General features: G+C 59.5%; 53 protein-coding genes and 1 pseudogene (2 of these 54 running past the window's edge). 26 read left to right on the forward strand and 28 right to left on the reverse strand.

The genetic code is table 11. The features are described 5' to 3' along the window. Positions 1 to 841, reverse strand: the 5' end (the start) of a protein-coding gene (gene fadD2 / locus KZH41_RS24495) for a long-chain-fatty-acid--CoA ligase FadD2 (protein WP_263273888.1). It extends 848 nt beyond the left edge of the window; 841 of the gene's 1,689 nt are visible here — the first part of the coding sequence; it begins with the start codon at positions 839 to 841; its stop codon lies off the left edge, out of view. 210 nt (positions 842 to 1,051) lie between these two features. Here fadD2 and KZH41_RS24500 point away from each other — a divergent pair, with 210 nt between their 5' ends. Both KZH41_RS24500 and KZH41_RS24505 read left to right on the forward strand, forming a co-directional pair. Next, complete coding sequence (locus KZH41_RS24500) at positions 1,052 to 1,996, forward strand: alpha/beta hydrolase (RefSeq protein ID WP_094953817.1); 945 nt, start codon at positions 1,052 to 1,054, stop codon at positions 1,994 to 1,996. Between the two features lie 85 nt (positions 1,997 to 2,081). Beyond that, complete coding sequence (locus KZH41_RS24505) at positions 2,082 to 2,552, forward strand: MaoC family dehydratase (RefSeq protein WP_024077080.1); 471 nt, start codon at positions 2,082 to 2,084, stop codon at positions 2,550 to 2,552. 152 nt (positions 2,553 to 2,704) lie between these two features. Here the strand turns inward: KZH41_RS24505 and KZH41_RS24510 are convergent, their stop codons facing one another. Further along, a complete protein-coding gene (locus KZH41_RS24510) occupies positions 2,705 to 3,172 on the reverse strand; it encodes a ferritin-like domain-containing protein (RefSeq protein WP_094953816.1) in 468 nt (155 codons plus the stop codon). 205 nt (positions 3,173 to 3,377) lie between these two features. Between KZH41_RS24510 and KZH41_RS24515 the strand changes: the two genes are divergently transcribed. After that, complete coding sequence (locus KZH41_RS24515; protein WP_003213031.1) at positions 3,378 to 3,614, forward strand: DUF3820 family protein; 237 nt, start codon at positions 3,378 to 3,380, stop codon at positions 3,612 to 3,614. Positions 3,615 to 3,625: 11 nt separating this feature from the next. Continuing rightward, on the forward strand, positions 3,626 to 4,801 hold the full coding sequence (locus KZH41_RS24520) for an aminotransferase class V-fold PLP-dependent enzyme (protein ID WP_263273889.1): 1,176 nt from the start codon (positions 3,626 to 3,628) through the stop codon (positions 4,799 to 4,801). A gap of 1,239 nt (positions 4,802 to 6,040) precedes the next feature. Here KZH41_RS24520 and KZH41_RS24525 read toward each other — a convergent pair. The 3 genes from KZH41_RS24525 to zwf are packed head-to-tail and all read right to left on the reverse strand — an operon-like array spanning position 6,041 to position 8,890. Beyond that, a complete protein-coding gene (locus KZH41_RS24525) occupies positions 6,041 to 6,706 on the reverse strand; it encodes a bifunctional 4-hydroxy-2-oxoglutarate aldolase/2-dehydro-3-deoxy-phosphogluconate aldolase (protein WP_094950854.1) in 666 nt (221 codons plus the stop codon). A gap of 17 nt (positions 6,707 to 6,723) precedes the next feature. After that, complete coding sequence (gene pgl, locus KZH41_RS24530; protein WP_094950853.1) at positions 6,724 to 7,437, reverse strand: 6-phosphogluconolactonase; 714 nt, start codon at positions 7,435 to 7,437, stop codon at positions 6,724 to 6,726. Further along, a complete protein-coding gene (gene zwf, locus KZH41_RS24535) occupies positions 7,424 to 8,890 on the reverse strand; it encodes a glucose-6-phosphate dehydrogenase (protein ID WP_094950852.1) in 1,467 nt (488 codons plus the stop codon). Before zwf ends, pgl begins: the two co-directional genes overlap by 14 nt. A gap of 219 nt (positions 8,891 to 9,109) precedes the next feature. Here zwf and KZH41_RS24540 point away from each other — a divergent pair, with 219 nt between their 5' ends. Beyond that, complete coding sequence (locus tag KZH41_RS24540; RefSeq protein WP_176462929.1) at positions 9,110 to 9,970, forward strand: MurR/RpiR family transcriptional regulator; 861 nt, start codon at positions 9,110 to 9,112, stop codon at positions 9,968 to 9,970. Between the two features lie 217 nt (positions 9,971 to 10,187). Here the strand turns inward: KZH41_RS24540 and KZH41_RS24545 are convergent, their stop codons facing one another. The 10 genes from KZH41_RS24545 to KZH41_RS24590 all read right to left on the reverse strand — a co-directional run bounded on the left by KZH41_RS24545 (position 10,188) and on the right by KZH41_RS24590 (position 21,537). Beyond that, positions 10,188 to 11,033, reverse strand: coding sequence for a D-hexose-6-phosphate mutarotase (locus KZH41_RS24545; RefSeq protein ID WP_094950850.1), 846 nt, complete (start codon positions 11,031 to 11,033; stop codon positions 10,188 to 10,190). 222 nt (positions 11,034 to 11,255) lie between these two features. Beyond that, positions 11,256 to 12,602, reverse strand: coding sequence for a carbohydrate porin (locus KZH41_RS24550; RefSeq protein WP_094950849.1), 1,347 nt, complete (start codon positions 12,600 to 12,602; stop codon positions 11,256 to 11,258). An 84-nt stretch (positions 12,603 to 12,686) separates the two neighbouring features. Continuing rightward, entirely contained in the window at positions 12,687 to 13,847 is a 1,161-nt protein-coding gene (locus KZH41_RS24555; RefSeq protein WP_094950848.1) for an ABC transporter ATP-binding protein, read from the reverse strand. A 2-nt stretch (positions 13,848 to 13,849) separates the two neighbouring features. Beyond that, positions 13,850 to 14,695, reverse strand: a complete 846-nt coding sequence (locus KZH41_RS24560; RefSeq protein ID WP_094950847.1) for a carbohydrate ABC transporter permease — start codon at positions 14,693 to 14,695, stop codon at positions 13,850 to 13,852. Next, entirely contained in the window at positions 14,688 to 15,596 is a 909-nt protein-coding gene (locus KZH41_RS24565) for a carbohydrate ABC transporter permease (RefSeq protein WP_094950846.1), read from the reverse strand. The genes KZH41_RS24560 and KZH41_RS24565 overlap by 8 nt, the downstream gene beginning before the upstream one ends. Positions 15,597 to 15,685: 89 nt before the next feature. After that, entirely contained in the window at positions 15,686 to 16,972 is a 1,287-nt protein-coding gene (locus KZH41_RS24570) for an ABC transporter substrate-binding protein (protein WP_094950845.1), read from the reverse strand. 104 nt (positions 16,973 to 17,076) lie between these two features. After that, positions 17,077 to 18,336 carry an AGE family epimerase/isomerase gene (locus KZH41_RS24575; protein ID WP_094950844.1) on the reverse strand — a complete coding sequence of 420 codons (1,260 nt, stop codon included), beginning with the start codon at positions 18,334 to 18,336 and terminating at the stop codon, positions 17,077 to 17,079. A 255-nt stretch (positions 18,337 to 18,591) separates the two neighbouring features. Then, positions 18,592 to 19,416: an ATPase gene (locus KZH41_RS24580; protein WP_094950843.1), complete on the reverse strand. Its 825-nt coding sequence runs from the start codon at positions 19,414 to 19,416 to the stop codon at positions 18,592 to 18,594. Between the two features lie 127 nt (positions 19,417 to 19,543). Then, on the reverse strand, positions 19,544 to 20,542 hold the full coding sequence (locus KZH41_RS24585) for an NAD-dependent epimerase/dehydratase family protein (RefSeq protein WP_094950842.1): 999 nt from the start codon (positions 20,540 to 20,542) through the stop codon (positions 19,544 to 19,546). A 98-nt stretch (positions 20,543 to 20,640) separates the two neighbouring features. After that, a complete protein-coding gene (locus KZH41_RS24590; protein ID WP_242152230.1) occupies positions 20,641 to 21,537 on the reverse strand; it encodes a LysR family transcriptional regulator ArgP in 897 nt (298 codons plus the stop codon). A 100-nt stretch (positions 21,538 to 21,637) separates the two neighbouring features. Between KZH41_RS24590 and KZH41_RS24595 the strand changes: the two genes are divergently transcribed. The 8 genes from KZH41_RS24595 to KZH41_RS24630 all read left to right on the forward strand — a co-directional run bounded on the left by KZH41_RS24595 (position 21,638) and on the right by KZH41_RS24630 (position 34,319). Then, the gene (locus KZH41_RS24595; RefSeq protein ID WP_094950840.1) at positions 21,638 to 22,039 is read left to right on the forward strand and encodes an ACT domain-containing protein; all 402 of its coding nucleotides are present in this window, start codon (positions 21,638 to 21,640) and stop codon (positions 22,037 to 22,039) included. Positions 22,040 to 22,044: 5 nt separating this feature from the next. After that, a complete protein-coding gene (locus tag KZH41_RS24600) occupies positions 22,045 to 22,644 on the forward strand; it encodes a LysE/ArgO family amino acid transporter (RefSeq protein WP_263273890.1) in 600 nt (199 codons plus the stop codon). Positions 22,645 to 22,822: 178 nt separating this feature from the next. Continuing rightward, positions 22,823 to 23,419, forward strand: coding sequence for a superoxide dismutase (locus KZH41_RS24605; protein WP_094950838.1), 597 nt, complete (start codon positions 22,823 to 22,825; stop codon positions 23,417 to 23,419). A gap of 267 nt (positions 23,420 to 23,686) precedes the next feature. Then, positions 23,687 to 28,393 carry an RHS repeat-associated core domain-containing protein gene (locus tag KZH41_RS24610; RefSeq protein ID WP_263273891.1) on the forward strand — a complete coding sequence of 1,569 codons (4,707 nt, stop codon included), beginning with the start codon at positions 23,687 to 23,689 and terminating at the stop codon, positions 28,391 to 28,393. Between the two features lie 208 nt (positions 28,394 to 28,601). Further along, a complete protein-coding gene (locus KZH41_RS24615; protein ID WP_141240541.1) occupies positions 28,602 to 28,862 on the forward strand; it encodes a hypothetical protein in 261 nt (86 codons plus the stop codon). 228 nt (positions 28,863 to 29,090) lie between these two features. Further along, positions 29,091 to 31,142 carry a putative bifunctional diguanylate cyclase/phosphodiesterase gene (locus tag KZH41_RS24620; RefSeq protein WP_094950835.1) on the forward strand — a complete coding sequence of 684 codons (2,052 nt, stop codon included), beginning with the start codon at positions 29,091 to 29,093 and terminating at the stop codon, positions 31,140 to 31,142. A gap of 127 nt (positions 31,143 to 31,269) precedes the next feature. Next, on the forward strand, positions 31,270 to 32,613 hold the full coding sequence (locus KZH41_RS24625) for an imelysin family protein (RefSeq protein ID WP_263273892.1): 1,344 nt from the start codon (positions 31,270 to 31,272) through the stop codon (positions 32,611 to 32,613). A gap of 251 nt (positions 32,614 to 32,864) precedes the next feature. After that, positions 32,865 to 34,319 carry a TrkH family potassium uptake protein gene (locus KZH41_RS24630; protein WP_094950833.1) on the forward strand — a complete coding sequence of 485 codons (1,455 nt, stop codon included), beginning with the start codon at positions 32,865 to 32,867 and terminating at the stop codon, positions 34,317 to 34,319. Here KZH41_RS24630 and KZH41_RS24635 read toward each other — a convergent pair. Then, on the reverse strand, positions 34,276 to 35,334 hold the full coding sequence (locus tag KZH41_RS24635; RefSeq protein ID WP_094950832.1) for an AraC family transcriptional regulator: 1,059 nt from the start codon (positions 35,332 to 35,334) through the stop codon (positions 34,276 to 34,278). The genes KZH41_RS24630 and KZH41_RS24635 overlap by 44 nt on opposite strands. Positions 35,335 to 35,495: 161 nt before the next feature. On the opposite strand from KZH41_RS24635, the gene KZH41_RS24640 reads away from it, so the two are divergent. The 3 genes from KZH41_RS24640 to KZH41_RS24650 all read left to right on the forward strand — a co-directional run bounded on the left by KZH41_RS24640 (position 35,496) and on the right by KZH41_RS24650 (position 37,674). Continuing rightward, positions 35,496 to 35,807 carry a DUF962 domain-containing protein gene (locus tag KZH41_RS24640; protein WP_094950855.1) on the forward strand — a complete coding sequence of 104 codons (312 nt, stop codon included), beginning with the start codon at positions 35,496 to 35,498 and terminating at the stop codon, positions 35,805 to 35,807. 371 nt (positions 35,808 to 36,178) lie between these two features. Further along, a complete protein-coding gene (locus KZH41_RS24645; RefSeq protein ID WP_094950831.1) occupies positions 36,179 to 36,373 on the forward strand; it encodes a hypothetical protein in 195 nt (64 codons plus the stop codon). 104 nt (positions 36,374 to 36,477) lie between these two features. After that, entirely contained in the window at positions 36,478 to 37,674 is a 1,197-nt protein-coding gene (locus KZH41_RS24650; protein WP_094950830.1) for an MFS transporter, read from the forward strand. Here the strand turns inward: KZH41_RS24650 and arfB are convergent. From arfB to KZH41_RS24665, 3 genes are all read right to left on the reverse strand, one after another. Continuing rightward, a complete protein-coding gene (gene arfB, locus KZH41_RS24655) occupies positions 37,671 to 38,084 on the reverse strand; it encodes an alternative ribosome rescue aminoacyl-tRNA hydrolase ArfB (RefSeq protein ID WP_034109044.1) in 414 nt (137 codons plus the stop codon). The genes KZH41_RS24650 and arfB overlap by 4 nt on opposite strands. A 12-nt stretch (positions 38,085 to 38,096) precedes the next feature. After that, positions 38,097 to 38,780: a pentapeptide repeat-containing protein gene (locus KZH41_RS24660; RefSeq protein WP_094950829.1), complete on the reverse strand. Its 684-nt coding sequence runs from the start codon at positions 38,778 to 38,780 to the stop codon at positions 38,097 to 38,099. 106 nt (positions 38,781 to 38,886) lie between these two features. After that, positions 38,887 to 40,308: an amino acid permease gene (locus tag KZH41_RS24665; protein ID WP_094950828.1), complete on the reverse strand. Its 1,422-nt coding sequence runs from the start codon at positions 40,306 to 40,308 to the stop codon at positions 38,887 to 38,889. 647 nt (positions 40,309 to 40,955) lie between these two features. Between KZH41_RS24665 and KZH41_RS24670 the strand changes: the two genes are divergently transcribed. Together KZH41_RS24670 and KZH41_RS24675 are read left to right on the forward strand one after the other, a co-directional pair. Further along, positions 40,956 to 41,093 (forward strand): hypothetical protein, encoded by a 138-nt coding sequence (locus tag KZH41_RS24670; protein ID WP_003175756.1) that lies wholly within the window; start codon positions 40,956 to 40,958, stop codon positions 41,091 to 41,093. Between the two features lie 73 nt (positions 41,094 to 41,166). Continuing rightward, positions 41,167 to 42,126, forward strand: a complete 960-nt coding sequence (locus KZH41_RS24675; RefSeq protein ID WP_094950826.1) for a leucyl aminopeptidase — start codon at positions 41,167 to 41,169, stop codon at positions 42,124 to 42,126. A 190-nt stretch (positions 42,127 to 42,316) separates the two neighbouring features. Here the strand turns inward: KZH41_RS24675 and rluB are convergent, their stop codons facing one another. The 7 genes from rluB to KZH41_RS24710 form a co-directional block, all read right to left on the reverse strand. Further along, positions 42,317 to 43,561, reverse strand: a complete 1,245-nt coding sequence (gene rluB / locus KZH41_RS24680) for a 23S rRNA pseudouridine(2605) synthase RluB (RefSeq protein WP_094950825.1) — start codon at positions 43,559 to 43,561, stop codon at positions 42,317 to 42,319. 144 nt (positions 43,562 to 43,705) lie between these two features. After that, complete coding sequence (locus KZH41_RS24685; RefSeq protein WP_094950824.1) at positions 43,706 to 43,897, reverse strand: DUF1289 domain-containing protein; 192 nt, start codon at positions 43,895 to 43,897, stop codon at positions 43,706 to 43,708. Between the two features lie 104 nt (positions 43,898 to 44,001). After that, entirely contained in the window at positions 44,002 to 44,397 is a 396-nt protein-coding gene (locus KZH41_RS24690) for a hypothetical protein (protein ID WP_094950823.1), read from the reverse strand. Between the two features lie 170 nt (positions 44,398 to 44,567). Continuing rightward, positions 44,568 to 45,530 carry an SMC-Scp complex subunit ScpB gene (gene scpB, locus KZH41_RS24695; RefSeq protein WP_242152247.1) on the reverse strand — a complete coding sequence of 321 codons (963 nt, stop codon included), beginning with the start codon at positions 45,528 to 45,530 and terminating at the stop codon, positions 44,568 to 44,570. A 12-nt stretch (positions 45,531 to 45,542) separates the two neighbouring features. After that, entirely contained in the window at positions 45,543 to 46,241 is a 699-nt protein-coding gene (locus KZH41_RS24700; RefSeq protein WP_173667140.1) for a segregation and condensation protein A, read from the reverse strand. A 120-nt stretch (positions 46,242 to 46,361) separates the two neighbouring features. Continuing rightward, positions 46,362 to 46,991 (reverse strand): L-threonylcarbamoyladenylate synthase, encoded by a 630-nt coding sequence (locus KZH41_RS24705; RefSeq protein ID WP_094950821.1) that lies wholly within the window; start codon positions 46,989 to 46,991, stop codon positions 46,362 to 46,364. 13 nt (positions 46,992 to 47,004) lie between these two features. After that, a complete protein-coding gene (locus KZH41_RS24710; protein ID WP_263273893.1) occupies positions 47,005 to 47,868 on the reverse strand; it encodes a PHP domain-containing protein in 864 nt (287 codons plus the stop codon). A gap of 87 nt (positions 47,869 to 47,955) precedes the next feature. Here KZH41_RS24710 and KZH41_RS24715 point away from each other — a divergent pair, with 87 nt between their 5' ends. From KZH41_RS24715 to KZH41_RS24745, 7 genes are all read left to right on the forward strand, one after another. Then, the gene (locus KZH41_RS24715) at positions 47,956 to 48,552 is read left to right on the forward strand and encodes a septation protein A (protein WP_094950819.1); all 597 of its coding nucleotides are present in this window, start codon (positions 47,956 to 47,958) and stop codon (positions 48,550 to 48,552) included. Between the two features lies 1 nt (position 48,553). Next, positions 48,554 to 48,853 carry a YciI family protein gene (locus KZH41_RS24720; protein ID WP_094950818.1) on the forward strand — a complete coding sequence of 100 codons (300 nt, stop codon included), beginning with the start codon at positions 48,554 to 48,556 and terminating at the stop codon, positions 48,851 to 48,853. A gap of 120 nt (positions 48,854 to 48,973) precedes the next feature. After that, on the forward strand, positions 48,974 to 49,381 hold the full coding sequence (locus KZH41_RS24725) for a translation initiation factor 2 (protein WP_094950817.1): 408 nt from the start codon (positions 48,974 to 48,976) through the stop codon (positions 49,379 to 49,381). Between the two features lie 7 nt (positions 49,382 to 49,388). Next, the gene (locus KZH41_RS24730) at positions 49,389 to 50,066 is read left to right on the forward strand and encodes a response regulator transcription factor (protein WP_094950816.1); all 678 of its coding nucleotides are present in this window, start codon (positions 49,389 to 49,391) and stop codon (positions 50,064 to 50,066) included. 249 nt (positions 50,067 to 50,315) lie between these two features. Continuing rightward, entirely contained in the window at positions 50,316 to 50,780 is a 465-nt protein-coding gene (locus tag KZH41_RS24735) for an LTXXQ domain protein (RefSeq protein WP_263273894.1), read from the forward strand. A gap of 68 nt (positions 50,781 to 50,848) precedes the next feature. After that, entirely contained in the window at positions 50,849 to 52,192 is a 1,344-nt protein-coding gene (locus KZH41_RS24740) for a sensor histidine kinase (RefSeq protein WP_094950814.1), read from the forward strand. A gap of 40 nt (positions 52,193 to 52,232) precedes the next feature. Continuing rightward, entirely contained in the window at positions 52,233 to 53,582 is a 1,350-nt protein-coding gene (locus tag KZH41_RS24745) for a CoA transferase (RefSeq protein ID WP_263273895.1), read from the forward strand. Between the two features lie 115 nt (positions 53,583 to 53,697). Here KZH41_RS24745 and KZH41_RS24750 read toward each other — a convergent pair whose 3' ends face one another. Together KZH41_RS24750 and arcD (KZH41_RS24755) are read right to left on the reverse strand one after the other, a co-directional pair. Beyond that, a complete protein-coding gene (locus KZH41_RS24750) occupies positions 53,698 to 54,561 on the reverse strand; it encodes a DNA-3-methyladenine glycosylase family protein (RefSeq protein ID WP_263273896.1) in 864 nt (287 codons plus the stop codon). Beyond that, positions 54,558 to 55,985: pseudogene (gene arcD, locus KZH41_RS24755) on the reverse strand (arginine-ornithine antiporter). Before arcD (KZH41_RS24755) ends, KZH41_RS24750 begins: the two are co-directional and overlap by 4 nt. A gap of 444 nt (positions 55,986 to 56,429) precedes the next feature. Here arcD (KZH41_RS24755) and arcD (KZH41_RS24760) point away from each other — a divergent pair. Further along, positions 56,430 to 57,671, forward strand: partial view of an arginine-ornithine antiporter gene (gene arcD, locus KZH41_RS24760; RefSeq protein ID WP_094950810.1) — the 5' portion only. It continues 186 nt past the right edge of the window; the window shows 1,242 of its 1,428 coding nt (coding positions 1-1,242); it begins with the start codon at positions 56,430 to 56,432; its stop codon lies beyond the right edge, outside the window.

A 57,671-nucleotide genomic window follows, 5' to 3' on the forward strand; every position in this document is an offset into this window, starting at 1 on the left:
TCATGCACATGCAGTTCGCCGTAAATGCATAGATGTGGTACAGCGGCAGCGGCGCGATCATCACCTCCTGCCCTTCCTTGATCAGCGGCTGGCCGTCATCGCCGACCTGGGACATGCACGCCCGCACCTGCTGCATATTGGCGACCAGGTTGCCGTGGGTGAGCATCGCGCCCTTGGCCAGGCCGGTGGTGCCGCCGGTGTATTGCAGCACGGCGATGTCATCCAGGGTCACCGGGTGCCGGGTCAGGCTTTGGCCCGCGCCCATGCGCAAGGCGCGTTTGAACGACACGGCGCGTGGGAGGTTGTAGGCCGGGACCATCTTCTTGACTTTGTCGACCACGGTGTTGATCAACCAACCTTTGGCGGCCGGCATGAAGTCACCCATCTTAGCTTCGATCAGGTAGTCGATCTCGGTATCGGCGCACACTTCCTGCACCCGCGAACCAAACAGGTTGAGATAGACCAACGCGCGAATGCCGGCATCCTTGAACTGGTGGCGCATCTCGCGCGGGGTGTACAGCGGGTTGGTATTGACCACGATGAGCCCGGCGCGCAATGCGCCGAACACGGCAATCGGGTAATGCAGCACATTGGGCATCTGCACCGCGATACGGTCGCCCGGCTTGAGGTCGGTGTGCTGTTGCAGGTAACCGGCGAACGCTGCACTGTGGCGCTCAAGCTCGGCGTAAGTCAGGGTAATGCCCATGTTGCTGAACGCCGGACGGTCGGCAAAGGCTTTGCAGGAACGTTCGAAGACTTCCACCACCGACTTGTACGTGGTGAGGTCGATGGCATTGGGAACGCCCGCCGCGCGTTTGTCATTCCAGAAATCAGGTTGCATTATTCTTGTCCTCTTACCTGAGTGTGTCCGGCCGCTTTTATGAAGGTTTAAAAAGCGGAGCTTTGAGGACGTTAGCAGTTATGGCCAAACAGGCAAATACAACCAACTGTGTCATTTATTGTATGAATCTTGCGCCCAACGTGTAGGCAGATACACCAGCCTCTGGCAGATGAGCTATACACTGCAACGACTCTGAGCAAAGGAAGCGCCATGAACCACAGCACCTTCTGGCTGACCGCGAATGACCGCAGCCGCCTGTACGTCAATCAATGGCTGCCGGAAGGCCAAGCCCGGGCCATGATCATGCTGTCCCACGGCATGGCCGAGCACAGCGGGCGTTATGCACGCCTGGCCGAGGCCTTGTGCGCCGCCGGCTACGGCCTGTACGCCCTGGACCAGCGCGGCCACGGCCGCACCGCCGACGAAGGGACGCTGGGGCTATACGCCGAAAAGGATGGTTGGACCAAAGTGGTGGGCGACCTCGCCAGCCTCAACCAGCACATCGGCCAGCAGCAGCCGGGTTTGCCGATCATTCTGCTGGGCCACAGCATGGGCAGTTATATCGCCCAGGCCTACCTGTTGCACCACAGCGCCAGTTTGAATGGCGCAATTCTCAGTGGTTCGAATTTCCAGCCGGTGGCGCTGTACCGCGCCGCTAAGGTCATTGCCAGAATCGAACGCGCACGCCAGGGCTTGCGCGGGCGCAGTGCGCTGATCGAGTTCCTGTCGTTCGGCTCGTTCAACAAGGCGTTCAAGCCTACCCGCACCGCCTTTGATTGGCTCAGCCGCGACCCGGTTGAAGTCGACAAGTACATCAACGACCCGCTCTGCGGCTTCCGTTGCACTAACCAGCTATGGATCGACCTGCTGGGCGGCTTGCAGCAAATCAGCAAAGCGTCCAATCTCACGCAGATCGACCCGGGCCTGCCGCTCCTGATAATGGGCGGCGAATGTGATCCGGTGAGTGAAGGCAAGCGTCTCAAAAGTCTGGCCCATGCACTGCGTGAGGCCGGCTGCCAGAACCTGCAACTGAATATTTACCCGCAGGCGCGTCACGAAGTGTTCAATGAAACCAATCGCGACGAAGTCACAGCAGATGTGCTGAGGTGGCTCGAGCAGGCCCTGGCGTTGCACAGGCCGACCCGCTGCGAGTAACTGCTCCTTTAAAATCAGCCCCTTAAAATCAACCGTTTAAAATCAGATAGTTACATTACCGATTAGCCACAGGATGCACCTTTAGATGACTCAGGTAACCAACACCCCGTACGAAGCCCTCGAAGTCGGCCAGACCGCCAGCTACAGCAAGACCGTCGAAGAGCGCGATATCCAGTTGTTCGCCGCCATGTCCGGCGACCACAACCCGGTGCACCTGGATGCCGAGTACGCCAAGGCGACCATGTTCAAGGAGCGTATCGCCCACGGTATGTTCAGCGGCGCCCTGATCAGCGCGGCCGTTGCGTGCGAGCTGCCTGGGCCAGGCACTATCTACATCGGCCAGCAGATGACCTTCCAGAAGCCGGTAAAAATCGGCGACACCCTGACCGTGCGTCTGGAAATCCTCGAGAAGCTGCCCAAGTTTCGCGTGCGCATTGCCACCCGCGTGTTCAACCAGCGCGATGAGCTGGTGGTGGACGGTGAGGCGGAAATCCTCGCGCCACGCAAGCAGCAGGTTGTGACGTTGACTGAGCTGCCGCCGATCAGCATCGGCTGATTGCAATCTCGAGGTCGATACCAAGCAAATGTGGGAACGGGCTTGCCCGCGATGTCGGAGTGTCAGTCACTGGATAGAGTGACTGACTCACCGCAATCGCGGGCAAGCCCGCTCCCACATTTTTTTTCACAACAGGTGTTACGCAGCAGGTCTTACGACTGAGCGCGAGCCTGGTTACGCAGGGCTTTCACCTGGTCGTGGTTGCGTTGCGCGCCGTGGAACTGACGTTCAACCAGGTCACGAATGCCCAGCAGGTTGTGCTTGTTGATCTTCTCGATCGCTTCTTTGTAAGCCTTCAAGGCATGGTCTTCGCCGCGCTCGGCTTCGTTCAGCACAGCCTCTTCATCTTTGCCGGTGACCAGCGACTTCACGTCCACCCAGCCACGGTGCAGAGCGCCGGCAACCGAGCCGGATTTTTCCGGGTCGCCGCCCAACGCTTTCACAGCAGTTTGCAATTCGGCAGCTGCGGTCGCGCAGTCAGCGGAGCGTTTCACAAACAGGGCTTTGAGCTCTGGATGTTTGATGTCTTCAGCACAAGTCGCGAAGCCTTTCTGGCCGTCTTTGCTGGTCTCGATCAGGTCGTTCAGTACGGAGATCGATTCTTTATTGATGTCAGTCATTTTTCAATTCCTTGTGCGGGTTAAGAAACGTGTCTTAATGATTGCAGCGCCCGTGCCAGGTTTTGAAAAATTACTTTTTCCTTATATTTCAATAACTTGAAAATTATTGAACCATCTGTATCTACGTTATTTGCATGATCTGTCATTTGGCCTTCATGCAGAATGCCTGTATTTTCCAAGGTCTCGACTCAAACCACTGAAGCCCATGAACCCCGAAAAACTCGAACTGCTGATCACCCGCGAAATGCCCTTCGGCAAGTACAAGGGACGGATCATCGCTGACCTGCCCGGCCCCTACCTGAACTGGTTTGCCCGTGAAGGTTTCCCCCACGGCGAACTGGGCGGGTTGCTGGCACTGATGCAGGAAATCGACCACAACGGCCTGTCCGAACTGCTGGAACCTCTACGGGCAAAACACGGCAAACCCGCCCCCCGTCATTAAGAGCCCACGCCATGCCAAGGAATGCAGATAACGAACTTCACTGGCAGGCCATCGCCCAGCGCTATGCGCTGGAGCCTGGCCCGATCAACCTGGAAAACGGCTACTTTGGGCGCATGAGCCGCGCGGTAAGCGCGCAGTACCTGGAGCACGTTGCGTTTATCAACCGCAGCAACTCGCTGTATGTGCGCCAGCGCTTCGAGCAAGGTGAACATGTCGAGATTCGCCGCCAACTGGCCGGGTTGATCGATGCCGACCCCGAGGCGGTCGCCTTCACCCGCAATGCCACCGAAGCCTTGCAGTCGCTGATCCGTAACTACAACTGCCTGCAACCGGGCGATCAGGTGCTGATCAGCGACCTGGAGTACGACACGGTCAAAGGCGCAATGCGCTGGTTGGCGGGCTATCGCGGTGTAGAGGTTATTGAGATTTCTCACACTCACCCGGCCAGTTTCGACAGCCTGGTACAGGCCTATCGCGATACGTTCGCTCAGTACCCGCGCCTCAAGCTGATGGCCCTGACCCATGTCACCCATCGCACCGGGCTGGTGATGCCGGTGGAGGCGATTGACCAGGCCGCGCGTGAGCATGGCGTCGATGTGATCCTCGATGGCGCCCACGCCCTGGGCCAGATCGACTTCAACCTCGCGCAGCTGGGTATTCAATTCGCCGGCTTCAATTTGCATAAATGGATCGGCGCGCCGCTGACCCTTGGCTTTCTGTATATAGCACCGGAGCGCCTGGCCGATATTGACCCGGACATGGGCGAATTTCATTACCCGGCCACCGATGTACGCGCGCGTACGTCCTACAGCACACCGAATTTTCCGGCGCTGATGACCTTGCCGCTGGTGCTGGAAGAACACCGCGCCTTGGGTGGCTCGGCCGCTAAAGGTGCGCGGGTCAATTACCTGCGGGATCTGTGGGTGAGCCCGGTGCGGCCGTTGCCGGGGGTTGAGGTACTGACGCCGGATGATCCACACCTGTATTGCGGGATCACTGCGTTCAAGTTCACAGGGCGCGATCAGCAGGTGATGGTGGACCGGTTGCTCAAGGAGCATGGCGTGTTTACCACCCTTCGAACGGGTGCGGCGTTTGGCACCTGTATTCGAGTGACACCGGGGCTGGTGACGTCGGCGGCGGATATCAATGTGTTGATCAACGCGATTACCGAACTCAACAAAGATTAAAACTGTGGGCGCTGGCTTGCCTGCTATGGCGGTGGGTCAGCTTTGGATGCATCTACTGACACACCGCTATCGCAGCATGGGTATCTACGCAATTTTTTGTGTTGCGCTAAGTTTTTGACGGGGTTTTTAGGTAGATGTGAGTACATATCCGTTGCTGCGGTAACGGCGGCTATTGGTTCCGCCCTTACGGCGGGTCACTTTTGGAAAAGAGCCCCAAAAGTAACCAAAAGGGCTCTTGCCCCACCACTCGGTGCCTCGCCTAGGCTCGGCATGCCCTCACTCCGGCTTGAATCCGTGGGCCGCCGCCATGGGCCATCCTTGGCCCATCGCGGCTAACCCGGCGTCCTGCCGGGTTACCCACGGATTCAAGCCTGCGTTCGGCCATCGTGGTTTAACGGGGCGCCTCAGATCAAGATCAAGATCAAGATCAAAAGCAAGAGCACGGCGGCCTAGTAGCCGACCTGAGTGGTAGAAGCAAAAGCAGGGCAAAAGCACAGCAGAAGCAGATCTGCTTTTCTGTGGGAGCTGGCTTGCCTGCGATGCAGACACCTCGGTGTATCAGGCATAACCAGTTGATGCCATCGCAGGCAAGCCAGCTCCCACATTAGATTGAGTTCAGTTTCAGAGATCAGGTCGGCTGTCAGGCCGCCTCGGCTTCGCTTTTGATCTAACCACTCAGGTCGGCTACTAGGCCGCCGTGCTCTTGCTTTTGATCTTGATCTTGATCTTGATCTTAGGCGCCCCGTTAAACCACGCTGGCCGAACGCAGGCTTTGGAGCGGGGGTAAACCGGCAGGACGCCGGTTTAGCCGCGATGGGCCAAGGATGGCCCATGGCGGCGGCCCACGGTCCAAAGCCTGCGTGAGGGCACACCGAGCCTAGGCGAGGTGCCGAGTGGTGGGGCAAGAGCCCTTTTGGTTACTTTTGGGGCTCTTTTCCAAAAGTGACCCGCTGTAAGAGCGGAACCATACGAAGCCGTTACCGCAGCAACGGATATGTACCCAGCACCCCCGCGACAACCAAAGAATTCAACCCATAAAAGATGTGTAGATACCTATGCTGCGATGGCGGTGGGTCAGCCACATTGCAGTGGCAGTTACACCGCTATCGCAGGCAAGCCAGCTCCCACAACTGATCGGCGTTGAATTCAAGTTTTTCTACAGGCAAAAAAAGCGGCACACCGACCAAGTGCGCCGCAAAAATGCCGTTAAGCACAGCAACAACGATTCGGTAAATCAGCTCAATCCAGCAGCGCCAGCGCCTGTGCGGTGACTTCTTGGATACGGGCCCAGTCGCCGTTCTTGACCCATTGCGGATCGAGCATCCAGCTACCGCCCACGCACATCACGTTTTTCAACGCCATGTAGCTCTTGATGTTGGCCGGGCCAACGCCGCCGGTTGGGCAGAATTTCACTTCGCCGAACGGGCCGCCCAGGGCCTTGATAGCCGCTACGCCACCGCTGACTTCAGCCGGGAACAGCTTAAAGCGGCGATAACCCAAGCCATAGCCTTCCATGATGCCGGAGGCATTGCTGATGCCCGGCAGCAGCGGGATCGGGCTATGCACCGAGGCTTCCAGCAGGTCGCGGGTAATGCCTGGGGTGACGATGAATTGCGAGCCGGCTACTTCCGCCGCTTCGAGCATGTGACGGTCGAGCACGGTGCCGGCACCGGTGCACAGTTCAGGGCGTTGCTCGCGCAGTACCTGAATAGCCTTGAGGCCGAACTCGGAACGCAGGGTCACTTCCAATGCGGTCAAACCGCCCGCGGCCAGGGCATCGGCCAGCGGCAAGATGTCCTGTTCGCGGGCGATGGTGATCACCGGCAGGATCCGCGCCTTGGCGCAGAGGCTGTCGATCAAGGCAACTTTTTCCGCCATGGACACGGTCGGTTGAGGGCTTTTCATAGCGGCTGATCCTTGGCTCATGGGCACCAGTAAATCTCTAAAGTAGGTTGCAAAAACGCGCGAATCGGCATGGCAGCAACGTCGTCACTGGCCAGCGCGGCGCTCAAGGTGGTCAATTTCGAGCTGCCGGCAATCGACAGCACGGTGTAGTGGGCCGTGGCGAGCAACGCGCGACTCATGGTCAGGCGCTGGTGCGGCACGGTCGGCGCCAGCATCGGCCAGCAACGGCGGGTACCGTCGGCCTGCAGGGCTTCGGTGAGGTTCGGGCTGTTGGGAAACAGCGACGCGGTGTGGCCGTCATCGCCCATGCCCAGTACCAGCACATCAATGGCTGACAACTCTGCCAACTGGCGGTCGGCCAGTTCGGCGGCGTCTTCAAGGTTCGCGGCAACGTTGTACAGGCTGAGGAACGTGGCCTTGGCTGCCGGGCCTTGCAGCAAATACTTCTTCAACAGGCCAGCATTGCTGTCGGCGTGCTCTACCGGCACCCAGCGCTCGTCGGCCAGGGTGATGGTGACCTTGGACCAGTCCAGGCTCTGCTTGGCCAGGTTCTGGAAAAACGCCACGGGGCTGCGGCCACCGGACACGACCAGGGTGGCCTCGCCACGGGCACTGATGGCCCCGCGCAGTTGCTCGGCCACGTCATTGGCCAGGCCGTCCGCCAGCAGCACGGGCGTACGGTACTCATGGGCAGTCACACCCTGAGGCAGTTTCAATTCAGATATCGCCATACCACGACCTCCCATCCCGCGTGATCAGTGCAATCGAGCTCATCGGCCCCCAGGACCCAGCCGCATACGGCTTGGGCGCATCACCGGATTTTTTCCACCCGGCGATCAACTGGTCACACCACTTCCACGCGGCTTCGATTTCATCTTTGCGAACAAACAGGTTCTGATTGCCGCGCATCACTTCCAGCAACAACCGCTCGTAGGCATCAGGGATGCGCGCGCTGCGGTAGGTGTCGGAAAAATTCAGTTGCAGCGGGCCGCTGCGCAGTTGCATGCCCTTGTCCAGGCCCTGCTCCTTGGTCATCACACGCAAGGAAATACCTTCGTCCGGTTGCAGGCGGATGATCAGCTTGTTGCTGATCTGCAGGCGCTGCTCGGGGGCGAAGATGTAGTGGGACGGTTCCTTGAAGTGGATAACAATCTGCGACAGCTTTTGCGGCATACGCTTGCCGGTACGCAAGTAGAACGGCACCCCGGCCCAACGCCAGTTGCGGATATCGGCACGCAGGGCAACGAACGTCTCGGTGTCGCTCTGGGTGTTGGAATTCTCTTCTTCCAGGTAACCCGGCACCGGCTTGCCGGCGCTGTAGCCGGCGATGTACTGGCCACGTACCACTTGGGTGGTCAGGCCGTCTGGGCTGATCGGCGCCAGGGCCTTGAGCACCTTGACCTTCTCGTCGCGGATGCTGTCGGCGGACAAGTCGGCCGGCGGGTCCATGGCGATCAGGCACAGCAGCTGCAGCAGGTGGTTCTGGATCATGTCGCGCAGCTGGCCGGCTTTGTCGAAGTAACCCCAACGGCCCTCAATACCCACCTGCTCGGCCACGGTGATTTCCACGTGGGAGATGTAGTTTTGGTTCCACTGGGTTTCAAACAGGCTATTGGCGAAACGCAGCGCAATCAGGTTCTGGACGGTTTCTTTGCCCAGGTAGTGGTCGATGCGGTAGGTGCGGTTTTCCGGGAAAAACTGCGCCACGGCGTCGTTGACTTTGCGCGACGACTCCAGGTCCGAACCGATGGGTTTTTCCAGGACGACGCGGGTGTTTTCCGCCAGGCCGACCTTGGACAAGTTCTCGCAGATCGCGCCGTACACCGCCGCCGGGGTGGCGAAGTAGGCAATCAGGCGTTGTTCGGTGCCGGCGCTCTCTGCCAGGGCGACGTAGTCGTCAGCCTTCAGGAAGTCGACGTGCAGGTACGTCAGGCGAGCCAGGAAACGCTGGGCGATGGTTTCGTCCAGTTCCTTGCCGACGTATTTACGCAGTTCTTTTTCGATATGCGCCAAGTGCTGCTGCTCGGAGCCGGCTTCACGGGCCAGGGCCAGGATGCGCGTGTCGTCGTGCAGCAGGCCTGCGCCATCGAGTTGATAGAGGGCAGGAAATAACTTGCGCAGCGCCAGATCACCCAACGCGCCAAACAGGGCAAAGGTGCAGGGTTCTACGGTTATCGAAGGCATGATGTTTGTTCTTTTATCAAGTTAAGCTACAAATACCTTTTTTCAAGGCATCACTCAAGGAAAAATGTAGTAATAACCACAACATTTTCCCAAAATATGCATTCCGAGTGGTGGTGTTCAGCTACCCTCAGTAGGATAGGCCACCGCAAAGGGCCACTCGTCGATTGGTTACCGCCCTATAGTTGCATCGTCGCCCGAAGGAAAGACTGAATGGACCGCGTGCGAAATCTTCTGGAACAAATCCGGAACCGCCTCGAAGAATTGAACAAGGCTGAGAAAAAAGTCGCCGAGGTCATCCTGCTCAACCCGCAGCAGGCGACCCGCTTCTCGATCGCAGCCCTCGCCCAAGCCGCCTCGGTCAGTGAACCGACGGTCAACCGTTTCTGCCGTTCGTTCGGCGTCAGCGGTTACCCTGAACTTAAATTGCAGCTGGCGCAAAGTTTGGCCAGTGGTGCGGCGTATGTCAGCCGCGCCGTGGAGGCCGATGATAACCCTGAGGCCTACACCCAGAAGATCTTTGGCAGTGCCATTGCGTCACTGGACAGCGCCTGCCAAGCCTTGGACCCGGCGCTGATCAGCAAGGCCGTAGACCTGTTGATCCAGGCGCGGCAGATCCACTTCTTCGGCCTGGGCGCCTCGGCGCCGGTGGCCATGGATGCGCTGCACAAATTCTTCCGCTTCAACCTGGCCGTGACCGCACACGCCGACGTGCTGATGCAGCGCATGCTCGCGTCGGTGGCGCATACGGGTGAGCTGTTCGTGATTATTTCCTACACCGGGCGTACCCGTGAGCTTGTGGAAGTGGCGCGTATCGCGCGGGAAAACGGCGCATCGGTACTGGGCGTAACCGCCGAGAACTCGCCGCTGGCCAAGGCCAGCACGGTGAGCCTGAACATTCCGCTGCCGGAAGACACCGACATCTACATGCCGATGACGTCGCGGATTATCCAGCTGACGGTGCTGGATGTGCTGGCAACGGGCATGACGTTGCGCCGTGGCGTGGATTTCCAGCCGCATTTGCGCAAGATCAAAGAGAGTTTGAATGACAGCCGGTATCCGGTTGGGGATGAGTTTAACTAGTTCCAGATCGTTCCTACGCCCTGCGTGGGAATGCATCCAGTGACGCTCTGCGTCACGACTTCAGAGCGTCCAAGGTGGCATTCCCGCGCGGAGCGTGGGAACGATCAAATCTCTGCCAGCAGTACCGCCGCCATCGCGGGCAAGCCCGCTCCCACATTTGGAATGCATTCCACTGTGGGAGCCGGGCTTGCCCGCGATGAGGCCATAAGCCACACCGCTAAACCCCAGCCCTGGCCTGCAGACTCAAATGCGCCCTCTCCCCCGGCGCCAAACTGGCCCCAGCCATCGCCGACTCCACGCACACAAACCCCGATGCCTCGTTGAAGCTCACGCCCAACAGTGGCCGGCTGCCCGGGTGCCACACCACCGTGTCGGCACTGTCGCCAGTATCAATGCACAGCTCGCGCTGCCAGGCGTGGTCTTTGAGGTGCAGCTCGCCGTCATGCTGGAACACTCGCTGGCAACCGCCGTCCACGCGTAACTCGCCTTCCTGCTGGCAAACCTGGCGATTGAGCTGGTCATAACCTTGCGCTCCATCGAGCCCAGACAGCGCTATCTCACCGACATTGCCGATCCGCCAATAAGCGTGCAAAGCATGGCTCAACTGGCACGGCAACTCGTCCTGATGCTCTGTGCACAGGCGCAGTTCCAGGGTTTCGCCCAGGTGCGCGTGCAGGTCGACCTGCCAGTCGCACAGCTGCAATTGCCAATGCAGGCGCACGCCATCGTCGTCGGTACTGCTGTCGAGCAGTTTCCAATCAATCAGCCGCGCCCAGCCATGGGACGGCCACGCGTTTTCACTCGGGTGGCGCCCATACCATGGCCAGCACACCGGCACGCCGCCACGGATGGCGCCGACTTGCGGCCACTTGGCCGCGCACCACAGCCAGGGTTTCTGGCCACGGGGCTGAAAATGCAGCAGTTGCGCGCCCTGGCGACTGAACACCGCCTGGCACAGCGGATGGTCGATCACCAACACATCGCGCATCTGAAAGCGCTCCCAGGCGAACACCGGACGCTCGCGCAGGGATTTGAAAAAACGTTGCAGCGGATGCTCATGCATGTGCCACGGTCCTGAAATTCATTCTCGCTCAAACCTTGGTTCCCCTTTGGGAGCTGGCTTGCCTGCAATGTGAGCGACTCGGTTTGTTTGAATGACCGAGGCGATGCCATCGCAGGTAAGCCAGCTCCCGCAGGAGTTGTGCAGCGTGCTGCCCAAAAAAAAGCGGATAGCCATGGCTATCCGCGAAATGCGCACAGAGAGAAGGAGCTTATCGCAACAGCGTTAGAACGTAGACTGAATTTTCAGGCCCGCTACCAGCGCGTTGTCGACTTGGTTCACGCCACCTGGGTGGACGACGTATTGCAAGTTAGGACGCACGGTCAGCCAATTGGTGACGTGGACGCCATAGTTGAGCTCGACGTTGTACTCGGTGTTACGCAGTGGCGCGTAACCCAGTTGGTCGTAATCGGTGAAGCCGCCAGCGGCATTGAGCAACTCGGCGTTTTTCTTCACGTCACTGTTGGCATGGATACGCGCAACACCGATACCGATGTCATCTTTGGCGCGCGCGTCGAATGGGCCTTTATACACAAGCATCAGCGACTGGTAGTTGTCGACGACGTTGGTGTCTTTGTCGTGGAAGGTCACGTTGGCCGCGATGTTCAAGCCGCGTGAAGCGTCGCCATTGTGCGTGGTGAGCTGCTGTTGCAGAACGCCCCAGTAGCCGCTCTTGCTGCTACGAACGCGGAAGGCCGCGCCGGTGGTACCAGCGTCGTTACCGTTGACGTCTTCACGTACGTCGGTAGCGTCGGCGGTGCTCTTGTAGTAACCCACACGGTATTCGCCCGGCAGGCCATTGACCTTCGGCGACCAGACCAATTCCACCGGCAATACGGTGCCCTTGGTGCCACTGCCGCTGAGTTTGAAGCCGTTGCCGTGCTCCAGTTGCGATGGGTTCTGGTTGTAAGCACCGATTTGCGCATACAGCTCAGGCGTGATGTTGTACTTCACGCGGATCGCGGCCTGGCTGACCGGCCAGTTGTACCAGGTGTTAACGTAGTTACCCACTTGCGAGCCGCAGAACGACAGGTTCTGGAAGTCGCATGGGAAGGTGTTGAAGTCTTCGCCTTCACCGAAGTAACCGAGTTTGACGTCCAACTTGTTGTCGAACATCTGGTGCTGAATCCAGAACTGGGTCAGACGCACCATGTGGCCTCGGCCATCAACTTCTTGAGACGAACTCAAGGTGCCGGCACGCGGGTCACCAATACGGTCATTGGAAATGTTCGCGCCGTTACGATTGGTGAGTTGGATCTTGGCCTGGGTGTTATCCCAGCCAAACAGCTTTTGCAGATCCAGTGCTACGCCCAGACCGAACTGGTCAGCGTAACGGGCAGTTTTGTCGTCGTTGTAGCCGCCGCGCAGGTTGGCGCCCACTTCCCCAACGTAGTCAGCCTTGATGTCGATACCTTGCTCGATGAGCTTGGTCCGCTCGCCGCCCCAATCGCCGGTCATCCACTTGGAGTCGGCGCTGAATGCATCGGCCGCCATCGCATTGGCGGACAATACCAGGGCTGCTGCTGCTGACAGTTGGCAGATCAGCCGGGTGTTGTTGTGTTGCTTTTTCATCCCTACATCCTCGTCTTTATTGTTATTAAACTGTTTTTATCTAACGCGGGTTACATTTTTATCTAAAACAACAACTTATCTGCATTAGCGGCCTTTGAATTGGGCCACATTGTCGGCATGCCCGTGTGCAGGCAATGAAGCAGCAGCGCCCAGGCGCTCGCCGGTTTTGGCGTCGAACAGCAAGACCTTGGCCGGGTCGAACTGCAGGGTCAGGGTCTCACCCACCTGCGGTGCCACGTCGGGTGCCAGGCGGCAGCAGACTTTGGTGTCGTTGAGTTGCACGAATACCAGGGTGTCCGGGCCAGTCGGCTCGGTGACTTGGACTTCCGCACGAATGCTCGACGAACCATTACCTTCACCCGCCGCCAACACGATCTGCTCCGGGCGCAGGCCCAGGATCACGTCACGGTCTTCAAGGCCGGTGTCATTCATGCTCAGCGGCAGCTCGCAACGGGCCTGGCCGCTGTCGAGCAGCGCCACCAGATGACCGTCCTTGCGCTGCAGGCGCAAAGGAATGAAGTTCATCGGGGGTGAACCGATAAAACTTGCCACAAAAAGGTTGGCCGGGTCGTTGTAGATCTCTTTCGGCGTGCCGAACTGCTGGATGATGCCGTCCTTCATCACCGCCACTTTGTCGCCCAGGGTCATCGCTTCGATCTGATCGTGGGTGACGTAGACAGTGGTGGTTTTCAAGCGCTGGTGCATCAGCTTCATTTCGGTGCGCATCTCGACGCGCAGCTTGGCGTCGAGGTTGGACAGCGGTTCGTCGAACAGGTAGATCTTCGGCCGACGCGCCAGGGCGCGGCCCATGGCAACACGCTGTTGCTGGCCACCAGACAGTTGGCCTGGCTTGCGATTAAGCAGGTGTTCGATCTGCAGCAGCTTGGCCACGCGCGCCACTTCGGCGTCGATATCCGCCTGAGGCATCTTGCGGATTTTGAGGCCGAACTCGATGTTCTCGCGCACGCTCATGGTCGGGTACAGGGCGTAGGACTGGAACACCATGGCGATGTCACGGTCCTTGGGGCTCATGCCGCTCACATCCTGATCACCGATCATGATGGCGCCGCCGGTAATGGTTTCCAGACCGGCGATGCAGTTCATCAGCGTGGACTTACCACACCCTGAAGGGCCGACCAGGATCAGGAATTCGCCTTCCTTGATCGACAGTTCGATGTTCTTCAAGGTGTCGGGCAGGCCGGCGCCATAGGTCTTGTTTACATTGCGAAGTTCAAGCGTAGCCATGATTACCCCTTGACCGCGCCGGCCGTGAGGCCGCGCACGAAATACTTGCCTGCGATCACATAGACCAGCAGGGTCGGCAGCCCGGCGATCATCGCCGCCGCCATATCCACGTTATATTCCTTGGCCCCGGTGCTGGTGTTGACCAGGTTGTTCAGCGCCACCGTGATGGGCTGCGAGTCGCCGCTGGAGAACACCACACCGAACAGGAAGTCGTTCCAGATCTGGGTGAACTGCCAGATCAGGCAGACCATGATGATCGGCGTCGACATCGGCAGAATGATCAGCCGGAAGATGGTGAAGAACCCTGCACCGTCCAGTCGTGCCGCCTTGATCAGCGCATCCGGAATGCTGACGTAGTAGTTACGAAAGAACAGTGTGGTAAATGCCAGCCCGTAGACCACGTGCACAAACACCAGGCCGGTGGTGGTGCTGGCCAGGCCCATCTTGCCGAGGGTGAAAGAGGCCGGCAGCAGCACGGTCTGGAACGGCAGAAAGCAGCCGAACAACAGCAGGCCGAAGAACAGCTGCGAACCACGGAAGCGCCAGAACGACAGCACGTAGCCGTTCAATGCGCCGATGGCAGTGGAAATCAGCACCGCCGGAACGGTGATCTTGATCGAGTTCCAGAAGTAGCCATCGACGGTGGCCCAAGCTTTTACCCAGCCGATGCCGGTGACCACGGTGGGCCAGCTCAGCAGGTTGCCGGTGCTGATGTCTTCCGGGGTCTTGAAGCTGGTCAACAGCATCACCACCAGCGGCACCAGGTACAGCAGCACAGCAAGGATCAGCACCGTGTAGATCGCGATGCGACTCAGGCTGATGGTTGGTTTGGAAGCGAGACTAGTCATTACGCTTGGTCCTCAGCTCGGAGTACAGGTAGGGCACGATGATCGCGAGGATCGCACCGAGCATCAGGATTGCACTGGCAGAGCCCATGCCCATCTGGCCACGACTGAAGGTGAACGAGTACATGAACATCGCGGGCAAGTCGGACGAGTAGCCCGGGCCACCGGCGGTCATTGCCGCAACCAAGTCGAAGCTCTTGATGGCGATGTGCGCCAGGATCATCACCGCACTGAAGAACACCGGACGCAGGCTTGGCAGTACCACGCTCCAGTAGATACGCGGCAGGCTCGCGCCGTCTATCTGGGCGGCACGGATGATCGACTGATCAACGCCACGCAGGCCAGCGAGGAACATCGCCATGATGAAGCCGGAGGCTTGCCACACGGCAGCAATCACCAGGCAATACACAACGCGGTCCGGGTCGATCAGCCAATCCAAGCGGAAGCCTTCCCAGCCCCAGTCACGCAGGAGTTTGTCCAGGCCCATGCCCGGGTTGAGCAGCCATTTCCAGGCAGTACCGGTGACGATCATCGAGAGCGCCATCGGGTACAGGTAAATGGTGCGAATAAAACCTTCGCGGCGGATTTTCTGGTCGAGGAAAATCGCCAGGGTCACGCCAATCACCAAGGTGATGCCGATAAACATCCCGCCAAAAACAGCCAGGTTCTTGCTCGCTACCCACCAGCGGTCGTTGTCGAACAACCGCGCGTATTGCGCAAGCCCCGCCCATTTGTAGCTTGGCAGGAACGTGGAAGTGGTGAACGACAGAACGAACGTCCACAGGATGTAGCCATAAAAGCCCACCAGCACGATGAGCATGCTGGGCGCCAGCACCAGTTTAGGGAGCCAGCGCTGCAGTGCATCGAACGGCGAGGCCTTGCTGAACACAGCAACAGAACTCATGGGAAAATCCAGTACAGAGAAAAGGACTACAGGAACAAGCCTTGTGAGGGGTCAGGGGGTTTCCCCTCACAAGGACCAGCTGCTAACCGTTACTTGGCAGACTTGATCGCAGCGCCGAGTTTCTTGGCGGTGTCGGCCGGGTCGGCTTTCGGGTCGTTGATGAAGTTGGTCACGACATCAAAGAACGCACCTTGCACAGCCAGGGTGGTGGCCATGTTGTGCGCCATGCTTGGCTGCAGGCCGCCGGTTTTGGCGTCTGCCAGGAAGTCTTTGGCTGCGGTCTGGGCGCAGGAGTCGAACCCGTACGATTCCATTTTGTTCAGCATGTCGACCCGAACCGGAATCGAGCCTTTGTTGATGCTGAAGACTTTCTGGAAGTTCTCACCCAGCACGACTTTGGCGATGTCCTGCTGACCGGCAGCAGTGCCTTTGTCTTTCTGCTTGAACACCGCCAGGGAGTCGATGTTGTAGGTGAAGGCTTTGTCGGTGCCTGGGAAGGCTACGCACTCGTAGTCTTTACCGGCGACTTTCTTGGCGGCAGTCCACTCGGACTTGGCCCAGTCACCCATGATCTGCATGCCGGCCTTGCCGTTGATGACCTTGCCTGCTTCGAGGTTCCAGTCCTGGCCTTTGCCGTCGACGTCCATGTAGGTCGCGACTTTCTTCAGCTCGGTCAGGGACTTGACCATTTCAGGACCGGTCAGCGCAGCGTTATCCAGGTCGACCAGGGCTTTCTTGTAGCCATCAGCCCCCATCACCGACAGTACGACCGCTTCGAATACGGTGCTGTCCTGCCAAGGCTGGCCACCGTGGGCGAGCGCAATGAAGCCCGCGGCCTTGAGCTTGTCACCGGCTGCGTAGAATTCTTCGAGGGTGGTCGGGTTCTTGGTGATACCGGCTTTCTTGAAGACTTCCGGGTTGATCCACAGCCAGTTAACGCGGTGGATGTTGACCGGTACGGCGACGTAGTCACCTTCGTACTTCACGGTGTCGGAGACTTTCTTGTCGAGCAGGGAGTCCCACTTTTCTTCTTTGGCGACGTCTTTGAGCACGTCGGTGTCGAGCAAGCCGGTGGACGCCCATTCCTGGATGTCGGGGCCTTTGATCTGGGCAACGCCGGGTGGGTTGCCGGCGACTGCGCGGCTTTTCAGCACAGTCATCGCGGTGGCACCACCGCCACCTGCGACGGCACCGTCTTTCCAGGTGAAGCCGTCTTTTTCAACTTGGGCCTTCAGGACATCTACAGCCGCCTTTTCACCGCCGGAGGTCCACCAATGCACAACTTCAACCGTCCCTTTCGAGTCGGCGGCAAATGCACTGAGGGGAAACAACGAGGCAATGGAAATAGCAACGGCGAGGCGATTAATCGCGTTCATCTGAGTACCTTTTCTTGTTGTTATGCATGCAAGTCTAGAGCTTGCGCTGCACGGAGTTTAAACAGGGATTTTCCAGGCGCAGGTAACAAAGGGACGTGCAAATGTCACCACTTGGTGACATAGCAGCCCTGCCCTAACGCACTGGTCATGCTGGGTGACAAGGGTAGCGCAGGCAGCACCACCGCTTGCCAGGCGTGATAAAGGTCCGGTTTACCGCCCCAGATCTTGCTGCTGGGTTGGTTGTGTGGGCTGAGTTCGTGGTGCCAGCTGCCACGGATGCGGTCGATAAAGTGGCTTTCGCAGAACTCCCAGAACCGCCGATACCAGGTTTCGTAATGCAGCTCACCGGTGCGCTTGAGCAACGCTTGGGCGGCGGCGCTGGCTTCGGCATGGGTCCAGTGCAGGCGCTCGCGCACCACCGGGCGGTGGTTCCAGTCCAGGGTGTAGACGATGCCGGGCGCACCATCTACGGCCCAGGCGTATTCGCAGGCGCTGGCGAACAGGCCTTGAGCATCGGTTACCAGCCAGTCCGGCGTGGCCAACCCGGCTTGCAGGCGCGCGGCTTCCAGGTGCAGCACCAGCCGCGCCCATTCAAAACCGTGGCCGGGGGTGATGCCATAAGGGCGGAAACCGTCGGCAGGGTTGTCTTCGTTGTAGCCGAGCAGTGGCTTCCAGTGGGCGTCGAAGTGCTCAATGACCATGAACTGGTTGCCGGCGGCGTGGGTGTGGATAACACGTTCGACGATGCGCAATGCGCGGTCGAGCCAGCGCGTGTCACCGGTCACATCGGCCAGGGCCAGGAATGCTTCGGTGGCGTGCATGTTGCTGTTGGCGCCGCGATAAGCCTCAACACCGCTCCAGCCCTGGGCAAAGGATTCGAGCATGACGCCTTCCTCCTCGCTCCAGAAGAACTGGTCGATGATGTGCACGGCGTCGTTCAAGAGGTTTTGTGCACCGGGCGCGCCCGCCACCACCGCCGAACTGGCGGCCAGGGCGACGAACGCATGCAGGTAAGCGGCCTTGCCACGGTTGCCATCCACGGCATGGGGCGCGGCAAACCAACCGCCGTGCTCGCTATCGCGTAATGGCCCGCTGAGCGCCGCAACGCCGTGCGCCACCAGGTCGGCATAACCGGGCAACCCCATGGCGTGGGCCATGGCGAAGCTGTGGGTCATGCGGGCGGTGTTCATGGTTTCGGCGTGGGCATCGGCCGGCAGTTGGCCGTTGTCGTCGAGGTTGCCGAAGCCATCTGGCAGGCGCGAGGCCTTGGCGAATGCCAGCAGGCGCAGGCCTTCGTGGGCGAGCCAAGTGTGATGGGCAGGTGCGTTCAGCCAACTGCTGGCAGGCAGTGGTTGCGTGGTCATAGGTAGCCCTTATTATTTTTTATGGGATGACCGGAGTCTAAACAAGGGTGAGATCAGGGCAAGTAACGAAGGGGAACGGAAATGTCACCAGCCGGTGACAATTCAAAAGATGGTCCTGTCTAACTCTGAACCCACTCTAATTGTGGCAGCTGGCTTGCCTGCGATAGCGGTGGGTCAGTTACAAAAGCATGAGCTGACAGATCGCTATCGCAGGCAAGCCAGCGCCCACAGTTGAAAGCCGGTTTACACCTGCTATCACTGCCCCAGAGGCCTGATCTTCGCTGGCGCGTTGAGCTGTTGCTGCAGGTTTTGCACTTGGCTTTGCAGGGTGGTGATATTGCGTGTGGTCTGGATGCGGAACACATCAAACTCTTTATTGGTCGGCGCATCGCTGTTAACCGTCGGGTTGTCCTGCGCGCTTTTGAGCACCACGAGGTCCTGTTCCAGGCGGGCAATGGCCGCGCTCGGGTTGCCCTGTTTCTTCAGGGTGGCCACGTCGGCAGACAGATCCTTGACTTCACCTTGCGCCGCTTTGAGGGTTGCCACTGCGTCGGTCAGCGCCTGCACCTGGCCCTGCAACTTGGCATTCGCGCTCGACAGGTCGGCGGTGCTGGCGGTCATTTGTGCCAGGCGCTGGTCCAGTTCGGAGGCCTGGCCGGCGACGCCGACCTGCTGCTTGCCTTGCTCCTGCAACTGCGCTTCCAACTGCTTGATCTGCAACTTGAGCGCTTCACTGCCGTTGTTCACGCTGGCTTGGCTGGCCACCACCTTGCCGGAAATATCCTGCAGGCGCCCCGCCGCTTCTTCGCTGATGCGCGCAAAGCTTTCCTGGGTAGCGACCAATTGCTGGCCCATCAGGGAAATCTGCTGGAAGCTCCACCAGGCAAGACCCGCAAAGGCGATCAACAGCGCGCCGACCAAAGCCCACAGCGGGCCGGTGCTGGCGCTCTTGACCTTGACCACCTTCGGATTGCGCGAGCGCACCGACGTGGCGGGGCTCGGCTCGAAATCATCATCGTCCCCGATGTCGGCCCGCAGGCTGGGAACGTTGTCGAAATCGTCTTTAGCATCGTTACGCATGAATCAACCCTGAATCGGTGAGATAGCTACCTGAAAAGCCGAGCAGCGCGAGTATAAACCGCGCTTGCGCCGCACTGATCGACCCGGAACCGCGAATTCGGTTCCCGAAGTGTTGCCGGGTGTGAGCTTACTGGCGCCCCGGAGCCTGGGCTCGCCACCAACTGCAGAACTCGTCGAGTGCAGTCCATAAGCTGACCTTGGGCTCGTAGTCGAGATAATGCCTCGCCCGGCTGATATCGAGCGTGAAATCTTTGTTCATCACCTGCATGCCCAACCGCGACAGTGACGGCTCCGGGCGCCCCGGCCACATCGCACAAAATGCCTCGTTCAACGCCGCCACGCTGTAGGACAAACCGTAAGAGCGATAACGCGTGACTTGGGGCATGTCCATCTGGCGCATCACGTAGTTGACCACATCCCACACCGGCACCGGCGTGCCGTTGCTGATGTTGTAGGCCTTGCCCAGCGCCGAACCGGTGGCCAGCAAACTGCTCAGCAGCGCTTCATTGAGGTTGTGCACGCTGGTGAAGTCGACCTTGTTCAGGCCGTCGCCGACGATAGCCAGGCGGTTCTTGCGCTGCATGTTCAACAGGCGCGGGAAGATGCTCATGTCACCGGCACCGGTAACAAAGCGCGGGCGCAGGGCCAGCACTTCCAGGCCGAACTCCTGGGCGCCGAACACTTTCTGTTCCGCCAGGTACTTGGTGGCGGCGTAGGGATGCTTGAAGCGCTTGGGCACTTGTTCTTCCGTCAGGCCGAGGTGGTCGCGCCCGTCGAAGTAGATCGACGGCGATGACAAGTGCACCAGTCGCCCGACGCGTTGCTTGAGGCAGGCTTCAACCACGTTTTCGGTGACCAGCACATTGCCTTGATGGAAGTCCTGATACTTGCCCCACAGCCCGACGGCGCCGGCGCAATGCACCACGGCTTCAACATCGCGGCACAGGTGGCGCACCAGATCGGCGTCGTTCAAATCACCCTGGATAAACTCGGCGCCGCGCCGTACCAGGTGCTCCACACCTTCGGCGCGCCGCCCGTTGACCCGCACGTCCAGGCCTTGCTCCAGGGCGAAACGCGCAAAGCGCCCGCCGATGAAGCCGCTTGCGCCGGTGACCAGAATCTTCATGTAGCCTCCTACGGATGCAGCTGCCAGCGTCAAGCTTCAAGCCACAAGTTAAAAACGATCCGCAAGCTTTTCTCTTGCAGCTTGCAGCTTGACGCTTGTTACTGCTGATAGGGCACCAACCATTGGCCACAGGCCTGGGCCAGATGGTCGGTCAACAGGCCCAACAGCTGCCCGCCACTGCGCCAATGATGCCAGTACAACGGCACATCGATGGGCTTATCTGGCAATAACTCGACTAATACGCCGGTTTGCAGCTGGTCGCGCACCTGTAATTCCGGCACCAGCCCCCAGCCCAGGCCGGCTTCCGTCAAGCGGATAAAGCCTTCGGAGGATGGGCATAAATGGTGTTCGAAACCGCCGTCCACGCCCAAGGACGCCAGGTAACGGTGCTGCAGGAAATCATCCGGGCCGAACACCAGCGCCGGCGTTCGCGCCAATTGATCGGCACGCACGCCCTCAGGGAAATGCCGCGCAATAAAAGCCGGGCTGGCCAGCGCGCGATAGCGCATGGCACCGAGCAACAGGCTGCGCGCGCCGGCCACGGGGCGCTCGCTGGCGCAAATGCAGGCCGCCACTTCACCGGCGCGCATGCGTTTAAGGCCCACAGTCTGGTCTTCCACCACCAGGTCCAGCAGCAAATGCTGCTCGGCGCAAAAGTCGCTGACGGCCTCAGCCCACCAAGTGGCGAGGCTGTCGGCATTCAGTGCGATGCGCAGGCGCTCGGGCATGCCCTCCTCGTCCAGCGCCGGCACCTGGCTTTGCAGGTCGCGCTCGAGCAAGCGCACCTGTTGCACATGGTTGAGCAGGCGCCGGCCGATTTCGGTAGGTGTGGGCGGTGTGGCCCGCACCAGCACCGGCTGGCCGACACGCGCCTCAAGCAACTTGATGCGCTGGGAGATCGCCGACTGCGACAACCCCAGCACCTGGGCGCCGCGCTCAAAGCCGGCCTGTTCCACCACCGCCGCCAGGGCGGAAAGCAATTTATAGTCGAACATCAGTTTCTCTAATGGGCGATCAGCAATATTGGTTTTTCTTATACAGCCTAGCCCATGAGAATGACCAGCATTGAGTCTCTCTCTATTAAGGAACCCACACATGGCTGGCGAAACCGCCCTGGCAACCCTGCTGCGCAGCATGAGCCCACAGCTCAATGAGGGCGATTATGTGTTCTGCACCCTGCCCGACAACCGTATCCCGCCCGGCTGCGAGGTGATCGGCAGCTTCCGCGAGCAGGAAGGCCTGACGTTGATCCTGGACCGCCAACACGCTGAACAGGCCGGATTGGCCTTCGACTATGTCGCCGCGTGGATCACCTTGAACGTGCATTCGGCCTTGGAGGCGGTAGGCCTGACCGCTGCCTTCGCCAGCGCCTTGGGCAAGGCCGGCATCAGTTGCAACGTGATCGCCGGCTTTTATCACGACCACCTGTTTGTCGGCCGCAGCGATGCTGAGCGAGCCATGGATGTATTGCGCCACTTGGCAGCAAACGCGGAGTAAAGGTTATGTGGCAAAGCTACGTGAACGGGCTGCTGGTAGCCCTCGGCCTGATCATGGCGATCGGCACCCAGAATGCGTTTGTGTTGGCGCAAAGCCTGCGCCGTGAGCATCACCTACCGGTGGCGGCGCTGTGCATCGTATGTGATGCGATTCTGGTGGCTGCCGGGGTATTCGGCCTGGCCACAGTGCTGGCACAAAACCCGCTGCTGCTGGCGGTTGCCCGTTGGGGCGGCGCGGCGTTCCTGCTGTGGTACGGCACCTTGGCGCTGCGTCGCGCGTTTTCCAAGCAAAGCCTAGGTCAAGGCGAAAACCTCGAGGTGCGTTCCCTGCGCGCGGTGTTACTCAGCGCCCTGGCGGTGACGTTACTCAATCCGCATGTGTATTTGGACACCGTCTTGCTGATTGGCTCTTTAGGCGCTCAGCAAACTGAACCCGGCGCCTACGTGGCCGGTGCGGCCAGCGCGTCGTTCCTGTGGTTCGCCACCCTGGCATTAGGCGCCGCGTGGTTGGCGCCGTGGCTGGCACGCCCTGCTACCTGGCGGCTGCTGGACCTTTTGGTGGCGGTCATGATGTTCAGCGTGGCGTATCAATTGATCAGTGCTTGATGAATATTCCAAAACGCTCTGGAACCTCTATCCCACACAGTTGTTGCGTGGTTTTGCCGCACCCCCGGTGCTATGATCCGGACCCTGCGCCGCAAAGAGTACAAACTCCCCGGCGCTTGTTTGGCCGCCCGTGATCGGCCTTGCGCTCACCGCAACTGACCTGATTAGGAGAATCATCATGGCTTTCGAATTGCCGCCGCTGCCCTACGCACACGATGCCCTGCAGCCGCACATCTCCAAGGAAACCTTGGAATACCACCACGACAAGCACCACAACACCTATGTCGTGAACCTGAACAACCTGGTGCCAGGCACCGAGTTCGAAGGCAAGACCCTGGAAGAAATCGTCAAGTCCTCTTCGGGCGGCATCTTCAACAACGCCGCTCAGGTCTGGAACCACACGTTCTACTGGAACTGCCTGGCGCCAAACGCCGGCGGCCAACCAACCGGCGCACTTGGCGATGCCATCAACGCTGCGTTCGGTTCGTTCGACAAGTTCAAAGAAGAATTCACCAAGACGTCCGTCGGCACCTTCGGTTCCGGTTGGGGCTGGCTGGTGAAAAAGGCTGACGGTTCCCTGGCCCTGGCCAGCACCATCGGCGCCGGCAACCCGCTGACCAGCGGCGACACCCCGCTGCTGACCTGCGACGTCTGGGAACACGCTTACTACATCGACTACCGCAACGTGCGTCCAAAGTATGTGGAAGCGTTCTGGAACCTGGTCAACTGGAAGTTCGTGGCTGAGCAGTTCGAAGGCAAGACCTTTACTGCTTAAGCACACCTTGCTGTACCGCTGATCACTTGTGTGATTAATCAATAATCCGTGATCTGCTTAAAAACCGGAGCCCCGCCAAGGGCTCCGGTTTTTTTATGCCCGCCGCACACCCTCGCCCATCGCTGCTATTAAACAGCCCGGTCTATAGCCAATCGCTATAAAAAACTGTCAGAAATCACAGGTTTTACCCCGTCAGATTTTATATAGGCTCAGATCTCCACCCTGTTCTGAAGGCTCAGGACAAGCAAACTTATAAGGAGATTGAACATGGCACATAACCCAATGGGCAAAGACCCGGCCGACTACGAGAGCGAACCGATTTTTAACGCAACCACCCAAAAATTCAATATGGTGAACACCCGCACCGGACTGTTTGAAGCGTACGTAAAAATGCCCACCCCGAGCGGTAACCAGGGTAACGGCCCCCCGTTAGAAATGGACCTGTATTATAGCCCCCTGACCAATAACCAGGCCGCATTGGGCGACGGCTGGGAATTCAGCACGACTATTTACAGTGAAGAATATGAAAAGTTAACGCTCAATACCGGCGAAACACTGCCCTTGAAAAAGGGCAAAAACTTGAAACAAGTGGCAGTCATTGCCGAATGGGGCGCCGATGGTAAATTGACCGTCTACCGCAAAGGCGGCAGAACAGAAGTCTTGTCCAAGCTGGGAGATTCGCTGTTTTATCTACCCGAGTCGCTGACCCTCGATGGATATTACTTCCTGTACTCGACCTGGATTGCCACAGCCCACGTAATAGACGGTAAAACCTATTATCAAACCAAGTTACAGCGTGTTAAAGACAGCCTTCGTACGCTGATCGAAATTGACTATACGCTCGCCGAAGATAACGCCCAGTCAGCACTTACGCCCGTCACCCTGACCTTCTGGCCCGACGATGCCACTGAAACATTGCGCTATGAGCTGACGATTGAGGACTACGCCCTTAAATCCGTGACGCTTGCCGACGATATTAAAACCTCGTTCACGTATCTGGATCATAAGACCGCTGGCTGGCTGCTGAACACGTTCACCCACTGGGACGGCCTCGTTGAAGAGGTTGAGTACGACGACAATGGGCTGACCTTCCCGGACAACCCCACATTATCGGCACTGCCCTGTGTTCTCGGCCATCACTTGCAGCCCAACGGCGGCGGGGAACCGGTCTTTCATCATTATGAGTACAGTCGATATACCAACCTTAAAGCCTACATAACAACTAAAACCGGCGCTGGACAAAAGACGATCTATACGTACGATCACAAGACTAACGAAATCTTATCGGAATTGACCAGTAGCACCACGGACGACATTACGACCTATACCAACACAGACTACACAATTTCTGCAGAACCGAACGCCATAAAAAATGAACGTTCCACTACATACGGCCAATCATCTTCTAAACCTCGAAAAATAGATATTCATAATCGTTTCAACAAAGATGCTGCCCTGATTGAAAACAAAAAACTTAACACATCCACCACTTACGAATACGATGACGGCGAAAAATTTCTCTCGGACCGACCGTACAAGGAAACCATACTGCTCGGCGAGTATTTAAACATTGCCATAAACACTAAAACGTATCTTTATACCGATATACCCGGCATGAGCGAGCCAAAGCTCGCCGTCCTCATAGAAACCTTCGACCCCTTAAATATCATTAACCCCAGCATCACTTTCCAGAACTTCAGCTATTACACGGACAATGACTTTCGTAAAGGAAAACTAATGGAAGTCGCCTACGAAGATGACATATTTCGTGTACCCAAACGTGCCTTTACGTACACCCTCGGGGGGGCAAACAACACAGAGCTGACCACAAAGACCGTCGACACTGAACCTACTGGAACCTCGCGTACGTCTTCATCCACTCAGAGCGTTCTCAGCGGGCGCCTCATTCGTCAGGTGGACACCGACGGTAATCGGACGGAGTACACCTATGACGCGTTTGGAAGGTTAGCGACGCTCACAGTGTGTGCGCAGAGCCCAACCTATAAGCAAACCACTCGCTATGCCTATCCGGCCCCTGGCCAAGTGAAGGTCACCGAGCCTAACGGGCAGGTTCGCTTGAGCCAATACGATGGTCAAGACCGGCTGGTAAGGGAGTACGAATACGTCGAAGCAAACACCCAGCGCCTGCTCAGGGAAGTCAGCTACGACCTCATGGGGCGCGAATTGCGCAGCACGCAGTACGATTACACGGAAGACGGCACCCAAGTCAGCGACTGGAGCGAAATAAATTACGACGATTGGGGTGAAGTCAGCGGGCGACGCTACAGCGACGGTCGGCAAGATTTCAACCTGTACGACCCCATTGCAATGACACGGAGCGAATGGACCGGTAATGCCAACGACAAACACCGCAAGGTGACAACCTACAACGCGGACGAGACGATCCAGAAAATTGTGTGGCACGGCCAGAACGGCGTCGCATTTCAAACTCAAACCGCCACCTACACATTTGAGAAGCGACTCGCACAGTTGGAAACCGTTGGCGAGTTCGGTGTCACCACCATCCGCTATACCTATGACGTCTTCGGACGCGTGCTGACCGAGTCCCATGTCGAAAACGATAAAGGCTTGCTCCCGCTGGATCTCGTCTACAGCTACCACTACACCTATCCCCCGTTGTTGCGCACTGATGAACCGGCAACCATAAGGATCAGTTTTGGCCCCCTGGGCGCCTCGACGCGTTTATTGGGTAGCCGAACATTCGATGGGTGGGACCGTGTCACCAGCCTGAGCCGAGGCAACAGCGTAGAGACCTACCTCTACAATGGCGGGGACCCATTGCCGACGTCAAAAACAACCGCAGACGGTATCGACCTCCAATACGAGTACATCAAGGAACTGGGCAATAAACTCGGCAAAGTCAGTGGCAAAGGTGCCAACCAGCAAAAAAACTTCACCTATGCCCACGCCACACAAAGCCTCTCCACAGCCAGCGAGGGAGAACATTTTTTACAATACGACCATGACCTCAACTTACGCACCACCCAGCAACGCGTGCAAACTCAGCCCGGTGAAGCCAAAGAAGTCTCCTGCCTCTATTCACTCGCGGGGCGTGTGCTCAGTGATACCGACGTCTTCGAGCACTCAACGCAGTTTGAGTACAATCCGAAGGGCCAGCGTACACGTAGCGTCAACACACACGACACTTCGTGCACTTACACCGACCAAGGGCTATTGAAAGAAGAGGTTGTAAAGACTCTGGGCAGCGCATCGACAAGCATCAAGGTCACTTACAGTTATGACGCTGAGCAGCGTGAAACCAGCCGCCGTTTCGTACCCGCTGCAAATGCCGCCTCTGCCTTGGAAATAACCACCGTTTACTATGGCGACGGTAAGTTCAAACAGGTCCAGTTGAAACAAGGCAGCGCCATCAAAGGCTCGCGCAGTTTCACCTACAGTGCGGGCGGGCGGCTTAAGGCATGCACGACTACAGGGGTTTGGAGGCCTAAAAACCCGAAGGGCAAACTCATAGACAAGCAAGAGTTCACCTATGATGGCCTGGGCAATGTCACCCGCTGTGTCAGCACTTTCGCCGGCGCAAGCAACACAGCGACCTACACCTACGACAGCTCCACGGGCGTTCGCCTGGAAAAGATCGCGAACAGCCATGCGGACTACACAAAGTCTGCGACCTTGACGTACGACATTGCCGGCCGGGTCACTCAAGACCAAAACGGTAAAAAATATACCTATGACTGGTTAGGCCGGCTGATAAAGGCAGGGAGTACCCGGTATAGCTACGACCCCAGTGATCGCCTCATGACCCAAGGCGAGGGCTCGCAGCAACGTCAAGTCATCTATAACGAACTCCAGGTCAATGGCGAGTACTCGCTTGGGGATAACGATGCCTACCGGCATATGGAACCCGGCAGTACTGGCTGCACCGCTCAACGAACCCGGATTTCCGGAGTAGACAGAACCCTATACGAATGGCGCGACGTCAACGGCACGGTGTGGGTTACCTACGACGCGCAGGCCAACACCACAAAATTTCATGCTTATAGCCCCTACGGCGAACACTTCTTTGAAGATACCCAATCGTTACTGGGTGACAATGGCGAGCTCTACGACAGCACCATCGGCCAATACCCGTTGGGCTGTGGTTACCGCTTTCTCAACCCAGAGACGCGACAGTTCAATGCCCCGGACACGAGCAGCCCCTTTGGCATAGGTGGCCCACACGCTTACGGTTACTGTACCGATAACGACCCCATCAATTTTCAAGACCCCACCGGCCACTTCTCAGTAAGCAATCGATTGAGGGGTATTTGGGGCGACAGTCTTCCTGGTCCCCTCAGCCTGGGCAAAGACTCACAATTGATTAGCACTATAATTTTTACCGCTATAGGGGTGCTATCGGCTGTTATGACGGGAGGCGCGACGCTGCTTTTATCGGCGGGTATGGTCGTCTTTGCCGCTATTTCAGCAGCCACGGCCGTCATGTCGGTCCTGATTGCCGACATCAGTTCAGACTGGTCTGAAGGGTTGGCCTGGGCTTCCCTGGTCTTTGGCGTATTCAGCTCAGCAGCCAAGCTAGGCATGAAGCTTGTCAAACGGGCAGTGATGTTTGCCCGCTATCTGGGGAACTCAGCACGTGCTGTCGGCAAGAACATCTTTCAGCGCGCGGCAGTCATTTCACAGAGCCAAAAAACGGTGCTATCCATCATCGGCGAGACGCGAGAAAATATGAACCCTCTGCGTTGGGCTGCAGCGATAGAGCCGTATCCTTTCAACTCCAACGCTGTGATCCCAGCGATCGCAAAATTCGAACCGTTTGATGACCTCAACACCATCGCTTTCGCTGTTACGGGAGTCTTGACGAATACCGGCGTTTTGGGCGACTCGAAGAATACTGACGGTTTTAATTCGCTCATCGGTAACGGGACTTGGTTGCCGAATGGTAGTTGGAAGAGTTTATGGAACAAGCCCTGGCGCTTTCCTCGGCTGCGCTAACGCCTGCAGAACTGATGTCCGTCGGCGCGGGCTCAGGCCTGCAACCCCTTCAATGACTGAGCAGCGCTTGCAGTAGGAAAAAGCCCGGCTATTTTTGCCGGGCTTTTTTTGTGGTGAATTGTGCTCCGGTCGTTGGAACTCAGTGCGCAAATCGTGCCACGTAGTGAGGGTGAGGAATTCACCTCTATTACTTGTCGGAGAAATTACTATGATCGGTGGCGTAATAGCAGCAGTCATGCCTATGGCTGGCCAGGCAATGGGCGGCATGGGCGAAGTGGCAAAAATGGGCACAGAAATCGCCAAAGTCGCTGGCGAAGTAGTTAAAGCATTGGCCAAGCAACAAGGCGGAGAGAATAAAGACGGCGCGAATCAACACAAGATCGCGAACGAGGATACGCACAAACACAACGGCAAAATGCAGTACGACGCCCCGCAATCGATGAATATCAATATCAATCAGCACAGCTGATAGAGACATGAGCGCATTCGCTCCCCAAGCGCCCTGTGCTCTTAGGGAGCTGTCTCAGGCAGGCGGATTCCCCATCCGCCTGCCCCCCGCCTTCCCCCTTCGCTGTCACCCTCCCTTCAAGTTAGTCACCAAACCCGCCGATGCCCTAATGTTCCTTTGACTGCCATCACGAGATTGCCAATACTCATGGCATATTGAGGCCACCCGCATGGAACAAGGAATGCCCCTTTGAAGCTGGAACTCAAAAACAGCTTGTCGGTGAAGTTGCTACGGGTTGTGCTGCTGTCGGCATTGATCGTGGGCGTGGCGCTGAGCGCGGCGCAGATCGTGTTCGATGCCTACAAGACGCGCCAGGCCGTGGCCGGTGATGCCCAGCGCATCCTCGACATGTTTCGCGACCCCTCGACCCAGGCCGTCTACAGCCTGGACCGCGAGATGGGTATGCAGGTGATCGAAGGCCTGTTTCAGGACGAAGCCGTGCGCATGGCCTCCATCGGCCACCCCAACGAAACCATGCTCGCGGAAAAAACCCGCGCGTTGCAGCAATCGCCCACCCGCTGGCTGACCGACCTGATTCTTGGCCAGGAACGCACCTTCACCACGTCATTGGTCGGCAAAGGCCCCTACAGCGAGTATTACGGCGACCTGAGCATCACCCTCGACACGGCCACCTATGGCAAAGGCTTTCTGGTCAGCTCGGTGATCATCTTTATTTCCGGTGTGTTGCGTGCCCTGGCCATGGGCTTGGTGTTGTACCTGGTTTATCACTGGCTGCTGACCAAGCCGTTATCGCGGATTATCGAGCACCTGACCTCGATCAACCCGGACCGGCCCAGCGAACACAAGATTCCCCAGCTCAAAGGCCACGAACGTAACGAACTGGGGCTGTGGATCAACACCGCCAACCAGTTGCTTGAATCCATCGAGCGCAACACCCACTTGCGCCACGAGGCCGAGTCCAGCCTGCTGCGCATGGCCCAGTACGACTTTCTCACCGGCCTGCCCAACCGCCAGAAGTTGCAGGAGCAACTGGACAAAATTCTGATCGACGCCGGCCGCCGCCAACGTCGCGTTGCGGTGTTGTGCGTAGGGTTGGATGACTTCAAAAGCGTCAACGAACAGTTCACCTACCAGGCCGGCGACAAATTGCTGCTGGCCCTGGCCGACCGTCTGCGTGCCCACAGCGGCCGCCTCGGCGCCTTGGCCCGGCTGGGCGGCGACCAGTTTGCGCTGGTGCAGGCCGATATCGACCAACCTTACGAAGCCGCCGAACTGGCGCAAAGCATCCTGGACGACCTGGAAGCCGAATTCGCCCTCGATCATGAGCAGATTCGCCTGCGCGCCACTATCGGCATCACCCTGTTCCCCGAAGACGGCGACAGCACCGAGAAGCTGCTGCAAAAAGCCGAGCAGACCATGACCCTGGCCAAGAGCCGCTCGCGCAACCGCTATCAGTTCTATATCGCCAGCGTCGACAGTGAAATGCGCCGGCGCCGCGAGCTGGAAAAAGACCTGCGCGATGCCCTCAGCCGTGACCAGTTTCACTTGGTGTACCAGCCGCAAATCAGCTACCGCGACCACCGCGTGGTCGGCGTCGAAGCGCTGATCCGCTGGCAGCACCCGGAGCACGGCCTGGTGCCGCCCGACTTGTTCATCCCGTTGGCGGAACAGAACGGCACCATTATTCCGATTGGCGAATGGGTGCTGGACCAAGCCTGCCGGCAATTGCGCGAGTGGCATGACCTGGGCTTCACCACCCTGCGCATGGCGGTCAACCTGTCCACCGTGCAGTTGCACCACACCGAGCTGCCACGGGTGGTCAACAACCTGATGCAGATCTACCGCCTGCCGCCACGCAGCCTTGAGTTGGAAGTGACCGAGACCGGCCTGATGGAAGACATCAGCACCGCCGCCCAGCACTTGCTGAGCCTGCGACGTTCCGGGGCGCTGATCGCGATTGATGACTTCGGCACCGGCTATTCGTCCTTGAGTTACCTCAAAAGCTTGCCCCTGGACAAGATCAAGATCGACAAGAGCTTCGTTCAGGACCTGCTGGATGACGACGACGATGCAACCATCGTTCGCGCCATCATTCAACTGGGCAAAAGCCTCGGCATGCAGGTGATCGCTGAAGGCGTGGAAACCGCCGAGCAAGAGGCCTACATCATTTCCGAGGGCTGCCACGAAGGTCAGGGTTACCACTACAGCAAACCATTGCCGGCCCGAGAGTTGGCCGCTTACTTGAAACAGTCCGAGCGCAATAACGCAGCGATTCTCTGAACGGTCAAAGCAATACTAAATATTTCCCGCGTATAACCCTTTACACAAAATGCAAATCTTTCGCATTATGTCGCAGCTTTTGCGCGCCCCCGCGCGTCCTATCAACAACCGAAGCAGGATGTTCGCCATGATTCGTATGCCCCTGGCCACCGCCAGTCTGCTGGCCATTGCCATTTCTCTCGCCGGTTGCGGCGAAGGTAAAGACAAGGCCGCCGCGCCTCAAGCGCCGACGCCGGCAGCCAGCACTACCGCTCCAGCGGCTGCCGCACCTGCCGGCAAGGTCGACGAAGCGGCCGCCAAGGCCGTGGTCGCGCATTACGCTGACATGGTGTTCGCGGTGTACAGCGATGCCGAATCCACTGCGAAAACCCTGCAAACCGCAATCGACACGTTCCTCGCCAACCCGAACGACCAAACCCTGAAAGCAGCCCGTACCGCCTGGATCGCCTCGCGCGTACCGTACCTGCAGAGCGAAGTGTTCCGCTTCGGCAACACCATCATCGACGACTGGGAAGGCCAGGTGAACGCCTGGCCCTTGGACGAAGGCCTGATCGACTACACCGACAAATCCTACGAGCACGCCCTGGGTAACCCAGGCGCCACCGCCAACATCATCGCCAACACCCAGATCCAAGTCGGCGAAGACAAGATCGACGTCAAGGAAATCACCCCGGACAAACTCGCCAGCCTCAATGAGCTGGGCGGCTCCGAAGCCAACGTCGCCACCGGCTACCACGCCATCGAGTTCCTGCTGTGGGGCCAAGACCTCAACGGCACCGGCCCTGGCGCGGGCAACCGTCCCGCCTCCGACTACATGACCGGTGATGGCGCCACTGGCGGCCACAACGAGCGCCGTCGCACTTACCTGCGCGCGGTGACTCAGTTGCTGGTCAGCGACCTGGAAGAAATGGTCGGCAACTGGAAACCCAACGTCGAAGACAACTACCGCGCCACCCTGGAAGCCGAACCTGCCACCGACGGCCTGCGCAAAATGTTGTTCGGCATGGGCAGCCTCTCCCTCGGCGAGCTGGCCGGTGAGCGCATGAAGGTTTCGCTGGAAGCCAACTCGCCGGAAGACGAGCAGGATTGCTTCAGCGACAACACGCACAACTCGCACTTCTACGATGCCAAGGGTATTCGTAACGTTTACCTGGGCGAGTACACCCGCGTCGACGGTACCAAGATGACCGGCGCGAGCTTGTCGTCGCTGGTGGCCAAGGCCGACCCGGCTGCCGACACCGCACTGAAGGCCGACCTGGCGTCGACCGAAGCGAAGATCCAGGTCATGGTTGACCACGCCAACCAGGGTGAGCACTACGACCAGCTGATTGCTGCGGGTAACGATGCCGGCAACCAGATCGTGCGTGATGCGATTGCCGCGCTGGTCAAGCAGACCGGTTCGATCGAAACAGCTGCCGGCAAGCTGGGTATCAGCGACTTGAACCCGGACAGCGCTGATCACGAGTTCTGATCAGGCGTGAGTTGAATGAGGCGGCCTTCGGGCCGCCTTTTTTATGCGCCCTCTCGAATACCCCGTGACCTCTGTGGAAACTGGCTTGCCTACGATAGCGGTGTGTCAGGCAACTGAGTTATCGAATGGCACACCGCCATCGCAGGCAAGCCAGCTTCCACTGTTGATCTTCATTGATCTCAGGCTTCAGGTTTACATGCCCTGCACCCCAGGTAGAATGGCGCCTGTCCTCCAGCACCCGAGCGAACTTCATGGCGTTGCCGACCCTACGCATCATCGGTTTCATCATCGGCATCTTCCTGATCACCCTCGCGATCGCCATGGTTATCCCGATGGCCACCCTGGTGATCTTCGAGCGCACCAGCGACCTGCCCTCGTTCCTGTGGGCCAGCCTGATCACCTTTCTCGCCGGCCTGGCCCTGGTCATCCCCGGCCGCCCCGAGCACGTGCACCTGCGCCCCCGAGACATGTACCTGCTCACGGTCAGCAGTTGGGTGGTGGTGTGCGTGTTCGCCGCGCTACCGTTCTTGCTGACCCAGCACATCAGCTACACCGACTCATTCTTCGAAAGCATGTCCGGCATCACCGCTACCGGGTCCACGGTATTGAGCGGGCTGGACAGCATGTCCCCCGGCATCCTGATGTGGCGCTCGATGCTGCACTGGCTGGGCGGCATCGGCTTTATCGGCATGGCGGTGGCGATCCTGCCGCTGCTGCGCATTGGTGGCATGCGCCTGTTCCAGACCGAATCCTCCGACCGCTCAGAAAAAGTCATGCCGCGCTCGCACATGGTGGCGCGGCTGATTGTGGCGGCGTATGTGGGCATCACCATCTTCGGCAGCCTGGCGTTCTGGTGGGCTGGGATGGGCTTGTTTGATGCGATCAACCACGCGATGTCGGCGATTTCCACCGGGGGCTTTTCCACCTCCGATGAATCCCTCGCCCACTGGAAACAGCCTGCCGTGCACTGGGTCGCCGTGGTGGTGATGATCCTCGGCAGCTTGCCGTTCACCCTGTACGTGGCCACGTTGCGCGGCAACCGAAGGGCACTGATCAAAGATCAGCAAGTGCAAGGCATGCTCGGTTTGCTGCTGGTGACCTGGCTGGTGCTCGGCACCTGGTACTGGTGGACCACCGATTTGCATTGGCTGGAGGCGCTGCGCCATGTAGCGGTGAACGTGACGTCAGTGGTGACGACTACCGGTTTTGCACTCGGGGACTACAGCATCTGGGGCAACTTCTCACTGATGCTGTTCTTCTACCTGGGGTTCATCGGCGGTTGCTCGGGCTCCACGGCGGGCGGGATCAAGATCTTCCGCTTCCAGGTCGCCTATATCCTGCTCAAGGCCAACTTGAACCAGCTGATTCACCCGCGTGCGGTGATCAAGCAGAAGTACAACGGCCACCGCCTCGATGAAGAGATCGTGCGTTCGATCCTGACGTTCTCGTTTTTCTTCGCCATCACCATCTGCGCCATTGCCCTGGCTCTGTCGCTGCTGGGGCTGGACTGGATGACCGCGTTGACCGGCGCCGCCAGCACTGTGTCGGGCGTTGGCCCGGGCCTGGGCGAAACCATCGGCCCGGCCGGCAACTTCGCCAGCCTGCCGGATGCGGCCAAGTGGATCTTGTCGCTGGGCATGCTGCTCGGAAGGCTGGAGATCATTACAGTCTTTGTTCTGTGCATTCCGGCATTTTGGCGGCACTGAACGTCGACGCTTCCAGCAACCGCGCCCGGTATTCGCCGGGCGTGGCATCGAACCAACGGCGGAACGCGCGGAAGAAATTGCTCGGGTCGGCAAAGCCCAACAGGTAGGCAATTTCCAGCAGGGTCATGCTCGGCTGCGCCAGGTATTGCTCGGCGAGTTCGCGACGGGTGTCGTCGAGCAAGGTCTGGAAACTGGTGCCCTCCTCCTGCAAGCGCCGCTGCAAGGTGCGCTGGGACAGGTGCAAGGTCTGGGCGACCACTTCGCGCTTGGGCTCGCCCTGGGGCAGCAGACGGCACAGCACCTGGCGGGCCTTGTGGGTCACGCGGCTCTCGGAAAACCGCGCCAGGTATTCACCGGCAAACCGATCATGCAGCAGCGCCATGGCCTCATTGGCCGTGGGCAGCGGCGCATCCATGTCGGCCTGCTCGAAAATCAGCGCGTCATAAGGCGCATTGAATTCCAGGGGCGCATGGAAGGCTTGTTTGTAAGGCGCCAGGTCGGCCGGTTGATCGCCTTGCAACACCACTTTGCGCGGTTGCAGGCTGCGGCCGGTCAACCAGCCGCACAATGCCAAGGCACTGGCCAGCGAGGCTTCGGCGCTTTGTCGGGTGGGTGGGAGATGATCGCCGTGTACCGTCAGAATCAGCGCATAGCCTTCGGGTAACAGGCGGAAACTCAGGTCAGCACTTTCGGCGATGATGCGCTGGTAGCGCACCAGGCGCATAAAGCCTTCGGCCAGGGTGTTGCTGGACATCAGCGCATAACCGGCCACATGAAACGACGCCGGGCGCACCACCTTGCCCATGTTCAGGCCAATCGCCGGGTTGCCCGACAGCTCCACCGCCCGTTGCCACAGTCGGGTCATGGAGTCTTGCGGAAAACGCGCGTCCGGGTCACTGAGGGCGGCGTAGTCCAGGCCCAGCTGCTTGAACAAGACACGACAATCCAGGCCGTCCATTTCCAACGCCTTGACTATTCCCATCGCCCAGCTTGCAGAAGTTGTTCGTTCGCTCATGGCGTCTTCTTGAAAAAAGCAGGCTCAACCGGCAGCCAGGAAGCCAAGGATACTAAAGTGGCATCTATTGTCACTGGCTGTTACCACTGATCACTCTAGACTCAAATAAGCTCCCCGCCGAACATCTGTTGGGCGGCACAACCACCCAAGGGCCGGACATTGTGCAAAACATCAAACAATTCAATAGCTTCGCCGAGTTCTACCCTTACTACCTGAGCGAACACGGCAACAGCACCTGCCGGCGCCTGCATTTTATCGGCACCACATTGGTGATCGGCATTCTGGCGTATGCGATTGGCAGAGGTTCGTTGGGCCTGCTGCTGGCGTTGCCGATCGCCGGCTACAGCTTTGCCTGGATCGGCCACTTCTTCTTCGAAAAGAACCGCCCGGCGACGTTTCAACACCCGTTCTACAGCCTGTTGGGCGATTTTGTGATGTACCGCGACATGATTTTGGGCAAGGTGCCGTTCTAGTGCGCGCTTTTACCTGTGACCTCTTGTCACTTGCTTTAAAAATTAAAATTAGTACATCCGTCGACATAAAATTCTTTTTGTCATTTTCAGTGCTGTATCCTGCCAAGGCTTTTTGAGAGCGCGCAATCACACTGCGATTGATAAAACAGACCTTGCGAGGAGCGACGACGATGCACGAGATACCTAATCTCCCCTTCCCAAGCCTGCACCCAACTGAGCAGCCAACACCGCATCAGGCCAGCAACAAACAGCCTGAGGCCAAAGAAGCAAAACCAGTCGACAGCAAACGCCAGGACTGACGCCGTACCAGACCGTGTGGAAAGCGCACCATTGAGCGCTTTCCACACAGCCTGAATCACGAGATACCCGCCATGACCGATAACGACCTCAACACGTCCCCCGATACCCCGGACGCCGCTGTACTCGACGCCGCCCTGCAGATGGTCGACGTCTGGAACCGCCTCAGCGCCGACAAACAAGCCTTGCTGCTCAAGCGCTTTGGCACCCAGGAAAACGCCCTGGCCGCCCTGGTGACCACGCAAATGCTGACGCCCGCCAAACCCTGATCATTGGGTAATCTGAAGTTTTTGCTGTTTTGCCGCCCCGCCCGGCCCCCGCGCCGGTATCATTAGCAGCCTATCTTTACCTGCTGCGACAGTGGACCTCTCCCATGCCAGATACCCAGCGCCCGATGGCGGTCACGCTGCAAGTCGTTTCCATCGTGCTGTTCACCTTTATCGGTTACCTGAATATCGGCATTCCCCTGGCCGTGTTGCCGGGCTATGTGCACAGTGAACTGGGCTACGGCGCCGTTATCGCCGGCTTGGTGATCAGCGTGCAATACCTGGCCACGCTGCTGAGCCGCCCGTACGCGGGCAAAATCATCGACAACCTGGGCAGTAAGCGCGCGGTGTTGATCGGCTTGGCGGGCTGCGGCCTGAGCGGCGTGTTCATGTTGCTGGCAGCGTGGTTTTCCAGCCTGCCGGCCGTCAGCCTGATTAGCCTGCTGATCGGGCGACTGGTGCTGGGCAGCGCAGAAAGCCTGGTGGGTTCAGGCGCCATCGGCTGGGGCATTGGCCGGGTCGGCGCAGCCAACACGGCCAAGGTCATCTCGTGGAACGGTATCGCCAGTTACGGCGCGCTGGCCGTCGGCGCGCCGCTTGGGGTGGTGCTGGTCAGTCATTTCGGCTTATGGAGTATGGGCGTCAGCATCATTGTGCTGGCAGTGCTGGGCGTGCTCTTGGCCTGGAACAAGGTCGCGGCACCGATTGTGGCCGGTGTGCGCCTGCCGTTCATGAACGTGCTGGGCCGCGTGCTGCCTCACGGCTGCGCCTTGGCCTTGGGCTCGATCGGCTTTGGCACCATCGCCACGTTTATCACGCTGTATTACACCACCCAACACTGGGACAACGCGGTGTGGGCACTGAGCCTGTTCGGCGCCAGTTTTATCGGCGCACGCCTGCTGTTCGGCAACTTGATCAACCGTATCGGTGGGTTTCGCGTAGCGATTGCCTGCCTGTCGGTGGAGATCCTCGGCCTGTTGTTGCTGTGGCTGGCACCGGATGCTCACCTGGCCTTGGCTGGCGCGGCGTTGAGCGGGTTTGGCTTTTCCCTGGTGTTTCCGGCGCTGGGGGTGGAGGCGGTCAACCTGGTGCCAGCCTCCAGCCGTGGTTCGGCGGTGGGGGCTTATTCGCTGTTTATCGACTTGTCGCTGGGCATCACCGGCCCACTGGCGGGCGCAGTGGCGGCAGGCTTCGGCTTTGCCTCGATCTTCCTCTTCGCCGCCCTCGCCGCCGCCGGTGGCTTGCTGCTGAGCGTGTACCTGTACCGTAAAGCGCCCAAGGCCCGCGAGATGCGCGACGCCTAGAAGTCGACCTTACCGCGCCCGGCCTTGATACTGCCGCGCTTGGTCTTGGACTCCAGGCGACGCTTCTTTGAGCCCAACGTCGGTTTGGTCGGGCGGCGCTTCTTCTCGACTTTAGTGGCGCTGAGGATCAACTCCACCAAGCGTTCCAGCGCGTCCGCGCGATTCTGTTCCTGGGTCCGGTATTGCTGGGCCTTGAGCACCAACACGCCTTCACTGGTGATACGGCTGTCGCGCAGCGCCAGCAGCCGTTCCTTGTAAAAGTCCGGCAACGACGACGCCGGAATATCAAACCGCAAGTGCACCGCGCTCGAGACCTTGTTGACGTTCTGCCCACCGGCGCCTTGGGCGCGAATGGCGGTCAGCTCGATCTCGGCATCGGGCAGGTGCACGTTGTTGGAAATAACCAGCATCACTCAAAAACCTTAGGCAACGGACAAGCCCAACTCGGACAACAACATCGACGCCTGGGCTTTGGAAATCACGGCGCCTTTGAACAGTTTGGCATCATTGAGGCGAAAACCGCTCAAATCCGCACCGCGCAGGTCGGCACCGGCAAAATTGGCGCCGTTGATACGCGCATGGGCGAGGCTGCAGTCGATCAATTCGGCCTTGCGAAAGTCAGCATCCGACAAGTCGCTGTCGGAAAAGTCCAAGTTATTCAGCACCGTTCGGGCAAACGACAGGCCGGACAAAAACGCGCTGTTAAGGCGGGTTTCGCTGAAGCTCAAGCCCAGGGACGCGCAGTGGGTGAAGTTGGCGCCGGTCAGCTTGCAGTGGGCAAAACTGGCCTGGGACAGTTTGCTGCGCTGCCAGCGGGTGTTGTTCAGGTCACAGCTGTTGAACTGCGCCTCCAACAGGTTCGCCGCCTCGAATATGGCGTGGGCTGCGCGGCAACTGGTCCATTGGGTGCCTTCAAGGCGCGAACCCAGGAAGGACGTCTGCACCAGAATGCAACGCTCGAACACCCAGTGGTCCAGCACCATGCGCGACAGATCCGCCCCGCTCAGGTCCACGCCAATCAGGCGCAACGGCCCGCTGTGCTGGTCGATCAAGTCTTCCAGCGCATCGCGCTGCAAGCTGCCGCCGTCGATGTCGGTGTGCTGCATGGGGCCTCCTAGGCAAGGGTCGATAAAAACAAGGTCGGGAGTTTAACCTGTCGACGCCCACAAAAAACCCGGCAAGGCGCCGGGCTTTCTGTTGATGCGATACGGCTTACTTCAACGCCGCACTCGTCGCGGTCAGTGCCGCTTCGGCGCTGCGCTTGTTCTTGATCCAGTAGCACAGCCCCATGAACGCCACCCACACCGGGATTGCGTACACCGAACGGTCAATGCCCGGGATCATCAACATGGTCCCCAGAATAAACACCACGAAGGCCACGCAGAGGATGTTGCCGTACGGGTACCACAGCGCCTTGAACAACGGCACTTGGCCGGTGCGGTTCATGTGCTGGCGGAACTTGAAGTGCGAGAAGCTGATCATCGCCCAGTTGATCACCAGCGTGGCCACTACCAACGACATCAGCAGTTCCAGCGCGTGTTGCGGGATCAGGTAGTTCATCAGCACCGCCACCAGGGTGATCGCCGCTGAGGCCAGAATCGAACGCACCGGTACGCCGCGCTTGTCGATTTTCGCCAAGGCCTTGGGCGCATCGCCCTGCTCGGCCATGCCCAGCAGCATGCGGCTGTTGCAGTAGGTGCCGCTGTTGTACACCGACAGCGCCGCAGTGAGCACCACGAAGTTGAGGATATGCGCGGCAGTGTTGCTGCCCAGCATCGAGAACACCTGCACGAACGGGCTGCCGCTATAGGCATCGCCGGACGCGTTGAGGGACGCCAGCAGGCTGTCCCATGGCGTCAGCGACAACAGCACTACCAGTGCGCCTATGTAGAAGATCAGGATGCGGTAGATCACCTGGTTGATCGCCTTGGGGATCACGGTGCGTGGCTGGTCAGCTTCGGCTGCGGTAAAGCCGAGCATTTCCAGGCCGCCGAAGGAGAACATGATGATCGCCATGGCCATCACCAATCCGCCCACGCCGTGTGGGAAGAACCCACCGTGCTCCCACAGGTTGCTGACCGAAGCTTGCGGGCCGCCGCTGCCGCTGGCAAGCAAGTAGCTGCCCAGGGCGATCATGCCGACGATGGCCACCACCTTGATGATGGCGAACCAGAATTCGGCTTCACCAAATACTTTGACGTTAGCCAAGTTAATCAGGTTGATCAGCACGAAAAACGCTGCTGCCGAGACCCAGGTCGGGATCTCAGGCCACCAGTAGTGCACATATTTGCCGACAGCCGTCAGCTCCGACATGCCGACCAGGATGTACAGGATCCAGCAGTTCCAGCCCGACAGGAAGCCGGCGAAACCGCCCCAGTACTTGTGGGCAAAGTGGCTGAAGGAACCGGCGACCGGCTCTTCGACGATCATTTCGCCGAGCTGGCGCATGATCATGAAGGCGATAAAGCCGCAGATGGCATAGCCCAGGATCATCGAAGGGCCGGCGGATTTGAGCACCCCAGCCGAGCCCAGGAACAGGCCGGTGCCGATGGCGCCGCCGAGGGCGATCAACTGGATATGCCGATTTTTCAGGCCGCGTTTCAGCTCGCCTGAAGGGGAATGGGGTCCACTCATGAAAAGGGTCTCACGCAAGGTTTGATGATGTTGAATGCACGTTGCTGCCTTGAATCTCGACTCAAGCAGCGCCGCTCAAACCCCAGCGCAGGCACCAGGAGTACAGCGTCTTTCTAACGGTCATGCGTCACCTGTTTGTTTTTATCTGTGACGAAATCGAACCCGTCCGGCTCGTGGCAGGGCGGAGTGATCAGGGTGGGTAAACCCTGGGTCTTGGCCTTTTGCGTGGGAACGCAAGGAGGGTCACAGTAAAACGCGGCGCATTGTACATCGCTCGACAGCTTCTGGGCGCCCCTGCAGAGCGCTTGCGACAATCTGTCAGAGATTCCTTACAGCAAGACACCGCCCATAAATGACTGGCCCATTGCGTAATTTTTACGTTACATCGCGTAAACCCAGCGTTACAGGCAGCTGAATCCGTCATCCTCCAGAAAATTGTCGGCGGGCAATGTCTGATCAATCGGTTCAGCCAGCTCGCTGTTTTTTCTGGAAAAACATAAGCGATGAAAAAACAGAAGAAAAAATCCAAATGAGACCGTGTCAATAAATTTTTTGCATTCCGAAACACTCTCGCCTAGGTTCTTCCACTTGCCCAGCGAAGCCCGCTGGCAAGCCGTTCTCAAACAACGTCCTCTAGGAGATACACCATGCAAGCACTGGAAAACGACCTGGAAACCGAACTGCAACTCGACGATTGGTTTGAAGCGCCGACCCATGAGGCCGCCGTTGAAATGATGCAAGCCGATGCCGTTGTGCCATTTGGCACGGCGATGTGGCCTTTCTAACACCCGGCAGGCATCCGGCAGATGCAGTGCACGGCATCTGCCCCCTTACCCAAGGCACACAAGGACACACGTCATGGACAAGGCCCGCGCCGTCGAACACTTTCTCTACTACCTCGCACACCACCCGGCCCTCAACGGCCTGAGCCGCCCTACCGTGCTGCTGGGCCATACCGAGCGCTACGACGCCATCGCCCAAACGATCACCCATGGCAGCGCCGCCCGCTTCAATTTCCAGGTGCAGCGCCTGGACCTGGCCGCCAGCGAGACCCTGGCCCAAGCCATCGAAGCCTGCGACCTGTACCTGTTTCTCTACGACTCCTCGACCCTGCCCAACCCACGCGCCGAAGGCCCGGACTTCATCCGCGCCCTGCACGGCGTGATGGCTGAGCACTGGAAGAAATCCCTGCTGTTCAAGGATTATGGCGACTACTTCTACGACACCTTCAGCGTCGAGCCACAGCGCATTGCCGACCTCAACGCCACGCTGATCCGGCGCATGTCCCAGGCCAACGTGCTGAGCTTTACCGACAAGCACGGCTCACGCCTGGAAGCGCCGATGAGCAGCATCAAGAAGTGGACCAATATCAACGGCGTCGGCAACCACGACCTGGCGCCGGGCGAGATCGCCACCCACAGCGAGGCCATCAACGGCCAGGTGCGGTTTGTCGGCACCTTTCTGAGCACCATTCCGTTTGCGCGCAAATACGGCGTGCTGCAATCACCGCTGGAGCTGTGGATCGAGAACTCGACGATTTGCAGCGTGGCCAGCGACGTGCCGGGGCTGGCGGATGACTTCAACAAATACCTGAATGCCAACCCGTCCAACCGCCGCGTGGAAGAGCTGGGGATTGGCACCAATGAAGGGGTCAAGGATTTGTATGCGCGCAACGCCGGGTTTGAAGAGCGCCACTGCGGTTTGCACCTGGGCTTGGGTGGCGGGCAGAAAGGCAGCCATCATTTGGATTTGATCTTTGCCAGCGGGGTGTTGGCACTGGATGACAAGCCAGTGTTTGATGGGACGTTTGCATTTTAGAGCCCAAATACCAGAGACACTGAGGATCAATGTGGGAGCTGGCTTGCCTGCGATATAGGCACCTCGGTCTATCAGACAGACTGCGGTGATGCCATCGCAGGCAAGCCAGCTCCCACACTTGAATGGATTGCCAAATTGAGACCAAAAAAAACGCCAACCCTAAGGTTGGCGTTTTTGTGCAGCCGTTACATCACTGCGGCTTCTTGCGACCAAAACCAGGACGCTGACCGGAACCCGCCGGGGCGCCACGGCGCTTGCCCGATGGCTCGTCGGCGACCAGTTTCAAGCCTGGACGCTTTTTCGGCGCGGGCTTGGCTGGGCGCTTGGTGTTGGCGCTGTCGGCTGGGCGGTCGGATGCCGGAGCACCACGGCCTTCACCACGGTTACCGCGACCGCCACTTGGGGCTTCGCCACCACGCGCAGGGCGCGGGGTGCGCGGTGCACGCTCGCCTTCCTGACGGGACGGCGCCGTTGGGCGACGCTCGCCTTCGATGTGCGGCTCACGGGAGATACGACCGCCGGTGGCCGGTGCATTCAGCGCGGGGCGCAGGGTGCGGGCAACACGTTCGGTGCGCGCCACAGGGCGCGACGATTTACGCTGCATACGCTCAAGCTTGTCTTTGCTCTTGGCGTTCATCTGCGGCATAGCAACCGGCGTCAGGCCGACTTCAGCGCTGAGGATGTCGACTTCGTACTGGCTCATTTCGCGCCAGCGGCCCATCGGCAGGTCGGAGTTCAAGAACACCGGGCCGAAACGCACGCGCTTCAGGCGGCTAACCACCAGGCCCTGGGATTCCCACAGGCGACGTACTTCACGGTTACGGCCTTCCATCACCACGCAGTGGTACCAGTGGTTGAAACCTTCGCCGCCGGGCGCCTGCTTGATGTCGGTGAACTTGGCCGGGCCGTCTTCAAGGACCACGCCGGCTTTCAAGCGCTCGATCATCTCGTCATCGACTTCGCCACGTACACGCACCGCGTACTCGCGGTCCATCTCGTAGGACGGGTGCATCAGGCGGTTGGCCAGTTCACCGTCGGTGGTGAACATCAGCAAGCCGGTGGTGTTGATGTCCAGACGGCCGATGTTGATCCAGCGGCCTTCTTTAGGCTTAGGCATCTTGTCGAACACGGTCGGACGGCCTTCCGGGTCGTCACGGGTGCAGATTTCGCCATCAGGCTTGTTGTACATGATCACGCGGCGCACCGATTCGGCGGCCTCTTCACGCTTGATGACCTTGCCATCAATGGTGATTGCATCGTGCAGGTCGACGCGCTGGCCAAGGGTGGCTTCTACGCTGTTGACCTTGATGCGCTTCTGGGTGATCCAGGCTTCGACGTCGCGGCGCGAGCCCACGCCGATACGCGCCAGCACCTTTTGCAGTTTTTCGCCTGCTGGGCCGATTTCCTGGCTGTCGTTCTGGTCTTGGTCGTTCATCTTAAGCACCTCCCGGTGGGTCGATTCAGGCGTGGCCTGAAGAGTGTTGAAAGCGGGGCTTTGGCCGAATACGTCGCCAAAGGGTCGCGAATCATACGCGCATGGCGCGCGTTACGCATCAGAGACTAGTCGATAACGCCCAAGTCATTTGCTTTTCCGCCGACCGGTGGCGCCCAGCGCCAGCAGCCGCAGCTCGGCTTCGGCCAGTACCGTGCGTTTGTCGACTTTGTCGAGTTTCTTCCAGGCGCGGATTTCGCCCTTGCTGCGGCCACAGCCGACGCAGATGTCGTCGCTGAATTTGCAGATGCTGATGCAAGGGTCTTTGGTGGAAATCATCGCTATAACTCTCGTTCCCACGCTACGCGTCACAAACGGACACAGAGCGTCCAGGAGGCGTTCCCACGCAGAGCGTGGGAACGATCAAAACACAGCGGCCTGTATCAGAGGCGCTTGACGCTGAATACCTTACCCGTCTTGGACAGTTTGCCTTGCCAGTCTTCTGCATTGCATTTCAACTTGACCCAGACCGGAATCGCAGTGCCGTCATCATCCTTGAATTCAGTGGGTTTGCATCCCTGAGGCAACGTGTTGGACGCACCGATCCACAGCGCGTCAGAGGAACCAGGGCGATAGTAAACGGCGCGTTCTACACCCGTAGGCCCGGCGCTCAGACCAATAGCGCCAGTGGGCGCGGCACCCGCGACAATGTTGACGCTGACGTCGCCACTGAGTGGGTTGTACGTCGCTGCCACCGCATAAGCGCAGGTAAAAACAGCCGAACCGATTAAAGCCATCACGCCCAGCGAGGCAGTGATGCGTTGACGAGTAATTTTCATGAAGGGTCATCCAAGTCAAAAGAACGGGATTACAACCACCACGAATGAAACGGCACAGCCGTAATGGCGCTTAGCGAGTAAACGCCGCGCGTCACAACCAAACAACTGTCAGAACTAACAGGTAACACGCCTGCCACGCAGCTGGCTGACGGCTCGGCCCTGCGGGTGAGTCAGGGCTCAAACGAGCGGCGCTCGTTTTCGATGGCTTCGGCCAACGCTTGTGCTTCAGCCTCTTCGTCACTCAATTCGGGTTGCCCCAAGGCGGCGACAGCGGCCAGGAGCTTCTCGCGAGCTTCGGCCACACCGAGAATGTCTTCCTCAGGCTCGATTTCGGGTTCGGGTTCGGGTTCGGCCTCAGCTTCACTATCGACCTCAGGCTCGTTTTCAACGTTCACCTGAGTTTCAGGCTCAACCGCACCGTCACGCAGCAAGTCGTCGAAGTCGGTCTTGATCCCCTGCTCCATGTCGTCCAGTTCCAGCAACAAGGTGTGGAAGCTGGTTTCATCCTTTGGTTCTTCCGGCTCTGCCGTGGCGTCTGCCAGTTCCTGCAAGCTGGCCGGGACCGGCGCGTCGTCGAAGTCCAGCACCGGCTCAGTTTCCATCTCGCGCAGTTCGGCCAACGGCGGCAGGTCGTCGAGGTTTTTCAGGTTGAAGTGGTCGAGGAACACCTTGGTGGTGGCGAACATCGCCGGCTTGCCGGGCACGTCACGGTAGCCAACGATGCGGATCCACTCGCGCTCCAGCAGTGTCTTGACGATGTGGCTGTTGACCGCCACGCCGCGCACGTCCTCGATCTCGCCCCGAGTGATCGGCTGGCGATAGGCGATCAACGCCATGGTCTCCAGCATTGCCCGTGAATAACGCTGCGGGCGCTCTTCCCACAAGCGACCGACCCACGGGGAAAACTTCTCACGAATCTGCAGGCGATAACCCGACGCCACTTCGCGCAACTCAAACGCACGGCCGTCGCAGGACTTGCGCAGGATTTCCAGGGCCTTCTTGAACACAGGCGGCTCAGGGCGCTCAGCCTCTTCAAAGAGTTCGAACAGGCGCTCCAGGGATTGCGGTTTACCCGAGGCCAGGAGAAAGGCTTCCAGCAGCGGCGCCAGTTCGCGGGGTTCAGTCAAATTCATCGATTCAGCTCTTTATTCGGCTCGCGCCCGCACGTGGATAGCCGCAAAAGGCTCATTCTGGACCAGCTCGACCAAGGATTCCTTGACCAGTTCAAGCACCGCCATAAAGGTCACCACCACCCCCAGACGCCCTTCTTCTTTGGTGAACAGCTCGACAAAGGGTACAAACCCGCCCCCCTTGAGGCGCTCAAGCACATCGCTCATGCGCTCGCGGGTCGACAAGGCCTCGCGGCTGACCTGATGGCTTTCAAACATGTCGCCACGGCGCAGTACTTCGGCCATGGACATCAGCAATTCTTCCAGGCTCACGTCCGGCAATAGCTTGCGCGCCCGGGCTTCCGGGGCGTCGAGCTTGGGCACCACCACATCACGGCCAACGCGGCTCAAGCCGTCGATGCCTTCGGCAGCCGCCTTGAAGCGCTCGTACTCTTGCAGGCGGCGGATCAGTTCGGCGCGCGGGTCGTCTTCTTCGGCCTCGATGGTCTCCGAGCGCGGCAACAGCATGCGCGACTTGATCTCGGCGAGCATGGCGGCCATCACTAGGTACTCGGCCGCCAGCTCCAGGCGCACCGTCTGCATCAACTCGACATAGCCCATGTACTGGCGGGTAATTTCCGCCACGGGGATGTCGAGGATGTTGATGTTCTGTTTGCGGATCAGGTACAGCAGCAAGTCCAGCGGGCCTTCGAAGGCTTCAAGGAACACCTCCAGGGCGTCCGGCGGGATGTACAAATCCAGCGGCATTTCCAGGACTGCCTGGCCATACACCATGGCAAAGGGCAGTTCCTGCTGGGCGCCGGCCTGGCTGTCGACAGTTTCCACCACCGACATTCAGGCCTCGACCATAAAGGGCGTCGGGTCGCCGCAGCCCACCCGCACCACTTGCGGCTCGCCATCGGCCAGGTTGATCACGGTGGAGGCTTTATTGCCGCCGTAGCCGCCGTCGATGATCAGGTCGACGTGTTTCTCCAGCAGGCGGCGCATTTCGTAAGGGTCGTACAACGGCTCTTCTTCGCCGGGCAGGATCAACGACACGCTCATCAACGGCTCACCCAGCTCAGCCAGCAACGCCAGGGCAATCGGATGTTCCGGCACGCGCAGGCCGATGGTGCGCTTCTTAGGGTGCAGCAACAGCCGCGGCACTTCGCGGGTGGCATTCAGAATAAAGGTGTAAGGCCCCGGCGTATGGGCTTTGAGCAGGCGGAAGGTGCCGGTGTCGACCTTGGCGAACAGGCCCAACTGGGACAAATCGCTGCAGATCAGCGCAAAGTTGTGGTTCTTGTCCAGGTTACGCAGGCGTCTGACCCGTTCAACCGCGTTCTTGTCGCCGATCTGGCAACCAATCGCGTAGGACGAGTCGGTTGGGTAGATCACCACGCCGCCGGCGCGAATGATCTCCACGGCCTGTTTAATCAGGCGCGCTTGCGGGTTTTCCGGATGAATCTGGAAGAATTGACTCACTTGCTCTACCTGTTCAGACGGTGGCAATAATGGGGTCATGCTTGAATCGCCCCCACAACAGCGGCAGGTCTTCCGGGACCTGGCGATACTCGCCAATCTCGGACCAGCCGCCTGGGCCATGAAAATCACTGCCGGCGCTGACCAGCAGACCAAATTCGCGCGCAAGAATCGCCAGGCTGCCCACCTGTTCGGCGGGCTGGTGCCCGTTGACCACTTCGATTGCGTGGCCACCCGCTCCAATATAGTCGGCAATCAGCTTGCGGCGCTTGCTGCGGGTGAAATCGTAATGCCAAGGATGCGCCAGGCTAACCCATGCCCCGGCGGCCCGCAGGGTGCCGACGGTGTCTTCCAGGGTCGGCCAGTGTTGCTTGACGTCACCCAACTTGCCGGCGCCCAGCCATTTGCGAAAGGCTTCGGCGCGGTCCTTAACAAAACCTTCACGCACCATCCAGTCGGCAAAGTGCGGCCGGGCCGGTGCATTGCCGCTGTCGCCCAGTTCCTGCTGGATGGCGCGGGCGCCATCGAGGGCATTGGGCATGCCTTTAAGGCCGAGCTTGCGGCTTATTTCTTCGGACCGCAGCCAGCGGCCATCGTGCAATTGGGCGATGGCTGCGACTAACGCTGGAGCGTTTTGATCAAAGCCGTAACCGAGCACATGAATAGTGGCGCCGCCCCAGGTGCAGGACAATTCCACGCCGTTGACCAGCTGCATGCCCAACGCATGCGCCGCCGTACGGGCCTCATCGAGGCCTTCGAGGGTGTCGTGGTCGGTCAACGACAGAACTCGCACGCCTTTTTCAAACGCACGCGCAACCAGTACCGCGGGCGCCAGGGCGCCGTCGGAGGCCGTGCTGTGGCAGTGCAAATCAACATTCACGGAAGTGTGTAACCTCAAGTCAGCTGGCGCTTTCGCTACCAAGGATGTTTGTTATTATGCCGCCACATCCAGCTTCTGGCTCTTACTGTGAAACAATTCATCGACTTCATCCCGCTGTTGCTGTTTTTCATCGTTTACAAACTCGACCCCAGGGTCATCGATATCGCCGGCCATGAGCTGAACGTCGGAGGCATCTACAGCGCCACCGCGGTACTGATCATCAGCTCTTTGGTGGTCTACGGCGCCCTCTTCATCTCCCAACGCAAACTCGAGAAAAGCCAATGGCTGACCCTGGTCGCCTGCCTGGTCTTCGGCAGCCTGACCCTGGCCTTCCACAGCGAAACCTTCCTTAAATGGAAAGCCCCGGTGGTGAACTGGCTGTTCGCCCTGGCGTTTATCGGCAGCCACTTCATCGGTGATCGCCTGCTGATCAAGCGGATCATGGGCCACGCGCTGACCCTGCCGGAGCCGGTGTGGACACGTTTGAACGTGGCCTGGGTCGTGTTTTTCCTGTTCTGCGGCGCCGCCAACCTGTTCGTGGCCTTTACCTTCCAAGACTACTGGGTTGACTTCAAGGTGTTCGGCAGCCTGGGCCTGACCGTATTGTTCCTAATCGGCCAGGGCATCTACCTGTCGCGCCACCTGCATGACACCGACCCTACTACGCCGAAAACCGAGGACTGACATGCTCTACGCCATCATTGCTACCGACGTTGCCAACTCGCTGGAAAAACGCCTGAGCGTGCGACCGGCTCACGTGGAGCGCCTCAAAGTACTGCAAGCCGAAGGCCGCCTGGTGCTGGCCGGTCCGCACCCGGCAGTGGACAGCAATGACCCAGGCGCGGCGGGTTTCACCGGTAGCTTGATCATCGCCGAGTTCGCCTCCCTCGCCGACGCCCAAGCCTGGGCCAAGGCCGACCCGTATATCGCGGCGGGTGTCTACGCGGATGTGGTGATCAAGCCGTTTAAGCAAGTCCTGCCTTAAACAAGCTTTCTTGAGTAAAGTCGCGCCGAAGCAATTGCGTTCGGCGCGCTCCTAATTGCTCATTATTCTGGGTAACCTGCCGACAACGTTCTGAATATTCGTGTGGAATCAGGAGTTCCGATGCGCTTACGTCAGTTGTGTCTGTTGGCAGTGTTAACGATCGGGGCTACGGCCCACGCTGAAGAAACCTCGAACACCGGCAGTTCCACGCCCTTGTCTTTGAGTGCCGGCAGCCAGATCACCGAATTGCAGCAACGTTTGAAAGAAAGCGAACGCCTGCGTGAAGCGTTGAGCAAGCAACTGCAAACCGCAGACGCTGCCCGCGAAAGCGCCCAACTGAATCGCTTGCGCCAGGAGAACCAACGCCTGGCCCAGCAACTCAAAGAAACACAGGGCGGCGCCTTGACCCGCTGGCTGACCGAGCAACAGCAGTGGTTTGTCACCGGTGGGGCCGTCGCACTGATCGCGTTGCTGTGCGGGATCTTCGCCAGCGGTGGGCACCGTCGCCGTCGACAATGGCTAAATTGAGTGAGTCATGAGCGAGCTGTTACTGATAGATGATGACCAGGAGCTCTGTGAGCTGCTGACCAGTTGGCTGAGCCAGGAAGGTTTCCAGGTGCGCGCCTGCCACGACGGCTTGAGCGCGCGCAAAGCCTTGGCCGACAGCGCCCCGGCGGCGGTGGTGCTTGACGTGATGCTGCCAGACGGCAGTGGCCTGGAGTTGCTCAAACAGCTGCGCAACGACCACCCGGACTTGCCGGTGCTGATGCTCTCGGCCCGTGGCGAGCCGCTGGACCGCATCCTCGGCCTGGAACTGGGTGCCGATGATTACCTGGCCAAGCCCTGCGACCCGCGCGAACTGACTGCGCGCCTACGTGCCGTGCTGCGCCGCAGCCACCCGACCGCCGTGTCGACCCAGCTGGAACTGGGCGACCTGTGCTTTAGCCCAGTGCGCGGAGTGGTCACCATCGATGAACAGGAATTCGCCCTCACCGTCTCCGAAAGCCGCCTGCTCGAAGCCTTGCTGCGCCAGCCCGGCGAGCCGCTGGACAAGCAGGAACTGGCGCAGATCGCCCTGGGCCGCAAGCTGACCCTTTACGATCGCAGCCTGGACATGCACGTCAGCAACCTGCGCAAGAAGATCGGCCCACACCCGGATGGCCGGCCACGGATCGTGGCGTTGCGTAGTCGCGGGTACTACTACAGCCTCTGAACGCAACACCGCTCCCCTGTGGGAGCTGGCTTGCCTGCGATGGCATCAACTGGGTGCCACTGAAAAACCGAGGTGTCCGCATCGCAGGCAAGCCAGCTCCCACAATTAATCGCCTGCGGCTCAATGGTTTTGTCAGCCCCCACCAAAACCCTCTTTACCCAAGCTTTACCCTCACCTGACCGCCGCTGACCTTGATCTGCGTAACCTACTCACATCCGGACTCACCGGAATAGAGACAGGAGAATCACCATGCGCAAGACCCTTATCGCTTTGATGTTCGCCGCTGCCCTGCCAACCATCGCCATGGCCGCCATGCCAGAAGGCCCAGGCTCGATGGGCGGCCCTGAAGGCCACATGATGGGTGGCCCAGGCCACGGCGGCGAACACGGTCCGCGTGGCAAAGGCGGCCCCTTCAGCCAGCTCGACCTGAGCCGCGAACAACGCCAGCAAATCGGCAAACTGATGGGCGACCAATGGCACGCTCGCAAAGACCTGGTCAAAAAGTACCTGGACAAACTCCCAGCCGCAGACCAGAAAGCCATGCAGGACGAAATCGCCGCCGGCAAGCAAAAAACCCAGGCCGACATCCGCGCCGTGCTGAAACCCGATCAACAGAAGAAATTCGACGAGATCGTCAAGAAACAAGCCGAACGTCGCGCCGAGTGGAAGGAATTCCAAGCCTGGAAAGCCCAGCAGCCGCAAAAAGCGCAATAATGCGCGAGCGTTAACTCCCCCAGCCCAGTGGCTCACGCCGCTGGGCTTTTCCTGTTTGAGGGTTTCCTGTGCGTTCATTGTTCTGGCGCATCCTGGCCAGTTTCTGGCTGGCCATCGCCCTGGTTGCCGGGCTGTCGATCCTGCTTGGGCACATGCTCAACCAGGACGCCTGGATTCTCAGCCGCCACCCCGGCCTCAACAACCTGGCGCAAGAGTGGACGCAACTCTACGAAGCCCAGGGCGAGGACGCGGCCCAGGATTTGCTGCAACAACGCAAACGCCAGTATCACATCGACGTGCAAGTGCTGAATGAAAGCGGCGAGCCGGTGGTGCGCGGCACCTTCCCCCGGCGCGCCGCAGCCTTCGAGGCGCGCCAGAATGACAGCCAGGACGGCCACCTGCCCTGGCGCCGCTTGACCGCCGAGTACACCAGCGAGAAAACCGGCGACACCTACCTGCTGATCTACCGCATCCCACACCCGGAACTGGACGCCTGGCACCGCAGCAGCCTGCTCTGGCCGCTGAGCGCGCTGGCGATTGCGCTGGTGGTACTGACCCTGTTCAGCCTGCTGGTGACGCTGTCCATCACCCGCCCACTCAGCCGCCTGCGCGGCGCGGTGCATGACTTGGGCCAGACCACCTACCAGCAAAACAGCCTGGCGCGCCTGGCCAACCGGCGCGATGAGTTCGGCGTCTTGGCCACCGACTTCAACCGCATGGGCGCACGCCTGCAAAGCCTGATCGGCAGCCAGCGCCAGTTGCTGCGCGACGTGTCCCATGAACTGCGCTCGCCCCTGGCCCGTTTGCGCATCGCCCTGGCGTTGGCCGAACGCGCCAGCCCCGAAGAACGCGAAAGACTCTGGCCACGCCTGACCCGTGAATGTGATCGCCTGGAAGCCTTGATCAGCGAAATCCTGGTGCTGGCCCGCGTCGATGCCGACAACGCCAGTGCCGAAGACGTGGACCTCAACACGCTGCTCAAGACCCTGCAAAAGGACGCCCAGCTGAGCGCGCCCGACCAGACGGTGCAACTGACCGCCGACAACGAACTGCTACTCAAGGGCTGGCCGACCATGATCGAACGCGCGGTGGATAACCTGCTGCGCAACGCCCAGCGCTTCAACCCGCAGGGCTTGCCGATCGAGTTACGCGCGCAGTGCCAAGGCGAGCGAATTCTGATCAGCGTGCGTGACCATGGCCCCGGTGTCGACGCCGAACACCTGAACCAACTGGGCGAGCCGTTTTACCGCGCCCCCGGCCAAACGGCCCAAGGCCACGGCCTGGGGCTGGCGATTGCCAGGCGCGCGGCGGAACGCCATGGCGGCAGCCTGATCCTGGCCAACCACCCCGACGGTGGTTTTATCGCCAGCATCGACCTGCCGTTGGCGCCGGGGGTTGTCACACCGGTGTGAGGATCTTCTATAGTGGCCCTTCTCTTACGGAGGGCCTTTGATGACTGACCTGCTGACTCCCATCCAAGCCGCACTCGACCTACCACACACCCCATTGACCTTCACGGAGGCTGGCGCCTTGCCCTCGGCCTTTGCCGTGACCGAACTGGCCAGTGCCAGCCTCGGCGCTGCCGGCCAGGCCATCGCCGAATTGATCCGCCAACAGACCGGGCGTTTGCCCAGCGTCAGTGTGGACCGGCGCCTCGCCTCCTTCTGGTTCTCGTCCTCGATTCGCCCCGTGGGCTGGCAAACGCCGCCGTTATGGGACCCGGTAGCCGGTGACTACGCCAGCGCCGATGGCTGGATTCGTTTACACACCAATGCGCCGCACCACCGAGCCGCCGCCGAGCGCGTATTGGGCAAGGTCAATGACCGCGCCGAGATGGCCAGCAACGTTGCGACATGGAACGCCGCCGAACTGGAACAGGCGATTGTCGAGGCCGGCGGCTGCGCGGCGCAGATGCGTTCATGGCAGGCCTGGCAAACCCATCCCCAAGGGTTGGCGGTGAATACCGAAGCGCTGGTGCAGCGCCAGACCTTCGACCCCACCACCGACAAACCCTGGCTCGGCTCGGTAGCGCGCCCGCTGGCGGGCATTAAAGTGCTGGACTTGACCCGCGTGCTGGCCGGCCCCGTGGCCAGTCGTTTCCTCGCGGGGCTGGGCGCCGATGTGCTGCGCATCGACTCACCGACCTGGAACGAACCCGGCGTAGTGCCGGAAATGACCCTGGGCAAACGCTGCGCACGCCTCGACCTGAAAAGCCCCGAAGGCCGACAAGTGTTTGAAAGCTTGCTCAAGTCCGCCGACATTCTGTTCCACGGCTACCGCGCCGACGCCCTTGAGCAACTGGGCTACACCGCCGCTAAACTGCAAACCCTCGCCCCCGGCCTGATCGACGTAAGCCTCAACGCCTACGGCTGGAGCGGCCCGTGGCGCAATCGGCGCGGCTTCGACAGCCTGGTGCAGATGAGCAGCGGGATTGCCGACGCGGGCATGGCCTGGAAACACGCGGACAAACCGGTGCCGCTGCCGTTGCAGGCGTTGGATCATGCCACTGGGTATTTGATGGCGGCCAGTGCGATTCAGGCGTTGAGCGAACGCTTGAACACCGGGCGTGGCGGCGCGGCGCGGTTATCATTGGCGCGTACGGCGAAGTTGCTGGTGGAGGCCGGGCAAGTGCCGGAGCAGCCGGCGTTGCGGGCCGAAGAACCGAGTGATCAAGGTGTGGTGGAGGAGCAGACGGCGTGGGGCCTGGCCCATCGGTTGCTGGCGCCGGTGAGCATCAGTGGTACGCCGTTGCAGTGGGATTTGCCGGCGGGGGAATTGGGTTCACATCGGGCTCAGTGGTGACTTGAAGTCCGCTATCGCAGGCAAGCCAGCTCCCACCGTTGACCGAGTACCGTTCAGACAACTCGGTCAACTGTGGGAGCCGGGCTTGCCCGCGATAAGGCCCTCCCAGACGCCACTAATCCACCCGGCTCAACGACGTCCACAAATGCTGCGCCGCATACGCCCTCAACGGCCGCCACGCCTCAGCCCGCGCCAGCAACTCGCGCGCACTGACCGGCCCACCCTCCAGCGCCGCCAACGCATTGATCAAGCCAATATCCCCTGACGCAAACGCATCCGGCTCACGCAACTGGCGCATGGCGATGTACTGCGCCGTCCAGTCACCAATCCCCGCCAAGGCCACCAACCGCGCCACGCCTTCCTGGAGGCTGGCCTTGGGCTCAAACAGCTGCGAATCATCCAACAACGCCAGGGCCACCCCGGACAAGGTACGCCCCCGTGCTTTCGGCATGCCCAGCGTGGCCAAATCCGCCGCTGCCAAAACTTCAGCCGTCGGGAAAACGTGCGTGATACCGGCGTATGGGGTTTGCAATGGCTGGCCATACTGGGCCACCAACTTGCCCGCCAGGCGAATCGCCGCGACCACCGTGATCTGCTGGCCCAGGACTGCGCGAATTGCCAGTTCCAACCCGTCCCAAGTGCCTGGCACGCGCAGGCCGGGGCGGACCGCAACCAACTGCGCCATCAGCGGGTCAACAGCCAATTGCGCATTGATCAACTCGGGCCGGGCATCCAGATCGAACATAGCCCTCAGGCGCCGCTCGATCTCGGGCAGCGCCGCAGCGTCAGGAAACTCAACATCCACTTCCAGCCAGTCGCCCGCGCCCGGCGCCACGCTGATCCAGCCGAGCAGCCCATTCACGCTGATACTGCGCCGATAGACGCCAGCCTCAACAGTCTCCAACCCCGTGATCGCCCGCGCCGACAAAAAGCCCACCATCGCCGCCCAGTCATAGGGCGCCTGATACGCCAGTCTCACAACGACAACACCCCGCTATACAGCCCATACGCCGCCAGCCCCGCGCCCGCGACCACGCAGCTGAAAATGCCTTTTTCCACGTGGGTAAACAAGGGCTGGCCCTGCTCGCGCTTGGCCAGGGCAAACAGGATCACACCGGGCGCATACAGCAGCGCCGAGAGCATCAGGTACTTCAGGCCCCCCGCGTAGAGCAGCCACAGCGCATAAACCAGCGCGATCAGGCCCACCAGCAAGTCCTGCATGCGCTGGCGCCGGGCGCCTTCGTAGGTTTCGCCGCGCCCGCTGAGCAGCACCGCATACGCCGCCGACCACAGGTACGACACCAGAATCATCGACGAGGCCAGGTAAATCAGCGTGGTGTAGGTGCTGTGGGAAAACAGCGTGATCACCAGAAAGATCTGGATCATTACATTGGTCAGCCACAGCGCGTTGACCGGTACCTGGTTGGCGTTTTCCTTCTTCAGGAAGGCCGGCATGGTCTTGTCATGGGCGGTGGCCTAGAGGATTTCCGCACACAGCAGCGCCCAGGACAGCAAGGCGCCGAGCAACGAAACCGCCAGGCCGATGCTGATCGCCATCGCGCCCCACGGCCCGACGATATGTTCCAGCACACCCGCCAGGGACGGGTTTTGCAATTGCGCCAACTCCGGCTGGCTCATGATCCCCAGGGACAACACATTCACCAGCACCAGCAGCGCCAGCACCCCAAGAAATCCTATAACCGTGGCCCGGCCGACGTCCGAACGTTTCTCGGCCCGCGCCGAATACACGCTGGCGCCCTCGATACCAATAAATACAAATACGGTGACCAGCATCATGTTGCGCACTTGATCAACCACGCTGCCGAATTGCGGGTTGCCCAGGCCCCAGATATCGCGAGTGAAGATATCGGCTTTGAACGCCACGGCGGCGATGACCACAAACATCACCAACGGCACAATCTTCGCCACGGTAGTGATCTGGTTGATGAACGCCGCCTCCTTGATCCCGCGCATCACCAGAAAATGCACAGCCCACAGCAACAGCGACGCGCAGCCGATGGCAACCGGCGTATTGCCCTGGCCGAACACTGGGAAAAAGTAGCCGAGGGTGCTGAACAGCAACACGAAGTAACCGACATTGCCCATCCACGCGCTGATCCAATAACCCCAGGCCGACGAGAACCCCATGTAATCGCCAAACCCGGCCTTGGCGTAGGCATACACCCCGGAATCCAACTCGGGTTTACGGTTGGCCAGGGTCTGGAACACGAACGCCAGGGTCAGCATGCCCACGGCGGTGATCACCCAGCCGATCAACACGGCGCCCACCTCCGCGCGCGCGGCCATGTTCTGCGGCAAAGAGAAAATCCCCCCGCCGATCATCGAACCCACCACCAGCGCGATCAGCGCGCTGAGTTTGAGCTTTGGGGCCGGTTGAGACATGCAAACTCCTGAATAAATAACAATTGAGCTAACAAGCGTGCACTCAACTAATTAACTCAGCGAGTGTAGCGTTTATTAAAGACAGCGATAAAACCGTCAAGCTCATAACGCATTGGTATGACTGTTTATGAAGTTTAGGTTTATTTAGATTTTAAATAAGGCAGGCACTTTGCCAGCCTCTGACTATTTGGTAACCCGTCCCGAAATAGATTGCACATTCAGCAGAAAGGGCTAGTTTCAACAGTCCACTCTCTTGACTACATGATCACTGCAACGCAGAAGCGCTCTGGAACGCGCTTTTGCGAGGAAAAGTATCGCCCCAGGATTTTACTCCTAAGTCATTAATTCACAATGGAATGTGCCAATGACCTGATCTAAGTCAGCTGTTCGAACAGCGCACGGAATTATTCTGTGGTCTCTCTTCTCCTGCATTGGAGTCATGCAATGTCTGAATCTCCCGGAAAACTTCGATTAGGCGCACTGGTTGCACTGGTCGTGGGCTCAATGATTGGTGGCGGAATCTTCTCACTGCCGCAAAACATGGCCGCCAGCGCCGACGTGGGTGCGGTGTTGATCGGTTGGGTGATTACCGCCATCGGCATGCTGACCCTCGCCTTCGTGTTCCAGACCCTGGCCAACCGCAAACCTGACCTCGACGGCGGCGTGTACGCCTACGCCAAGGCCGGCTTCGGCGACTACATGGGTTTCTCGTCCGCCTGGGGCTACTGGATCAGCGCCTGGTTGGGCAACGTCGGTTACTTCGTGTTGCTGTTCAGCACCCTCGGTTACTTCTTTCCGATCTTTGGCGAAGGCAACACGCCGGCGGCAGTGATTGGCGCCTCGGTGTTGCTGTGGGCCGTGCATTTTCTGGTGCTGCGCGGGATCAAGGAAGCCGCGTTCATCAACCTGGTGACCACCGTCGCCAAGATCGTGCCGCTGGTGCTGTTCGTGTTGATCGCGCTGTTCGCGTTCAAGCTGGATATCTTCACTGCTGACATCTGGGGCGTGAAAAACCCGGACCTGGGCAGTGTGATGAACCAGGTGCGCAACATGATGCTGGTCACCGTGTGGGTGTTCATCGGCATCGAAGGCGCGAGCATCTTCTCCTCCCGTGCGGAAAAACGCAGCGACGTGGGCAAGGCCACCGTGATCGGCTTTATCACCGTGCTGCTGTTCCTGATGCTGGTGAACGTATTGTCCCTGGGGATCATGACCCAGCCGGAACTGGCCAAGCTGCAGAACCCGTCGATGGCGGCCGTGCTTGAGCATGTGGTCGGCCACTGGGGCGCGGTGTTGATCAGCGTCGGCTTGATCATCTCGCTGCTCGGCGCACTGCTGTCGTGGGTGTTGCTGTGTGCGGAGATCATGTTCGCCGCTGCCAAAGACCACACCATGCCGGAGTTTTTGCGCCGCGAGAACGCCAACCATGTGCCGGCCAACGCCCTGTGGCTGACCAACGCCATGGTGCAGATTTTCCTGGTGATTACGCTGTTCTCCGCCAGCACTTACCTGTCGCTGATCTACCTCGCCACCTCGATGATCCTGGTGCCTTACCTGTGGTCGGCGGCTTACGCCCTGCTGCTGGCGGTGCGCGGTGAGACCTACGAAAACGCCCTGCGCGAACGCAAGAAAGACCTGTTCATCGGCGCCATCGCGTTGATCTATGCGGTCTGGCTGCTCTACGCC

Source organism: Pseudomonas sp. YeP6b (genome assembly GCF_025642995.1).
GTDB lineage: Bacteria > Pseudomonadota > Gammaproteobacteria > Pseudomonadales > Pseudomonadaceae > Aquipseudomonas.

Excerpts from the sequence above, each read along its gene's own strand:
- KZH41_RS24500 (WP_094953817.1), top strand. The coding sequence starts at position 1,052 with ATGAACCACAGCACCTTCTGGCTGACCGCGAATGACCGCAGCCGCCTG.
- KZH41_RS24505 (WP_024077080.1), top strand. The coding sequence starts at position 2,082 with ATGACTCAGGTAACCAACACCCCGTACGAAGCCCTCGAAGTCGGCCAG.
- KZH41_RS24510 (WP_094953816.1), bottom strand. The coding sequence starts at position 3,172 with ATGACTGACATCAATAAAGAATCGATCTCCGTACTGAACGACCTGATC.
- KZH41_RS24515 (WP_003213031.1), top strand. The coding sequence starts at position 3,378 with ATGAACCCCGAAAAACTCGAACTGCTGATCACCCGCGAAATGCCCTTC.
- KZH41_RS24520 (WP_263273889.1), top strand. The coding sequence starts at position 3,626 with ATGCCAAGGAATGCAGATAACGAACTTCACTGGCAGGCCATCGCCCAG.
- KZH41_RS24525 (WP_094950854.1), bottom strand. The coding sequence starts at position 6,706 with ATGAAAAGCCCTCAACCGACCGTGTCCATGGCGGAAAAAGTTGCCTTG.
- pgl (WP_094950853.1), bottom strand. The coding sequence starts at position 7,437 with ATGGCGATATCTGAATTGAAACTGCCTCAGGGTGTGACTGCCCATGAG.
- zwf (WP_094950852.1), bottom strand. The coding sequence starts at position 8,890 with ATGCCTTCGATAACCGTAGAACCCTGCACCTTTGCCCTGTTTGGCGCG.
- KZH41_RS24545 (WP_094950850.1), bottom strand. The coding sequence starts at position 11,033 with ATGCATGAGCATCCGCTGCAACGTTTTTTCAAATCCCTGCGCGAGCGT.
- KZH41_RS24550 (WP_094950849.1), bottom strand. The coding sequence starts at position 12,602 with ATGAAAAAGCAACACAACAACACCCGGCTGATCTGCCAACTGTCAGCA.
- KZH41_RS24555 (WP_094950848.1), bottom strand. The coding sequence starts at position 13,847 with ATGGCTACGCTTGAACTTCGCAATGTAAACAAGACCTATGGCGCCGGC.
- KZH41_RS24560 (WP_094950847.1), bottom strand. The coding sequence starts at position 14,695 with ATGACTAGTCTCGCTTCCAAACCAACCATCAGCCTGAGTCGCATCGCG.
- KZH41_RS24565 (WP_094950846.1), bottom strand. The coding sequence starts at position 15,596 with ATGAGTTCTGTTGCTGTGTTCAGCAAGGCCTCGCCGTTCGATGCACTG.
- KZH41_RS24570 (WP_094950845.1), bottom strand. The coding sequence starts at position 16,972 with ATGAACGCGATTAATCGCCTCGCCGTTGCTATTTCCATTGCCTCGTTG.
- KZH41_RS24575 (WP_094950844.1), bottom strand. The coding sequence starts at position 18,336 with ATGACCACGCAACCACTGCCTGCCAGCAGTTGGCTGAACGCACCTGCC.
- KZH41_RS24580 (WP_094950843.1), bottom strand. The coding sequence starts at position 19,416 with ATGCGTAACGATGCTAAAGACGATTTCGACAACGTTCCCAGCCTGCGG.
- KZH41_RS24585 (WP_094950842.1), bottom strand. The coding sequence starts at position 20,542 with ATGAAGATTCTGGTCACCGGCGCAAGCGGCTTCATCGGCGGGCGCTTT.
- KZH41_RS24590 (WP_242152230.1), bottom strand. The coding sequence starts at position 21,537 with ATGTTCGACTATAAATTGCTTTCCGCCCTGGCGGCGGTGGTGGAACAG.
- KZH41_RS24595 (WP_094950840.1), top strand. The coding sequence starts at position 21,638 with ATGGCTGGCGAAACCGCCCTGGCAACCCTGCTGCGCAGCATGAGCCCA.
- KZH41_RS24600 (WP_263273890.1), top strand. The coding sequence starts at position 22,045 with ATGTGGCAAAGCTACGTGAACGGGCTGCTGGTAGCCCTCGGCCTGATC.
- KZH41_RS24605 (WP_094950838.1), top strand. The coding sequence starts at position 22,823 with ATGGCTTTCGAATTGCCGCCGCTGCCCTACGCACACGATGCCCTGCAG.
- KZH41_RS24610 (WP_263273891.1), top strand. The coding sequence starts at position 23,687 with ATGGCACATAACCCAATGGGCAAAGACCCGGCCGACTACGAGAGCGAA.
- KZH41_RS24615 (WP_141240541.1), top strand. The coding sequence starts at position 28,602 with ATGATCGGTGGCGTAATAGCAGCAGTCATGCCTATGGCTGGCCAGGCA.
- KZH41_RS24625 (WP_263273892.1), top strand. The coding sequence starts at position 31,270 with ATGATTCGTATGCCCCTGGCCACCGCCAGTCTGCTGGCCATTGCCATT.
- KZH41_RS24630 (WP_094950833.1), top strand. The coding sequence starts at position 32,865 with ATGGCGTTGCCGACCCTACGCATCATCGGTTTCATCATCGGCATCTTC.
- KZH41_RS24635 (WP_094950832.1), bottom strand. The coding sequence starts at position 35,334 with ATGAGCGAACGAACAACTTCTGCAAGCTGGGCGATGGGAATAGTCAAG.
- KZH41_RS24645 (WP_094950831.1), top strand. The coding sequence starts at position 36,179 with ATGACCGATAACGACCTCAACACGTCCCCCGATACCCCGGACGCCGCT.
- KZH41_RS24650 (WP_094950830.1), top strand. The coding sequence starts at position 36,478 with ATGCCAGATACCCAGCGCCCGATGGCGGTCACGCTGCAAGTCGTTTCC.
- arfB (WP_034109044.1), bottom strand. The coding sequence starts at position 38,084 with ATGCTGGTTATTTCCAACAACGTGCACCTGCCCGATGCCGAGATCGAG.
- KZH41_RS24660 (WP_094950829.1), bottom strand. The coding sequence starts at position 38,780 with ATGCAGCACACCGACATCGACGGCGGCAGCTTGCAGCGCGATGCGCTG.
- KZH41_RS24665 (WP_094950828.1), bottom strand. The coding sequence starts at position 40,308 with ATGAGTGGACCCCATTCCCCTTCAGGCGAGCTGAAACGCGGCCTGAAA.
- KZH41_RS24670 (WP_003175756.1), top strand. The coding sequence starts at position 40,956 with ATGCAAGCACTGGAAAACGACCTGGAAACCGAACTGCAACTCGACGAT.
- KZH41_RS24675 (WP_094950826.1), top strand. The coding sequence starts at position 41,167 with ATGGACAAGGCCCGCGCCGTCGAACACTTTCTCTACTACCTCGCACAC.
- rluB (WP_094950825.1), bottom strand. The coding sequence starts at position 43,561 with ATGAACGACCAAGACCAGAACGACAGCCAGGAAATCGGCCCAGCAGGC.
- KZH41_RS24685 (WP_094950824.1), bottom strand. The coding sequence starts at position 43,897 with ATGATTTCCACCAAAGACCCTTGCATCAGCATCTGCAAATTCAGCGAC.
- KZH41_RS24690 (WP_094950823.1), bottom strand. The coding sequence starts at position 44,397 with ATGAAAATTACTCGTCAACGCATCACTGCCTCGCTGGGCGTGATGGCT.
- scpB (WP_242152247.1), bottom strand. The coding sequence starts at position 45,530 with ATGAATTTGACTGAACCCCGCGAACTGGCGCCGCTGCTGGAAGCCTTT.
- KZH41_RS24720 (WP_094950818.1), top strand. The coding sequence starts at position 48,554 with ATGCTCTACGCCATCATTGCTACCGACGTTGCCAACTCGCTGGAAAAA.
- KZH41_RS24725 (WP_094950817.1), top strand. The coding sequence starts at position 48,974 with ATGCGCTTACGTCAGTTGTGTCTGTTGGCAGTGTTAACGATCGGGGCT.
- KZH41_RS24730 (WP_094950816.1), top strand. The coding sequence starts at position 49,389 with ATGAGCGAGCTGTTACTGATAGATGATGACCAGGAGCTCTGTGAGCTG.
- KZH41_RS24735 (WP_263273894.1), top strand. The coding sequence starts at position 50,316 with ATGCGCAAGACCCTTATCGCTTTGATGTTCGCCGCTGCCCTGCCAACC.
- KZH41_RS24745 (WP_263273895.1), top strand. The coding sequence starts at position 52,233 with ATGACTGACCTGCTGACTCCCATCCAAGCCGCACTCGACCTACCACAC.